Origin of the sequence: Massilia niabensis, assembly GCF_042655085.1 — a bacterium.
Lineage (GTDB): Bacteria > Pseudomonadota > Gammaproteobacteria > Burkholderiales > Burkholderiaceae_D > Telluria > Telluria niabensis.
Map to the genome: position 1 here is coordinate 231,554 of NZ_JBHSMU010000013.1, position 55,107 is coordinate 286,660.

Here is a 55,107-nt window from a genome sequence, read left to right on the forward strand (position 1 = left end):
ATCGCAAGGCGTTTTTCGTCTTCGGTGACCGCCTTGTCGCCGTCGATCCCGGCCCAGTGGGTGGCCCCGTAGGGGCTGCCGCCGCTGGACGTGGTCATCAGTTCCGGATGGGTGTAGGGCAAGCCCATCACCATCATGCCGTGGTGCAGCAGCGGAATCATCATCGACAGCAAGGTCGCCTCCTGGCCGCCGTGCAGGCTGCCGGTAGAAGCGAACACGACCGCAGGTTTGCCGGACAGGGTGCCGGCCAGCCATTCGGCTGCGGTGCCGTCGAGGAAGTATTTCATTGCCGCTGCCATGTTGCCGAAACGCGTGGGCGAACCCAGCGCCAGTCCCGCGCATTCGGCCAGGTCTTGCAGCTCGACATAGGGGGCGCCGCCATCGGGAATGGCGGGCTCGGTTGCCTCGGTCACGGTCGAGACTGCCGGTACGGTACGCAGGCGCGCCTCGACACCGGGGACGCTCTCGACGCCCTGCGCGATCAGCTCGGCCAGTTTGCGGGTAGCGCCATGGCGCGAGTAGTACAACACAAGAATTGTCAGGGTCGGGTTCATCGTTGGTATTATAGAATGCTTTGCTGAAATGACATGCTTAGAGCGCCTAACAAAACCTCCATAGCTGCGTTGCAGCTCCTCGCCGTACAGTCGTACTGTCTTCGTCGCCGCGTCGGGAGGCCGCATCCCTTGCCCTGAAGGTTTTTTCAGGCGCACTTATGCTAATGCTCTGGGCGAATCCACACGCGAATTAAGACGACCGATGTTCTCCAAAACAGTGCACGCGATTTCGCGCTCCTCCAACGACATCGTCAACCTCGGCGCCGAGCGGATGCGCGGCCTGACGCTGGGCGAAGCGCGCGACCTGGTCCGCTTTGCGCGACGCCGTCTGCGTGAGGAAATGTTGCCGCAAGTGGCAGGCAGCCTGACCTTCACCACCACCCTCGCACTGGTGCCGCTGCTGACGATTGTGTTAGCAATTTTTACCACGTTTCCGATTTTCGGTCAGCTCCGCACGGCCCTGGAAACGTATTTCGCCCAAGCCCTGATGCCGAAGGCGATATCGAACACGATCATCGCCAACCTGACCCAGTTTGCCGACAAGGCCAAGGGCCTGTCGCTGCTCGGCGCCGTCATGCTGTTTTTCACCTCCACGGCCATGATGGGCATGATCGAGCGCGTCTTCAACCAGATCTGGCGCGTGCGCCGGCCGCGCCCGCTCATGCAGCGCATGCTGGTGTATTGGGCGCTGATCACCCTCGGTCCGCTCCTGTTCGGCCTGTCGATCTCGTTCACCGGCCAGCTGTTCACGGCCACCGGCGGCATGGCGCAGTCGGTGCCGCTGCTGGGCAGCGCCTTGTCGACCCCCCTCGCGACCGTCTTCTCGACGCTGGCCTCGCTCGCGCTGACGACCGGCGCCTACACGCTCCTGTACGTGACCGTGCCGAACCGCAGCGTCGACTGGCGCGATGCACTGTGGGGCGCGCTGGCGGCGGCCATCGCGTTCGAGCTGGCCAAGCGCCTGTTTGCCCTCTTCATCCGCCAGTTCCCGACCTACGCCATCATTTACGGTGCACTGGCGGCGCTGCCGCTGTTCCTGTTGTGGATGTACCTGTCCTGGCTGATCACGCTGCTGGGCGCGGTGCTGGCCGCGGCGCTGCCGACGGTCAAGTACGAGCGCTGGTGGCATGTGCCGGCGCCGGGCGGCGCCTTCATCGATGCAATGGCGGTACTGAAAGTACTGCATGGCGGTGCCCATGCGACCGGGTCGGCGCTGGTGCCGGCTGGCGCGATCCGCGCCCATACGCGCATCGGCTACGACGAACTCGACCTGCTGCTCGAGCAGATGGCGGCGGCAGGCTGGGTCGGGCGGGTTCAGGCGGAAGGGGCGCCAAGTGCGCGCTGGACCGGAGCCGCCGTCGAGTCATGGGTATTGCTGGCGGACGCCGACAAGCTGCGCGTGGCCGACGTGTACCGCCTGTTCGTGTTCGGCGGCGCCCACGCCGACCTGGCGCCGGCCGCACGCCAGGTGGCGGGCTCGCCGCTGTCGTTTGATCCGAATGAGCTGGCGCGCCAGGTCGAGGGCGCCGTGGCGCAGGGGCTGGAGCAGCCGATCAGCGCGTATTTTGCGGGGCGGTAAGGTAGTTCAGGCCCGGATCAGTCGAGCGAGGCGGCAAAGCCCGCCAGCGCACCGAGCACCGCATCCGGCTGTTCGCTCATCAGCGAATGCCCGGCGTCGACCTGCACCACCTTGCCGTGCGCGATCGCAGCCGTCAGCAGTTTGGTCGAGCGCGGCGGCGTCATCATATCTTGCCGGCCGAAAATGAACAGGGTCGGGGGGCGTACGCTCGCTGCCGCGGCCTCGCCATTCGCGTACGCATTGCAGGCCGAGAAATCCGTATGGAAGAGGTGGTCGGGATTGATGGCCGACATGCGCGCCATCAGCCGCTGCGCGCCCCCCATCACCGAGAAGCCCGGCACCGGGCTCGCGAGCTTGTGCGCCATCGTCGAGTGCGACCAGATGTTGACCATGTCGATCGCGGCCGCCTCGTCGTCGCGCGAGGTGGCGAGCAGGGCGTCCGATACCTTCATCGGGTAGGTCGTGCCGAGCAGCGCCAGCGCGCGCACACGCTCTGGAGCGCGGTGCGCGGTTTCGAGCGCGATCAGCGAGCCCATGCTGTGGCCGACCAGCAGCGCCCTCGTCACGCCGGCCTGGTCCAGCACCGCCAGCAGCCAGTCGGCCATCGCTTCGACACTGGCCAGTGCCGGCCCCGCGCTGCGGCCATGCCCCGGCAGGTCGACCGCCAGTACGCCATGGCCATGGTGCGCGAACCAGCGCGACTGCAGCGCCCACACCGAGTGGTCGTTCTGCGCGCCGTGGATGAAGACGACGGTCGGGAGTTGCGGGTCGAATGCCTTGCCGCCCGTGTAGCAATAAGCGGCCTTGCCCTGAAGTTCGAGGATCACGCTCTTTCTCATCCTTAGGCTCCTTTCTGCGACGCCTTGAGCGCGCGCGCCAGGTCGTCGATCAGGTCATCGGCGTCTTCCAGGCCGACCGAGAGGCGCATCGTGCCTTCCGTGATGCCGGACGCGGCGAGCTGCTCGGCCGGCACCCGGAAGTGCGTGGTCGAGGCCGGATGGATGACGAGCGACTTGGCGTCGCCCACGTTCGCCAGGTGCGAAAACACCGTCAGGGCGTCGACGAAACGCCGTCCCGCCGGGCGCCCGCCCTTGAGCACGAAGGTGAACACGGCGCCACAGCCCTTCGGCAGCAAGCTGCGGGCGAGGGCGTGGTCGGGATGGCTCTCGAGCTCGGGATAGGACACCGACTCGACCGCCGGGTGCGATACCAGGTAATCGATCACGCGGCGCGTGTTGGCGACGTGGCGGTCCATGCGCAGCCCCAGGGTCTCGATCCCCTGCAGCACGGCGAACGCGTTATGCGGGCTCATGACGGCGCCGAAATCGCGGAGGCCCTCGCGCCGCGCGCGCAGGGCAAAAGCGCCGACGGTCGACTCCTCGGTGAAGACCATGCCGTGGAAGCCCTCGTAGGGAGTGCACAGTTCGGCGAAGCGGCCGGTGCGGTCGTGGGCGCGCTGCCAGTCGAAAGTGCCGCCGTCGACCAGCAGGCCGCCGATGGCCGTGCCATGGCCGCACAGGAACTTGGTGGCCGAGTGAAAGACTACATCCGCGCCATGCTCGAACGGACGCAGCAGGTACGGCGTGGTGAAGGTGGCGTCCACCATCAGCGGCAGGTCGTGCTCGTGGGCCAGCGCCGCGATGGTGGGGATGTCGAGCACGTCCAGGCCCGGATTGCCCAGCGTTTCGCCGAACAGCAGTTTCGTCTCGGGGCGGATTGCGGCGCGCCAGGCGTCGATGTCGCGCGGGTCGACGAAAGTCGTCTCGATACCGAAGCGCTTCAGGGTATAGGCCAGCAGGTTGTGCGAGCCGCCGTAGAGCGCGCGCGAGGCCACAATGTGCGAGCCGGCCCCGGCGATGGTGCACAGGCCCAGGTGCATCGCGGCCTGGCCGCTGGCGGTGGCGATGCCGGCCACGCCGCCCTCGAGCGCGGCGATGCGCTCTTCCAGCACGGCGTTGGTCGGGTTCGAGATGCGCGAGTAGACGTGGCCGCTGCGCTCCATGTTGAACAGCGAGGCCGCGTGGTCGGCGTCCTTGAAGACGAACGAGGAGGTGAAGTGGATCGGCGTGGCGCGCGCGCCGGTGGCCGGGTCGGGCGCGGCGCCCGCATGCAGCGACAGCGTATCGAAGCCGGGGTAACGTGGACCGCTCATGGTGTACTCATCAAGGAAGGAACGATGGGCGGCATCGTAGCATTCTTGATGACGGATGCACATCATTCATCAGTGGCCGCGGCTTCTTCTGCCTGTGAATCTGGATTTTCTGCTAGGCTTAAGCTACATTCGTGTTATGCCTTATGCAAAGATTAAAACAGAGACTTAAACAAAGAAACTACTAGTGAATACATTAACTGACGCCGGGGTGGCCAATATGAAAGTTTCGGAAATCCTGCAGGTGAAAGGCAACATCCTTTATACGGTGACCCCGGAGACGCTGCTGGCCGACGCGGTCAATACGATGTCCGAGAAGGACATTGGCTCGCTGGTGGTGATGGAGTACGGCGACCTGGTCGGGATGCTGACTTTCCGCGAAGTGATCAAGGTGCTGCATGCCAACGGCGGGGCGCTCGGCGCCGGCACCGTGCGCAAGCATATGGACGACAGCCCGATCACGGTCACCCCCGAAACCGAAGTGAACGAAGTGCGCCGCATGATGCTGGAAAAGCACGCGCGCTACCTGCCGGTGATGGACGCCAAGACGCTGCTGGGCGTGATCTCGTTCTACGACGTCGCCCGCGCCGTGCTCGAGGCGCAAAGCTTCGAGAACCGGATGCTCAAGGCGTATATCCGGGATTGGCCGGCGGAGCAGGCGGCGGAGGATTGAGGTAGCGTCGCTCCGGTTTTGTAGGGTGGACGGGTCTCCCGTCCACCCTACGGGCGTCATCCTGTTACGCGGCCCGATCCTGCTGACCACCCAGCCACTCCAATAAGGCCTGCGGCGACAGCGGCCGCGCAAACAAATAACCTTGCGCCAGCGGGCAGCCAAGCGCGTGCAGGATCTGCGCCTGGCGCTCGTCCTCGACGCCCTCGGCAATCACCGACAGGCCCAGGTTGCGTCCGAGCTGGATTACCATGGCCGCGATGCTGCTCCCGCGCGCCGAGCCGGTGATCTCGGTGACAAAGGTGCGGTCGATCTTCAGCCGGTCCACGTTCAGGCCCTGCAGGTGCGACAGCGAGGAAAACCCGGTGCCGAAGTCGTCGATCGCGATCGATACGCCGGTGCGCTTGACCTGCGCCAGCATCTCGACCAGCTGCTGCGGCTCTTCCATCGCCATCGATTCGGTAATCTCCAGTTCCAGGTAGCGCGCCGGCGCGCCGGTGTCCAGCAGGGCGCTGCGCAGCACCTCCATGAATTGCGGATGGCGGAACTGCGCCTGCGAGACGTTGACCGACATCGTGAAGTCGAGCTGGCCGGCGGCCCGGATGCGCATCAGTTCGGCGCAGGCTTCGCGCAGCACCCAGGCGCCGATCTCGACGATCAGGCCGGAATGCTCGGCAATCGGGATGAAACGGTCGGGCGGCACATGCTGGCCGTCGGCAGTGCGCCAGCGCAGCAGCGCCTCGGCGCCGAAGGGCCGGCGCGTGGCCAGGTCGACCTGGGGCTGGTAAGCGAGGAACAGTTCGCCGCGCTCGAGGCCGCCGCGCAGCGCGTGCATCATGCGCACCCGCTCGCGGATTTCGACGCCCATGCCCCGCGAGAAAGTGAAGTGCCCGCCGCGCTGCTGCGACTTGGCGCGCTTGAGGGCAATGTCGGCGTCCTTCAGCGCATCGGCACCGGCGCCGTCGTGATCAAGCAGCCGCACCAGGCCGAGCGTGCTGGAGGCCTGCACGGCGTGGCCGTCGATCGAGAACGGCGCGTCGAACAGGGCGTGGATCGTGGCCGGCGTGTTGAGCGCGCCGTCGCCCAGCACGGCAAAGGTATCGCCGCCGATGCGTGCCACGAACAGGCGCGGATGCAGTTTCGCCTGCAGCCGCTCTGCCACGGCGACCAGCAGCAGGTCGCCGAAGCCATGGCCGAGGGCGTCGTTCGACGCGGCGAAGTGGTCGAGGTCGACCAGGGTCAGGACGATGTCGTTGGCACGGTCGCCGGCGGCGGCAACTGCTACTGCCCCATCCAGTTCCTCGACCAGGCGGGTACGGTTCGGCAGGCGCGTCAGGCTATCGAAAAACGCGGCATCGTTCAGGCGCCCGACCAGTTCCAGGTTGTCGAGCCCCACCGAAACGACGCTGGCAAACACGCGCAGCAGGCGCCTCGCGCCTTCGCTCACGCTCTGGCGCAGAGGGATCGCGGCGGCGAAGTCGCGCCCGGATTTGCCGGGGAAATAAAGGGAGAGGCAACCGGGGCCGAAGCCGATGCTGCGTTCGTCGAACGCGCGCCGCAGGCTGGCGGCAATGCGCGTATCGACGTGGACCTCGGGCGGGCCGCCTTCGAGGTCGCGCCCGCTGCCCTCGCCGCCGAGCACGCGCAACTGGCCGCCGTCGCGGGTGCACAGCACGCCGTCGGGCTGCTGGCCGAGCAGGGCGGCGGCCTGCACCAGCACCGAACGCGCCACTTCGTGCGGGCCGTGCAGGGTCATGAATTCGGCGCCGGCGTGGACGATGCGCTCGAGCCCGGCGCGGCCGACGCTCAGGGCGCGCAGCTGCTGGTAGCAGCGCACCGCGGCGGCCACCGCCGTGTACAGCCCCGTGCGCGTGAGCCCGGACCGGGTCTGGACATCGTGGATGTCGAGGTCGCGGATGGCGTCGATCCCGGGTGCACTGTCCCCGTCTGCGCGCAGGATGATGCGCGCTTCCAGCATGCCGAGCGTTTCGCGGATGTGGCGCACCAGGTGCAGGCCGGCGTCCGGCTGCCCGGCGCCGACGCCCTGCAGGATCACGGCGATGTCCGGCTCCTGCGCCAGCAGGGCGTGCGCTGCCGTGCTTGAGGCGGCATGCAGGAATTCGAACGGCCGGCCCTGGACGTCGAGGCCGGCGAGGGCGGAAGTGGTGGTGGAGTGGACAGCGGCGTCCTCGTCCACGATCAGGACGCGCCAGCTCGGCGGGTAAGCGGGGGCGATGGACGCCTTGTCCAGGAATGCCAGGTCGTCGCGTGCGGCGGCACCGACTCCAGGCGTAATCGATGCGGGCATTATTATTCCGTCTCCAGGCTTGGGCTCTGCATTTCGTACCCGGGCAGTATAACGGCTATTACTTATTTGAACGGAAAAAAATTGCCGTACGGCAAAAAATAGTCGTCCGCGCCGTGCGGCGAAGGCCTTTCCTTCGTCTTTTGCGGCTTCCGTCCCGCACTTGCCGCACGCTGGTAGAATGGTCTTTTCGCCACTACCCTTTTCGCTACCATGTCCGGCAATTCATTCGGCAAGCTGTTTTCCGTTACCACTTTCGGCGAGTCGCACGGCCCCGCGATCGGCTGCGTCATCGACGGCTGCCCGCCGGGCATGGCCCTCTGCGAAGCCGACATCCAGCCCGAGCTCGACCGGCGCAAACCCGGCACCTCGCGTCACGTGACCCAGCGCCAGGAAGCGGACCGCGTGCAGATCCTGTCAGGCGTGTATGAGGGCGTCACGACCGGCACCCCGATCGCGCTCCTGATCCCGAACGAAGACCAGCGCAGCAAGGACTACGGCAACATCGTCGAGACCTTCCGCCCGGGCCACGCCGACTACACCTACTGGCACAAGTACGGCGTGCGCGATCCGCGCGGCGGCGGGCGCTCGTCGGCGCGCCTGACCGCGCCCGTGGTCGGGGCAGGGGCGGTAGCAAAGAAATGGCTGCGCGAGCGCCATGGCGTCGAGTTTGCCGGCTGCATGCGCCAGCTCGGCGAGATCGAAGTACCGTTCGGCGGCTGGGAGCATGTCGCGAACAATCCCTTCTTCGCCGCCACCGGTGACGCCGCCTTGCTGGCACGGATGGAAGCCTACATGGACGAACTGCGCCGGGCGGGCGACTCGATCGGCGCGCGCATCGATGTGGTCGCAACTGGCGTGCCGGTCGGCTGGGGCCAGCCGATCTACGACAAGCTCGACGCCGACATCGCCTACGCCATGATGGGGATTAATGCCGTGAAGGGCGTGGAGATCGGTGCGGGATTTGCCTCGGTGGCGCAGAAGGGGTCGCAGCACGGCGACGAACTGACGCCCGAGGGCTTCGTGGGGAATAACGCCGGCGGCGTGCTGGGCGGGATTTCGAGCGGCCAGGAGATCACGGTCTCGCTGGCGATCAAGCCGACCTCCTCGATCCGCGTACCGCGCCGCTCGATCGACAAGGCGGGCGCGCCGGCGACTGTGGAAACTTTCGGCCGCCACGATCCTTGCGTGGGCATCCGCGCCACGCCCATTGCCGAGGCGATGCTGGCGCTGGTCCTGATCGACCACGCGCTGATGCACCGGGCGCAGTGCGGCGACGTGGACGTCGCCACACCGAAACTCGCGTAGTTATGAGCGTCTGACAGGACCGTTTGTCAGGCGCTCAAGCCCGGCCGACGGCCGCGACCTCGACCCCTGCGCGCCGCTCGACGGTGCGCACGACCAGGCTGCGCAGGTCGTTGAGCAGCGAGAACTCGGTCTGGCTCAGGTGCACCGACGGGAAGGTATCGTCCCAGTCGCCGTAGATGAAGCCGACCGGCTGGCCGTTCAGGCACAGCGGCACGACGACGAAACTGCGCGCCTCCGACAGCGTGCCCTTCCACCAGCCGGGCAGCTTGCTTGAGAACTTCGGGTCCTGCGCATTTTCGATGAAGATCACACGGTCGCTGGCAAGGGCCGCGTGGAACACGTCCGCCTCGTAGCCGTCGTCGAAGGCCAGGTTCGGCAGCAGGACCTTGGTACCCGTGCCGAAGCCCATCTTGGCGAGGTACTTGCCCTCGCGGCGGTTGCGCAGGAAGGCAAAGGCGCGCGTGAACGACAGGCCCTGGAATACCGTCTCCAGCGCCATCGACATCATCTGGCCCGGGTTGACGGCCATGCCGGCGTCGCGCATGTCGGCCACGCCGCTCATCAGGATGCGGTTGCCGGCTTCGCGCTTGCGCGTGACGACATCGACCCTGGCGCGCTTGTCGACCGGATTGGCCAGCGGCGCAATCGTCAGGTCGGCCGCGGCGTCGGTCCGGGCGCGGTCGATTGCGCCAAGGATGTGTTCCACCTGGACGCCAAGCATCGGCGCGAACGCGGCGGCGAGTTCCTGTACCTCGGCGGCGCCGGCTTCGTCGTCGTTCCAGAGCGAGTTGGCGCAGCGGGTCGACATCGTGCCCAGCGCCGCCAGCCAGTCGTCGTGGCCGAAACCCTCCTCACGTTCGGCCGGCTCGAGCGTGCGCATGCCGGCCACCAGGTTGCGCGGCAGGCCCCAGTGTTCGGCGGTGGCGCGCCCGAGGGCTTCGAGCGAGAGGCCGAGCAGCCCGGGCGCGGCCGCGCCCTCGTTGCCGGCGCCGGCCGCCGCCTGCAGGGCGGTCCAGCGCTCGGGCAGGTAAAACGTGACCATCATCCGCCCGAGCGAATGCAGGATCGAGCAGACCACTGCTTCTTCCGGGTCGCGGGTGGAGGCGCTGGCGGCGATCTGCTGCGCGACCATCCCGGCGAGTACCGCCTTTTCCATCTCGACGTGGGCGTTGGCCGAGTCGGGCGTGCTTTTCGAGATTTCCTCGATCAGTTTCAGGCCCAGCGCCAGGTGGCCGATGGCCTCGGTGCCAAGCACCAGCACCGCTTTCGACACGGTATTGATGCGCTGCCCGAAAGCCGAGTACATGCCGCTGTTGGCCAGGCGCAGTACCTTCTGCGTCAGGACCGGGTCCGACAGGACCGTCTGCGTCATCGAGAATTCGCGCTCGTCTTCGCCGCGCATCGCACTCAGGATGGCGTTGATGGCGCGCGTGAAGCCGGGCATGTCGCCCTGGCGGCGGATGCGCTCCCAGAGGAGGGCGAGGGTGGCGTCGGCGCTGGCGGGAACGGCGTTGGCGAGGGCGGTGGCTTGCTGCATCATGGTGTTCCTCGGGTATTCATCGCCGGTCTTGCGGCAGCAATGCCGTGTAATGGTTGTCTTGCAGGGCCGTCAGCGCGACATGGGCCGGCATCGGTTTGCCGGTCAGGTAGCCCTGCACGTAGCGGCAATCGCGCTGCTGCAGCCAGCCGAGCTGCTCGTCGGTCTCGACGCCTTCGGCCACGACCACCAGGTCGAGGTGGCGCGCCATGTCGAGCACGGCGCTGCAGATGGCCGCTTCCTTGTGCGCGCCCGGCAAGTCCTTGACGAAGGCGCGGTCGACCTTCAGCACCGAAATCGGGAAGCGCTTCAGATAGGCCAGCGACGAGTAGCCGGTGCCGAAATCGTCGATCGCGATGCGCGCGCCGCGCTCGGCCATGCGGGTGAGGATGGTTTCGGCATGCTGCGGATCGACCATCAGCGTGCCCTCGGTGATTTCGAGCACCAGCTTGGCGCCGGGGAGGTCGGCGAGCGCCAGCGCCTGGTCGAGCACCTCGAGGAATTTGTCGTTGCGGAACTGGCGCGGGCTGATGTTGACCGAGATGTAGAGGTCGCGCCCGGCTGCTTCCTCGAACTGGCGCAACTGCATGCAGGCCGCCTTCAGGGCCCAGGCGCCGAGCAGGTTGATCAGGCCGTTGGTCTCGGCGATCGGGATGAAGCGCACCGGCGGCACCATGCCCAGGGTCGGGTGCTTCCAGCGCATCAGGGTCTCGAAGCCTTCGATCAGCCGGGTGCGGGCGTCGACGATCGGCTGGTAGTAGAGCAGGAATTCACCCTCGCGTACCGCGCTGAACATGGCAGCTTCGAGCGAAATGTCGTGCTGCGGCAGGCCTTCCTCGCGCACGCTGTAGACGACCGCGCGCGCCTTGCCGGTTTCCTTGGCGCGCGCCAGCGCCGCGTCGGCCAGGGCCAGCAGGCCGTTGTCGTCCTCGGCGTGTTGCGGATACAGGGCGACGCCGACCGAGGCGCCGAGGTAGATCGTGTGGCCGTCGATCTCGAACGGCGACTGCAGCGCCGCCAGCAGGCGCCCGGTGACGAGCTTGATCTGGGCGTCGGTGACGGTGCCCGGCAGCACGGCGACGAATTCGTCCCCGCCCGGACGGGCCAGCGTGTCGCTGTCGCGCAGCGCACGGCGCAAGCGCGTGGCGGCCTGGCGCAGCACCATGTCGCCCACCTGGTGCCCGAGGCCGTCGTTGACCTTCTTGAAGCCGTCAAGGCCGACGGTCGCCACCGCGAAACCCTGGCCGGAGCGGCGCGCGTTGGCCACCACCATGCGCACGCGGTCGGCGAGCAGCAGCCGGTTCGGCAGTTCGGTGAGCGCGTCGTGGGTGGCCATGTGGCGCAGCCGCTCTTCGGTGGCGTGCTGCGCGCTCATGTCGCGCCCGATCACGAGCAGGACGCCGTCGCCCATGGCGGCGATGCGCAACTCGAAAGGACAGGTATCGATGGCGGGGGTGTGCGGTTCGCGCGGGTCGCTTCCGTTGCAGCGCAGGCGCACCCGCGCCAGGACCGGTTCGCCGGTGGCGACGGCGTCGACGATCGCGGTGCGCAGAGCGGGCGCCTCGGCGTCGGCGACGAGCGCGGCCAGGGGCACGCCCTCGAGCGGCAGGTCGAGCCCGGTCAGGCGCACGGCGCGGCGGCTGGCAGCGCGGATCTGGCCGTTCGCCGCGATTTGGAACACGGCGTCGCCGGCCGCCTCCATCAGGCTGTCGAGACCGGTGCCTGCCTGCTGGCGCGGCGGGTCGATCGGCACGGCGGCGGAACTGGAGCGCATTGTTAAAATATTTGCCTTATTGCTGGCACCCGTAATGGGTGGAACCGCGCGAGTTTATCAAACCAAAGGTGACTTTATCACTTAAAAATTCCATCCGGAATCAGAAAATTCCGGCGTGCAGTTTCTGTTCGCGCTTCATTTGCGCTTCATTTGCGTTACAGCAGGGGCGTCTTGCTGGAAGCTGCGCTTTGCGTTAGCCTCTTGCCGGATCGCTAACAATCCGGTTGCCGATGCTGCTTGCATTGTCGCCGATAGGAAACAAACAAGGGAAGCAATCCGTCGAAAGCGATGCTTTGGCGCAACATTTATTGTTTTTCCGGGGCAGGGAGCCGTGATGAATCCGTTCGAAACACATGAAGTTTTCAACCAGGCACCGCCGTTTGGGGACGTCAACCTGTTCTCGATCGACCCGGCGCTGCAGGAGGCCCTGGTGCGCGAGGGCGCCGGCTGGGCTTTTGACGAACTGACCGCGCTCGGCGAACGGCTCGGCCGCTTCGAGGTGCTCGACCTGGCGCGCCTGGCCAACGCCAACGGTCCGCGCCTGGCCGGTTTCGATCGCAGCGGGCGCCGCATTGACGAGGTCGAATTCCACCCGGCCTGGCATGCCTTGATGGACCTGATGATCGGCGCCGGCGCGCACAGCAGCCCGTGGACCGATCCCCGTCCCGGCGCCCAGGTCGCGCGCGCGGCCGCTTACCTCCTGTTCGGGCAGGTCGAGAACGGGGCGCAATGCCCGGTGACGATGACCTATGCGTCGGTGCCGGCCTTGCGCCGCGCCGGGTCGCTGGGCGAGCGCTGGCTGCCGAAGATCCTCTCGCTCGACTACGACCCGCGCTCGCTGCCGGTCGGGCAAAAACGCGGCGCCCTGATCGGCATGGGCATGACGGAAAAGCAGGGCGGCACCGACGTGCGCGCCAATACCACGCGCGCCGTGCCCATGCCGCCACCGGAAGCGCGGGCGCGCTTCGGCGAGGAGGGCGAGGGCGCCTGGCAGATCGTCGGCCACAAGTGGTTCTTCTCGGCGCCGCAATCCGACGCCCACCTGATCCTGGCCCAGGCCAAGGGTGACAACGACGCCGACAGCAGTGGCCTGTCCTGCTTCTTCGTGCCGCGCTTCCTGCCCGATGGCGAGCGCAACGCCATCCGCGTGCAGCGCCTGAAGGACAAGCTCGGCAACCGTTCGAACGCGTCGTCCGAAGTCGAATTCTGCGGCGCAGTCGGCTGGCTGGTCGGCGAAGTCGGGCGCGGCATCCCGACGATCCTGGAGATGGGCAGCCATACGCGGCTCGATTGCGTGGTCGGCAGCGCCGGCATCATGCGCGCCGCCCTCTGCCACGCGCTGCATCACGCGCGCGGCCGGGCCGCCTTCGGCAAACCCTTGGCGGAGCAGCCCCTGATGCAGAACGTGCTGGCCGACCTCGCGCTCGAGTCGGAAGCGGCCACTGCGTTCGCGCTGCGACTGGCGCGCTGTTTCGATCAGGCCGGGGCCCCGCAGCAGAGCCTGCTCGGGCGCATCCTGACCCCGGCCGGGAAATACTGGATCTGCAAGCGCGGCCCGGCCTTTGGCGCCGAAGCGATGGAGGTCATGGGCGGCAACGGTTATGTCGAGGATGGCCCGCTGGCACGGCTGTACCGGGAGTTCCCCGTCAACTCGATCTGGGAAGGGTCCGGCAACGTGATGTGCCTGGACGTGCTGCGCGCGCTCGGCAAGAACCCGGACGCGGCGCGGGCCGCCTTGCAGGCCGAACTGGCGCCGGCCGCTGCGCTCGACGCGCGCTTCGCGCGCTACGCCGAAGCGCTGGAGCGCGACCTGGGCAGCACTGACGAAGCGGGCGCGCGCTGCCTGGCCGAGCGGCTCGTCATCGCGGTGCAGGGCGCCTGCCTGCTGCAGCACGCGCCGCCCTTCGTGGCCGAGGCCTTCATCGCCTCGCGCATCGAGCAGGACGTCGGCGGGGCCTTTGGCCGGCTGCCGGCCGGACTCGATGTCGAGGCCATCCTGGCGCGGGCACTCGCGCTTTAGGTTTAGGATGAAATTTCTACAACCGGGGCGCGACAAATGCGTGCTTGGCTGGGATAATGGCAGGTTACAAGCAACAACCACCGATCACACCACATGTCGACAATGAACCAAGACCCGCGTTTTCCCAGCCTCTACATCCTGAGCCACCCGCTGATCCAGCACAAGCTGTCGCACATGCGCGAGCACGACACCTCGACGCGCACCTTCCGCGAGCTGCTCAAGGAAATCACGCTGCTGATGGGTTACGAGATCACGCGCGACCTGCCGTTGACGACGCGTCCGATCCAGACCCCGCTGGTGACGATCGACGCGCCGGTCATCGCCGGCAAGAAGCTGGCGATCGTCCCGATCCTGCGCGCGGGTATCGGCATGAGCGACGGCCTGCTGGAACTGGTGCCCTCGGCGCGCGTCGGCCACATCGGTGTGTACCGCGACCCCGACACCCACGAGCCGGTCGAGTACCTGGTACGCCTGCCGGACACCTCGGAGCGCACCTTCATCCTGTGCGACCCGATGGTCGCTACCGGCAACTCGGCGGTGCATGCGGTCGACGTGCTGAAAAAGCGCGGCGTGCCCGACGAGCACATCCTGTTCCTGGCCCTGGTGGCGGCGCCGGAAGGCGTGAAGGTCTTCCATGACGCGCATCCGAACGTGAAGCTGTATGTCGCGTCGCTCGACTCGCACCTGAACGAGCACGCCTACATCGTGCCGGGCCTGGGCGACGCCGGCGACCGCATCTTCGGTACCAAGTGACGGGCGACGTGACGAGCGGAGCGAACAAGGCGGACACCGCCTTCTTCACCCGCCTGACGCAGGCCAACCAGGCCTTCCGCGATGGCCTGCCGGCGACGCTCGGACGCATCCAGGCGGCCCAGGCCGGCGTCGATCCCGCCGCGCCGGGGCCGCAGCAGGTGGCCGAATTGCAGACCCTGCTGCATACGCTGGCCGGCGCCGCGGTGACCTTCGGCTTTCGCGAGCTGGGCCAGGGCGCGCGCGCGCTGGAACAGCGCCTGCGCGTGCTGCGCGCGTTCGACACCGTGGGCGAGGATGACTGGCGCGCCTGGCTGGCCGCGCTCGACGATTTCGTGCGTGCCGGCCTTGAGGGTCCGGCTCCCGCGTATCACAGCGCCGCTTTTTCGCTATTGCCTTGATCCAAAAGTCTTGCACCGGACCGTTTGATCCACCGCAAACTTCAGCTTTGTCGATGCCCTATATTCTCCTTACTGCCGATTCAAAATCAAGCCGCGCAAAGTTGGTTTCGAGCATTGTTAAGCGGTCCGCACATTTATTTTGCGAAAATCGTTTGCAATCTGTTTTATTCGGTATAATACGGGATCGTTGGGTTCGAGCTAGTAGTGCAGTCTGTCTGTCATTTCTTTCTTGCTACTTCAAACGATCATAAACGGGCGTAAGCCCACTTAACTGAAATAGGAAATTGTAATGGCAACTGGCATCGTTAAATGGTTCAATGACTCGAAGGGCTTCGGCTTCATCACCCCTGATGAAGGCGGCGAAGATCTGTTCGCGCACTTCTCGGCAATCCAGAGCCAAGGCTTCAAGTCCCTGCAAGAGAACCAGCGCGTCTCGTTCGACGTGACCTCGGGTCCTAAGGGCAAACAAGCATCGAACATCCAGCCGATCTAATCGTCTGAATTACCGATGAAAAAATCCTCGGCTTGCCGGGGATTTTTTTCGTCTGGACTTTCTGTTTCAACCGGCTTTTAATTTCCGATCACCGATATAATCGACCTCCGCCTTGGCGTCGGCGTCGGCGTCGGCCTCGGCCTTGGCGTTCCGTACCGGCGCACCGCCGCCACCCAGGCGCTCGGCATAAGCGCGGCGCAGGAAATCGACAAAGGCGCGAATCCGTAACGGCAAATGGCGTCGTTGGGCGAATACCGCATGGATATCGTTTCCCGGCGCCGCATATTCATCGAGTACCGTCACCAGCCGTCCCGCAGCAATCTGCGCGCCCACTTCCCACATCGAACGCCAGGCCAGGCCTTTGCCGTCCAGGGCCCAGTCATGCAATACCTCGCCATCGTTGCAGACCATATTGCCCGGTACTTTCAAGGTCACCGTCTTGCCCGCATCGAGGAAAGTCCAGCCGCGCTGGCTGCCTTCGCTGCTGATCGCCAGGCAGTTATGGCGAGCGAGGTCGGCCAGCTGGCGCGGCCTACCGTGGCGCTTCAGGTAGGCGGGGGACGCAACGACGACGCGCACGTTGTCGGCCAGTTTCACGCCCACCAGGTTCGAGTCCGACAGGCTGGCGATGCGGATCGCGACATCGACGCCTTCGCCGACCACGTCAACGATGCGGTCGTTCAGGTTCAGGTTGACGGTCACCTCGCGGTGTTCGGCGAGGAAGGAGGGCAGCAGCGGCGCCACGTGCTGGCGCCCGAAGCCCGCGGGCGCCGACACCAGCAAATGCCCCTTCGCGTGGGCGCTGCGCTCGGCGACCGCACTCTCGGCTTCTTCCATCTCGGCCAGGATGCGCTGGCAGTCTTCCAGGAAGGCGGCGCCCTCGTCGGTGAGGGCAAGGCGCCGCGTCGTGCGCTGCAGCAGCTTGACGCCGAGGCGGCTCTCGAGTGCGTCGAGGCGGCGGCCGATCATCGCCGGCGCAATGCCTTCGGCGCGCGCCGCGGCCGACAGGCTGCCGCGCGCCACGACCTCGACAAAGGTGGATATTTCCCGAAATTTCCCCATGCTTTTCCCGTCGGCGTCCCGGATCTGTGACAAATACGCACAGATGAAGTGAGTAAATGTATCGTTTCGCTACTTTGTGTTGAATATACTTGATGATATGACAAACGCCAAGACCAGCCCCCGCGGCCGCCTTTGGCCTTGACCGCATACCAACCTAGAAGGAGTACGACGATGACCATCACGACGCCACCGGGTCTCGAGATCCGGGCCGAGATCAAACCGGGCTACGAGCAGATCCTGACGCCCGAGGCCCTGGCCCTGGTTGCCGACCTGACGCGCCGCTTCGAGCCGCGCCGCCAGGAACTGCTCGCCGCTCGCATCGAGCGCGCCAGGCGCATCGACGCCGGCGAACGGCCGGACTTCCTGCCAGAGACGCGCTACATCCGCGACGGCGACTGGAAGATCGCGCCGATTCCGCAGGCGCTCGAATGCCGGCGCGTCGAAATCACCGGCCCGGTCGAGCGCAAGATGGTCATCAACGCCCTGAACTCCGGCGCCGACAGCTACATGACCGACTTCGAGGACTCGAACTCGCCAAACTGGGACAACCAGGTCACCGGCCAGATCAACATGGTCGACGCCGTGCGCCGCACGATTTCGCTCGAGCAGAACGGCAAGCGTTATCAGCTGAACGACAAGGTGGCGACGCTCGTGGTGCGCCCGCGCGGCTGGCACCTCGATGAAAAGCATGTGCTGGTGGACGGCAAGCGCGTCTCCGGCGGCATTTTCGATTTCGCGCTGTTCATGTTCCACAACGCAAAAGAGCAATTGGCGCGCGGCGCCGGGCCGTATTTCTACCTGCCGAAGATGGAATCACATCTTGAAGCGCGCCTGTGGAACGATATCTTCATCGCCACCCAGGAAGCGCTCGGCCTGCCGCGCGGGACGATCAGGGCCACGGTGCTGATCGAAACCATTCTCGCCGCTTTCGAAATGGACGAGATCCTGTACGAATTGCGCGAGCATAGCGCCGGCCTGAATGCGGGCCGCTGGGATTACATCTTCTCGTGCATCAAGAAATTCAAGCTGGACAAGGATTTCTGCCTGGCCGACCGCGCGAAAGTGACGATGACCGCGCCCTTCATGCGCGCCTATGCCTTGCTGTTACTGAAGACTTGCCACAAGCGCGGCGCCCCGGCCATCGGCGGCATGGCGGCGCTGATTCCGATCAAAAACGATCCGGAAAAGAACGAGATCGCGATGGGCGGCGTGCGCACCGACAAGGCCCGCGACGCGACCGATGGCTACGACGGCGGCTGGGTCGCCCACCCGGGCCTGGTCGAGCTGGCGATGACGGAATTCACCAAGGTGCTGGGCGAGCGCCCGAACCAGATCGACAAGCTGCGCCCGGACGTCGAGGTCACCGCTGCCCAGTTGCTCGACTTCAAGCCCGAAACGCCGATCACCGAAGCCGGCCTGCGCTACAACATCAACGTCGGCATCCATTACCTTGGCGCCTGGCTGGCCGGCAATGGCTGCGTGCCGATCCACAACCTGATGGAAGACGCCGCCACCGCCGAGATCAGCCGTTCGCAGGTCTGGCAATGGATCCGCTCGCCGAAGGGCGTGCTGGACGACGGACGCAAGGTCACGGCCGAGATGGTGCGCGCCATGATCCCGGAAGAACTGGCCAAGGCAAAAGCCGACGCGCCGAATGGCGACAACCCGAGCTATGCGCGCGCTGCGGCGATCTTCGAGGAAATGTCGACATCGGAACAGTTTGCGGAATTTTTGACGCTGCCGCTGTACGAGGAGATCTGAAAAGAGTGGGTTCAGCCCGCCACCCTAGGTCCTTCCTGCCTGGAGGCCGGCGTAGGGTGGCGCGTAATTGAGGCCATTGGCCTCAATTACACCACGTGGTCTCACCCGCCGATCATCGTCGAACGTTTTGCGCCACGCGGCCTCAGAACACGTTCTTCCACTCCCGCAAGGCTGCAAAAGCCTGCACCGGCGTCGCCCGATCTTGCAACCTGCCCGCGGCTACCAGCGCCGCGAGGATGCCAGGCTCCCGGTAGCGCAAGAACGGATTCGTCCTGCGCTCCAGCCCAATGCTCGACGGCACCGTCGGCAAGCCTGCGGCCCGCTTCGCGCTCTCATCACGCACCCGCAAGGCCAGCGCCGCGTTCCCCGCATCCACGGCCTCGGCAAACCGCAGGTTCGACAGCGTGTATTCGTGCGCGCAATATACTTCCGTGTCTTCCGGCAGGGCCGCCAGTTTCTCGAGCGAGGCTGCCATCTGCGCCGGCGTGCCTTCGAACAGGCGCCCGCAGCCGCCGGCAAAGAGCGTATCGCCACAGAACAGCCAGCGCAGTCCGGGCGTGCGGCGCACGTAGGCGATATGCCCCAGCGTGTGCCCGGGCACGTCGAGCACATCGAGTTCCAGTCCGAGCCCCGGCACGGCGACGCGGTCGCCCTCCGACAAGGGATGGGTTACCGCATCGATACCATCACTGCGCGGTCCATACACCGGAACCGGAAAACGCGCCAGCAGCGCGGGCACGCCGCCGATGTGGTCAGCATGATGGTGGGTGAGTAAAATGGAGGTGAGGGTCAGGCCATGTGCGCTTAGTGCCACCAGGACAGGTGCACTGTCGCCAGGGTCGACCACCGCGGCATGGACGCCGTCATGGATCAGCCAAAGGTAATTATCCTTGAACGCGGGTACGGTCAGGACACTCAAATCGTTACGGGCGTCGGCTGACGCTGTAGTTACTGGTAGGTCAGCCGGCGATGCGCCGTCAGGCAGATGGGTCATGGTTTTACGAAAAGAGGTCGTCATGGACAGCGCTGCATCCGAAAAATCCATTATAGCGCTCGACGAATGGCTGCTTTCGCCGGCAGGCGCCTACGTGCGCGCCTTCGAGCAAGCTTGCCTGGACGAGCTGACGGCCGACATCTTCGGCTACAACGCGGTGCAGATCGGCGTGCCGCAGATCGACGCGTTGGCGGCCAACCGCATGCCGAACAAGTGGCAGGCCGCCACGCGCACCTCCACCTTCGACGAGCTCGAGTTCGCCGCGAGCGGCAAGCAGATCGCCGTCGCCCTCGACTTCGCCGAGCTGCCCTTCGCCTCGCAAAGCCTCGACCTGGTCGTGCTGCCGCACGTGCTCGAGTTCGCGGCCGAACCGCACCAGGTGCTGCGCGAGGTCGAGCGCGTGCTCATTCCCGAAGGGCAGGTGATCATCTGCGGCTTCAATCCGGCCAGCCTGTGGGGCATGCGCCAGGGCATCGGCAAGGTCACGCGCAGCGGCTACCTGCCGGCCGCAGGCGAATTCATCTCTATGCCCCGCCTGAAAGACTGGTTAAAATTGTTGAATCTTGGCCCCACGCGCAGCCATTTCGGCTGCTACGCGCCGCCATTTCGCACGGCCCAGTGGATCGACCGCTTCTCCGGCATGGAAGCGGCGGGCCAGCGCTGGTGGCCTTACCTGGGCGCGGTGTATGTCGTGCACGCGATCAAGCGCGTCAAAGGCATGCACCTGATCGGGCCGGCGTGGAGCAAGAAGTCGAGCCGGGCGCCGCAAGCGGTCCCGGCCACGAATAGAGAAATAGAATCCAGAGAATAACGAACCAAGGAAAGACCGGGCTGCATGACGACGAAAGTGGAAATTTTTACCGATGGCGCCTGCAAGGGCAATCCCGGCGCGGGCGGGTGGGGCGCGCTGCTGGTTGCTGATGGTCACGAGAAGGAAATTTTTGGCGGGGAACCGAACACCACCAACAACCGGATGGAGCTCAAGGCCGTGATCGAAGCGCTCGGCGTGCTTAATCGCCCCTGTGAAGTCGTGCTGCACACCGACAGCCAGTACGTCCAGAAGGGCATTTCCGAATGGATCCACGGCTGGAAGGCGCGCGGCTGGAAGACGGCGGCCAAGGAACCCGTGAAAAACGACGATTTGTGGAAGGCGCTCGACCTGGCGCAGCAGCAGCATGCCGTCGAATGGAGATGGGTACGCGGCCACAATGGCCATCCGGGCAACGAGCGGGCGGACGTGCTGGCGAACCGTGGGGCGGCAACGGTACGTCGTTAAGCCGAGTCCGCTTGCGCTATACTGCCGGCTTGCCTCAACTTAACAAAAGCCCGCCATGCGCCAGATAGTCCTCGACACCGAAACCACCGGCCTGAATCCACGAACTGGCGACCGCGTCATCGAAATCGGCTGCGTCGAGCTGGTCAATCGCACGCTGACCGGTAACAACTTTCACGAATATATCAACCCCGAGCGCGAGTCCGACGAGGCCGCGCTCGCCGTGCACGGCCTGACCACGGAGTTCCTCAGCGACAAGCCGAAGTTCCACGAGATCGCCGAGAAGTTGCGCGCCTACATCGATGGTGCCGAAGTCATCATCCACAACGCCCCCTTCGACCTGGGCTTCCTGAACGCGGAATTCCAGCGCCTCGGCCTGCCGAGCTTTGTCTCGCACTGCAGCGGCGTGATCGACACCCTGGTCAACGCCAAAGAAATGCACCCGGGCAAGCGGAACTCGCTGGACGCTCTGTGCGATCGCTATGGCGTCTCGAACGCGCACCGCAAGCTCCACGGCGCGCTGCTGGACTCCGAACTGCTGGCCGACGTCTACCTGGCCATGACGCGCGGCCAGAACTCCCTGTCGATGGACCATGAAGTGGAAACGTCCAACGATGGCGCGCTGCTGGAAGCCGTGCCGCTGGGCGAGATCATAGTCGTCGCCGCCAGCGCGGACGAAGCGGCGCAGCACGAAGAGGTGCTTGCCGGACTCGACAAGGGCGTCAAAGGACAGTGTGTTTGGAGAAATTATTCTCTGCAGGGGTGACGGTAGAGAAATCTTGTGGCATAATACGCCTCGTTGTCAGGGAGGTTAGCTCAGGGGTAGAGCACTGCATTCACACTGCAGGGGTCGCAAGTTCGAAACTTGCACTTCCCACCAGAATTCGTAGTGATATCAAAGGCTTGCAGCTTCCAGTTGCAGGCCTTTTTTGTATTTTAGGACAAAGTACGAAAAAAGTACGAAAAACTGCGACGGACGTGAGTGGACGGGATTGGACAAACGGGGGGCACAGGCGCTTGCGATTGAGCAAGGGATTGCTCGCTCGCTAAGCTGCTTTTCAGGTTTGAGTTCGAATCCGGCGTCTGTTCAGCTGCCCACCTCTTTACTTGCACACGGGGCCACCTTCTCTCGGCTTCCTATGGACGCTGTCGGACGTCATTGGACTCAAAGTTCGAATCCCACCGTCTCCGCCAAGATTGAGAAAAGAAGCCACCGTAAGGTGGCTTTTTTTCGTCCGTCGTCATAGGAGAAAACGGCAAAAACGTTGTCCAGTAAGCTCCGCTGCAATCCAGTTGAATCCAGATCAAGCGCGGGGGTAAGGGCGGGGGTAGGATTGAACCATCATGCCGCTCAACCTCAACAAGCTGTCCGCCCTGGGAGTGACCAAGACAAGCAAGCCCGGCTTTTACGGTGATGGCGGGGGCTTGTGGCTGCAGGTTGCCAAATCCGGTTCTAAAAGCTGGATTTTCCGTTTCAAAGTAAGCGGCAGACAGCGGGAAATGGGCCTCGGCGGCTTGCATACTGTAGACCTCGCCAAAGCGCGCGTGCTGGCCCGTGAATGCCGGACGCTCCTTCTCGATGGAAAGGACCCAATCGAGGCCCGCAAGGCAGTGCGGCTCGCGGATGCGCTGCAGCGGTCCCGGTCGATCACCTTCGATCAGTGCGCGGGGGCCTACATCAACGCTCACAGCAGCAGCTGGAAGAACGTTAAGCACGCCGAGCAGTGGCAGAACACCTCGCAACCTATGCGTCGCCGGTTATCGGCGCGCTGCCGGTGGCGGACGTCGACACAGATTTAGTCGTCAAGGTGCTGAGCCCCATCTGGGGAGCGAGGACGGAAACCGCGACCCGCGTGCGCGGACGGATCGAAAGCATTCTTGACTGGGCGACTGTAAGCAAATTCAGGCAAGGCGACAATCCGGCCCGCTGGCGCGGGCACCTCGAGAACCTGCTCGCAAATCCCAACAAAATTGCACCAGTCAAAAACCATCCGGCTCTGCCCTGGCGTGAAGTGCCGGCGTTCATGACGTTGCTCGCACAGTGCCAGGGCACTGCGGCGCGCGCCGCCGAGTTCACGATCCTAACTGCGGCGCGCTCCGGAGAGGTGCGGGGTGCCTCGTGGAAGGAGGTGGACATGAAAGCAAAGGTGTGGACTATCCCTGCAGGGCGCATGAAAGCACGGAAGGAGCACAGGGTTCCTTTGTCCACCGCAGCGATGACTCTGTTGGCGACCATACCGCACCGAGATGGCCTGATCTTTCCCGGCCGATCGGAAAGTGTAGCGCTGTCGGACATGAGCCTGACAGCGGTCCTGCGCCGCATGGGCCGCAGCGATATCACCATTCATGGCTTTCGTTCCTCGTTTCGCGACTGGTGCGCGGAAGTCGTCGGGAACTCCTTCCCGCGGGAAGTCTGCGAGCACGCGTTGGCGCACAGCTTGCCGGATGGAGTTGAGGCAGCCTATCGTCGCGGTGACCTTTTAGAAAAGCGTGTGATGCTTATGCAGGCTTGGGCGAACTACTGCTATTCACAGCATGAATCAAAGCAAGCCATGTGATCGGTCGGCCGGCTTCCCCTGATCTACGCGACGTTTCTGGAACCTATCGGGCCTGCCCCCAGATTTGCCCGTTCCACGTTTGACAGAAACATGCAGAGCCTTGCGATATAGCAACACCCATTGCACATGATCCGTAAGGTGTCTGACAAAATGTAGCAACCGGCGGCTGAGTTATGTACGAGGCGACTGCTGGCATCGCTTGCGGCTGGCTGAATTGACGGTTCGATGACCAAGCTAAATAGGAATCACGATGATGGTTAGCATCATTTTCGACACCGTTCCAGCTTCGCAAATAACGAATAGCAAAATCACGTACTCCCCATTCCCGAAACTGCTGTACGTGCTTAAGTTCGTGTGCCCATAGAGCTAAGTTAGTCTGAGCATCAGACGCACTCCTAAAAACCACGATGTCAATAAGAACTATGGCAGCCGCATCGCCATAATTGATTGAAAGGTTGGCTAAATTAGCTACGCCATTGTCGCCTATTTTATATCGGGTGCGATTTAGTATATCTTCATCATAAAAGCCAGTGAACGCTTGGCGAATATGAGGAGGCATCGGGGATACTCCGCCGCTAACAGCACTGTTCCTCGACTGTCTTAACCATGCCTCAAGAGCAGGGGCATTCGCTTGTACCATGGCCTCGAGTCGTGCCCGATCTACTGCCCCGGCGGCATTAGTAAACTCGCGCTCAAGATTTTTCACAATTCTACCTGGATTTTGAAGGTCCCCGACAATATCAACTTTGGGGGTATTGATATTTACCTCATCGGTTCTAATTCCAAGTTCAGGTATCTTTATGCCGGGTATCCTAATTTGAGCGTTGATGTTCTGCAGCGGAAAGATTGCCAGGGCAAGCAGCAAAAATGAGCGTCTCATTATCAACTCCTTATGAAACCAAAATTATTTATCATTAAAATTCTATCAGGATCGTAACTGAGAACTAGTCAAAAATATTTGTACTTTGGCGTTTATAAGATACTCAAGATTATATTAGTGGATACGCAAACAACAGGTCGGCTTGACCTTATAAAGACAACTGATGATGTTTACGGTCTCATTGTTAAGCCAAACACGGGTATTTTTGTTTCAGGCATCGCGCCGTTATTAAGAGCACCATTGCTATTCCGTCGTTGCAGAAACCCCCTTATGTTGCGTTGGGCATCAACAGGAACTCGACGGTCTTGCCCTGCTTGTCGACGGCACTGTAGAGATACTTCCAGACGCTATTACCAACATGTAGGTCTCATCCATCCGTCAGCCGCGCGTCCAGGCTATTGGGCTTGTGAGCCAACTTCCCGGCATATGACAAACGGATTCCTATCGGTCAGTTGATGATTGGTGGACCGACACGCCACGCTCCTTCATCATTTCCTCGATGTGCTTGTAGCTCAGCGGGTAAGCGACTCACACCGGATACAGACTAGGATGACATCGATCAGGTTGCGGATTTCCTTAACAATGAGGGTGTTGGATTGTCCGGTATTCTGGCTACAGCTATCTGACTGCCGGGTAGGCAAATCGATGCCACAGGGCCTGATTTCTGCGCATGGTTACGGCAGTCCTGCGACTCCATCAAGGTTCTACCAGAAGCCAAACTTAATCAAGAACCATGGCGTAAATACAACATCTAATTTGTTTATTGGTCAAGTTGTTGACATGACCAATAATGAGCCATAAGCTTTTTAGAGCAATTCTTCATTGCCAATGTGACGAGATGGCTGACACATCCCGACGGGAAAGCATTTCGAGCGCCAACGATCCGTAGAAAAACATATATGAGAACTTTTTAGTGCGGTTCCCGTTGGCTTTCAGGGAAAACAATTCATGGTCGAAGGGGGGAAGCAAATGAATGTCAGGCTTTGGAGTATTCTTGTTGGCGCAGTTTTTGCCTGCTGGGTCAGCAGTGCTATTGCGCAAGACAACAATTTAGGGACAGCTGAGAATCTCGGAAAAGCCGTCCCGCCGGATGTTCTCGATGCTATAAAGAAAGCAACCTCTGTGACGACAGTTTTCCCCGTGAACCCGGGCGAGAAATTTGCTGGCCAGGTGTTAAAGGCTGATGAAATCGTCTTTGCGCCCGGAGCAACCTTGACGCTCACAAATCTTAAAGTGCCGTTTATTGTTATCGCTGCGAAACGTTGGAAGTTCGCGGACGCAACCATCACAACAAAGATTGAACGTGATCCTAGCGTGAAAGGAAGCAATGGAATGCCCGGCGCGACCGGTGGCAATGGCTTAGATGGCTCTGGGGAAGTTAACCGACGTGGCAATGACGGCGTGCGAGGAGAAGCTGGCAAACTCGGTGCGGACGGCCAAGAGTTGAAAATGCCTCATATTTACCTCGTCGCGGGAGACCTTACGTCTCCTAAGGGAGAGCCGTTACCAGGCTTCCTTCGGCTTACTTTGGTAGCTCTAGGTATTGATGGTGGCGCCGGTGGGAACGGAGGGAAGGGCGGCAACGGTGGACGTGGGGCCGGCGGCAAAAAAGGCGCCACCAGCGGCTTCGACTGCAAGGATGGCCCTGGTAGAGGTGGAACGGGTGGGGTGGCTGGGCAGGGAGGGCAAGGAGGCAAAGGTGGGAACGGGTCGGATGGAGCGGCAATTACGGTCATCGGCCCCAAACCGGCTACTGAACTTTTTAGCTACGCCCGGATTTTTAATGATGGCGGAGTAGGCGGTCGAGCCGGCCGGCCGGGTGCGCCTGGCCAAGTAGGACGTGGCGGTGGAGCGGCGCCACGTAACGGTTGGTGTGGGTCAGGGCAACCTGGCGATGCCGGTGACTATCCTGATCCGCTTGATCAGGGGACTCGCGGACCAGGCTCGGACGGAGCCAAAGGCCAAACTACACTTATCACCGTTAATAACCTCTCGCCGATATTCTAACTGGTATCACGCGGCACGCTGTGCAGACGTCATCTTACTCCAGGCCTGTAGCAACCAGCAGATGCCTGGAGTGTGCACTACGGCAGAACGGTTATGTTGCGCACAAACCGCTAAGTAGCAGCGCGGTTTGATGGCGGATAAACCAACGGAATGAGTGCCTTTTCAAAACCGAAGTAGCGAACGATTAACTCTCGGAAGACTGCGCGGGTTTCCGGCCGCGTAGTCAACGATCATTGTAGATAGTAGAGACGGGGCAGCAGCGGTACCATGTTGATAACGAATTTGAATCCAGACACGTAAGCAGATCTTACGGGAGCCTGAAACCGCGGCTTCAGTGTTCACGGTTATGGTGGCGAGAGAGCTCACGTGGTACAAAGGCCCAGTTCTGGTTTAAGCGCTTAGTGCATAAGAAAGTGATACGCGGTACAAAGTCGTCTAGCAGGCTAGCGAAGCTAGTACTGTTGCTGATTGATAAGATGCAAGACTAGACCATATAGCGCTGTTTCAGGCCTGCCGAAGACCAATAATACGAGTCGGTTCACAGCGCGTCTGCTCTGCGATTCACGACCGTTCTGCCATTCGGCTGGCCCGAACACATCCTTCTGCCCACTGCAAAACTTCGCTCTTTATCCAGGCGGACGAGCGGCCCTGCAGCTTGATTGGCGCAGGAAACTCCCCCTTTTTGATTGCTTCGTAGACGCTGCTCCGGGATTTTCCACAGATCGAAAGGACTTCCTTCAAGCGAATGAAGCGCAACTCGGCGACCTCGCTCGAGCTACTTGCCGGTGACTTGTCTTTTTTCATGGTTCACTCCGAAAGAATTTTGCAAACGACACTGCAATACCGTCGAGCGGCGCGATTCTCGGTCTCGTGCGCAATAACGACCATACGAGGTAATCCGTCTCGAAGTTTTCGATATTTCGAACGCTTCTTAAGTATCATCTTCGCAGCCTCAGCGAGGAAGCCAAATATGCCGATTATTTCGGATGCATCAAACGAGGGGCAGTGGAGAGGAGGCCAGGGATAGCTCCTCGGTCAAAGTTGCTACTGCCGCAAATCTGAACAGCAGTTCCGCCCTATACTGGAATGACTAAGCATACCTATGCTAAGACTCAATGGCGTGCAAGGCGCTGTCCATCTTCTAAGCGCAGACCAACTTTAGCGGCTAAATTCGCTCACCCGATAGGAGCCTACGTGTACAACCTCATCCTCCTAACGAACATCCTGCGCATCCTCGACGACATCGGGATGACCAAAAGCGAGCTGGCAAAAAAGGCCGGCATGTCAGTGTCCTTTCTCTCCGATCTGACTCACGACCAGGCCAACCCGTCCCTGCGGATCATGGAATCCATCGCGCACGCACTCGACACATCGCTCCCTGCGCTGCTTGAGACAACGGACCTGGACAGGCAAACGTTGGAAGAGCTCGCCGGCGGGAAGTCAAAGCTAAGCCTGCCAGAAGGATATGCGCGCGTCGCGGCAATCCTCACCGAATACCAGGCATTTACTGTCCGGCAGTGGGACCAGGAGAACCGCAAACGTCTTGAGGCTGCTCGGGTGAGACGCAAGGCAGTACCCGGCAAAAAGGCGTAAGCGACGTAATCGGCCATATTGCACCGACGAGAGCTAACCAGCATCCGCTTTATCGAACCGACCAGTTCTTGTAAGTTCTTGATGGCGGGAAATCTCCTTGAGATTACGCAATAAATAGCGCCAATTTCTTGCAGCCAGCTTGTCGTTTGTCCCAGATCGTTTCGGTATATCCTCGGCCATGTAGTATCCGCTCGGCGTAACCCAGAGCGAATAATCATGACCGATCCCGATGACAGCGTTATAACCATAAGGACACGAGCCAAAGAGCGGCTCATGCGCGACATGGGCGTCCAATTGTTGGCCGCGCTCGCTGATCCTCGCACGGTCGAGATCATGCTGAACGCCGACGGTTGCCTGTGGCAGGAACGGCTGGGGGAGGGCATGCGGCGCATCGGCGACATGCGCCCGGCGAAAGCCGAATCAATCATCAAGACCGTCGCCGCGGCGCTGGACCAGGTCGTGAACAGGGCCCGTCCGCTGGTAGAAGGCGAGCTGCCGCTCGACGGTTCGCGCTTCGCCGGCCAGCTCCCACCGATTGTATCGGCCCCCACGTTCGCGATTCGCAAGCGCGCCATCGCCGTGTTCACGCTCGACCAATATGTCGAGGCGGGCATCATGACTGCCCGTCACGGCCACGCCCTCAAGAGCGCTGTCCACCAGCACCGCAACATCCTTGTTACCGGCGGAACCGGTTCGGGCAAAACGACACTCGTCAACGCAATCATCAACGAGATGGTCTGCGCAAACCCCGATGAGCGAGTCTGCATCATCGAGGACACCGGCGAGATCCAGTGCGCAGCGCGGAACTGCATCCAATACCACACGGCCCTAGACGTCCCGATGACGACGCTGCTCAAGGTCATCCTGCGTATGCGTCCAGACCGGATCCTGGTCGGTGAAGTGCGCGGCGCTGAGGCGCTCGATCTGCTCGACGCCTGGAATACCGGACACGAGGGCGGAGCGGCCACGCTTCACGCCAATAGTGCCCTCGCTGGCCTCACGCGCCTGAAATCACTCATTACCCGGAATGCGGCCGCCCCTTCCGAAATCGAACCCCTGATCGGCGAGGCCGTCCACCTCGTCGTGCATATCGCCCGTGTTACAGGCGGCCGCCGTGTCCAGGAGATCCACGAGATCTCCGGGTACGCGGCTGGCCGTTATCTCTCCAAAACCCTCTAGGAGTGTCATATGGAACCGAACCGCTTTGTCCCGCAACCCTTGTGCACCAGCGCAGCGCTGCCTTATCTGCTCCTGGTGCTCGTGTTCGCATACCTGTCACTGGTGCCGGGGCACGCCTACGCCGCAGAAGGAACAGGAGGCTCACTCCCATACGAATCATGGCTGGCCAACCTGCGCAACAGCGTGACCGGGCCGGTGGCATTCGCCCTGGCACTCGTTGGCATTGTCGTATCCGGCGGCACCTTGATTCTGGGCGGTGACCTGAACGGCTTTTTCCGGACCATGATCTTCGTCGTACTCGTGATGGCCCTGCTGGTTGGCGCCCAGAACATGATGAGCAGCTTCTTCGGCCGTGGCGCCGAGATTGCAGCCCTCGGTAATGCCGCGCTCATGCAAGGAGAGCAGCTGGCGACGGCTGCAACGCACAGCATGGCCTAGCCATGGCACTGCGCACGATTCCTATACGGCGTGCCGGCAATCGACAAAACCTGTTCATGGGAGGCGATCGTGAACTGGTCATGCTGGCCGGTCTGCTGGCCTTCGCGTTGATCTTCCAGGCGCAGGAAGTGCGGGCGACCGTTTTTGGGCTTCTGCTGTGGTTCGGCGCGCTCTTCGCTTGCCGGCGCATGGCCAAGGTCGACCCACGATTGCGCTTCGTCTACCTGCGGCATCGCCGCTACGCGCCGTACTACCCAGCGCGTAGCACACCCTTCCGGATAAACACCAGCAGTCAGGGGAGGCAATACAAATGAACAGCTTGTTCACAATCGCATTGGCCGCCGCCGGCTCCGCGATGCTGCTTCTGCTATACCTGCGAATCCGCGCCGCCAACGACGCGCGGCGGATGAAACGACACCGCGCGACAGGAGCCGGCTTCGCTGACCTGCTCAATTACGCAGCCATGGTGGACGACGGCGTGGTCGTCTGCAAGAACGGCGCCTTCCTCGCCGCCTGGTTGTATCAGGGCGACGACAACGCCAACAGCCCCGACGAGCAACGCAACATGGCGTCGGTGCGAATCAATCAGGCACTTTCTGGCCTGGGCAACGGCTGGATGATGCACGCCGACGCAGTGCGCCGGCCGGCGCCCGAGTATCCAGACGCGCAGCTGTCGCACTTTCCTGACCCGGTGTCAGCTGCACTCGATGAGGAAAGGCGGCGGCTGTTCCAGGGCCTCGGCACGATGTACGAAGGCTACTTTGTGCTCAGCCTGACCTGGTTCCCGCCGGTGCTAGCCGAGCGCAAGTTCGTTGAGCTGATGTTCGACGACGAGATGGCCGCGCCCGACCGCCACGCGCGCACCCAAGGCCTCATCGACCATTTCAAGCGCGAGTGCATCAACATTGAGTCGCGCCTGTCGGCGGCGCTCAGGCTGACGCACCTGCGCGGCCAGAAGATCGTGCAGGAAGATGGTTCAGGCGTCACGCACGATGATTTACTGCGCTGGCTGCAGTTCTGTACGACCGGGCACAATCACCCCGTCGTCCTTCCCAACAACCCTATGTATCTCGACTGCCTGATCGGCGGCCAGGAACTGTGGAGCGGCGTGGTCCCACGCATCGGCCACAAGTTCATCCAAGTGGTCGCGATCGACGGGTTTCCCCTTGAATCATCGCCCGGGATCCTGACTGCCCTCGCCGAGCAGCCATGCGAGTACCGCTGGTCATCACGCTTCATCTTCATGGAGCCGCACGAGGCCGTTGCGCACCTCGAGAAATACCGAAAAAAGTGGAGGCAAAAAGTCCGCGGCTTCTTCGACCAGGTTTTCAACACGAATAGCGGCACGATTGACCAGGATGCCCTGTCGATGGTGGCTGACGCCGAGGCAGCGATCGCCGAGGTCAACTCGGGCCTGGTGGCGCAGGGCTACTACACCAGCGTTGTCGTGCTGCTCGACGAGGACCGCGACCAGCTGGAGCGGTCCGCGCGGATGATCGAGAAGGCCATCAACCGGCTCGGCTTTGGTGCGCGGATCGAGACCATCAACACGCTCGACGCCTTTCTCGGCAGCCTCCCGGGACATGGCGTCGAAAACGTACGCCGACCGCTGATCAACACCCTGAATCTGGCTGACCTGCTGCCGACCAGCACGATCTGGACCGGCCTTGACTATGCGCCGTGCCCGATGTACCCGCCGAACGCGCCCGCGCTGATGCAGTGCGTGACGCAAGGTTCGACGCCGTTCCGGCTGAACCTGCACGTGCGCGACCTCGGCCACACCCTGATGATCGGCCCAACACGTTCCGGCAAATCGACCCACTTGGCGCTGATTGCACAGCAACTGCTGCGCTACGCCGGCATGTCTATTTACGCATTCGACAAGGGGATGTCCTTGTACCCGACCACCAAGGCGGTGCGCGGCCGCCATTTCGAGGTGGCGGCCGACGACTGCCTCAGCTTCTGCCCGCTGCAGTTCCTTTCTACCAAAGGAGACCGGGCATGGGCGATGAACTGGATCGATACGATTCTCGCGCTGAACGGCGTCCACACCACGCCGGCGCAGCGCAACGAGATCGGAAACGCCATCATGAACATGCATGAAAGCGAGGCGCGCACGCTGTCCGAACTGTCACTGACGATCCAGGACGAGGCCATCCGCGAGGCACTGAAGCAGTACACCGTGGACGGCATGATGGGTCACCTGCTCGATGCGGAAGAGGACGGTCTCGAGCTGACCCGGTTCACGACCTTTGAAATCGAAGAACTAATGAACCTGGGCGAGAAGTACGCGCTGCCAGTGCTGCTCTACCTGTTCCGCCGGGTCGAGCGCAGTCTGCACGGCCAGCCGGCGGCGATCCTGATCGATGAGGCCTGGCTGATGCTTGGTCACCCTGTATTCAGGGACAAGATCCGCGAATGGCTCAAGGCCTTCGCCAAGAAAAACTGCCTGGTGCTGCTGTCGACGCAACGCCTGACCGATGCCGCCGGCAGCGGCATCCTCGACGTGATCGTGGAATCCACTGCCACCAAGATCTTCCTGCCCAATCTGAACGCGCGCGACGAGGACAGCGCCGCGCTGTACCGCCGCATGGGCCTGAACAACCGCCAGATCGACATCCTGGCCGCTGCCATCCCTAAGCGCCAGTACTACTGCGTCACCGAATCGGGCCGCCGCCTGTACGACACCGCCCTCGGACCGCTCGCGCTGGCGTTCGTCGGGGCGACCGACAAGGAATCGATCGCTTCGATCAAGCGGCTGGAAGCCAAGCATGGCGATGACTGGGTTCACGCGTGGCTGGCCACCAGAAGCCTGCGCCTGGCCGACTACCTACCAGTACCCGATGCGTCGAGCCCGGTCGCAAATGAGGCTCTCACTATCGACAAGGTGACGACATGAACATCAACATCGGTTCCATGCTTCGGCGCGTGGTCCGGCAAGATCCAGCGGGCGATCGGCGCGGCGCCGGAGGCACGCTCGATGGCGGCCGCCGCCCTGAAGAAAGCGAGAATCCGTACATGGCCGCTCGCCGCACGTGGAATGACCATGTCGGTGGCGTGGTCGCCAGCCGGCAAATGGCGATGCTGGGCGGCGTGCTGTGCCTGCTGATCGCGCTGGCGGCGGTTGGCGGCATGACCTATATCGGCAGCCAGTCGCGGTTCGTTCCGATGGTCGTCCAGGTCGACAAGCTCGGGCAGCACGCAGCCGCCATGATAGCGGACCGCGCGCAGCCTGCCGACCCGCGCGTGGTGCGTGCGAGCGTGGCTGCCTGGATCGCCGATGCGCGCCTGGTCACGCCCGACGTCGCGCTGCAGCGCAAGGCCGTGCTGCGGGTCTACGCCATGTTGGCGCCGAACGAAGCGGCCACGACGAAGATGAACGAGTGGCTCAACGGCGCCGAGACCAGCTCGCCGTTCAAGCGCGCCGCGAACGAGACCGTGAGCATCGAGGTCGAGACGACGCTGCGGCAAACCGGGGAGACCTGGCAGGTAGACTGGATTGAGACCACGCGTGACCGCCAGGGCGCACTCAAGTCTGCGCCCCAGCGCTGGCGCGCACTAGTGACGGTGTACACGGTCGAGGCCACGCCCGACACCACCGAAGAGCAGATGCGCGACAACCCGCTGGGGATCCACGTGCGCGACTTCACCTGGTCGAAACAATTTTAGGAGGACATGCCATGAAAACGACTTTGATGGCGGCTCTGTGCGCTCTGCCTCTTGCCGCTCTCGCCGGCGAAACTGGCCCGGCAAGCTCGGACCAAAAGGCAGCGACTGCCTACTTTTCGAAAGAGAACGCGAGGCTGACAAGTAAGGAAAAAGCCGCACTCGACGTGGCCACGCAGTGGCAAACCAACGGCGCGGGGAACAAGCCGGTGGTCCGTCCCGACGGCATGCTGCGCTTTGTCTACGGCGCCCAGCCAATTACCGTCGTGTGCGCGGTCCTGCAGGTGTGCGACATCGAGCTGCAGGCCGGCGAGCAGGTCAACAACCTGAACGTCGGCGACTCCCGCTTCATGGTGGAACCGGCGATCAGTGGCAGCGGTCCGGCCGAAGTATTGCACCTGGTCGTCAAACCGCTCGACGTCGGATTGAATACGTCGCTGATCGTCACCACCAACCGGCGCACTTACCACATCCGCCTGCGCTCGCACCGCACCGACTATATGGCCCGTGTCGGCTTCAGCTATCCAGGAGACGTCATGGCCAAATGGGACGCGATCCGGATGAGTGACGCGAAGAACAAGCAGGAGCGGACGCTCCCGGGGACGAACGAAGACGTGCGCGACCTGCAGTTTGACTACGAGGTCAAGGGCTCGGCCGCATGGAAACCGGTCCGCGTCTACAACGATGGCGTCAAGACCGTAATCCAGATGCCAGCCAAGATGAACCATACGGAAGCACCGGCCCTGCTCGTGGTGCGCAAGGAGGGAGGCTGGCTGAGTGGCGATGATGAGACCGTCACCGTCAACTACCGCGTGCACGGCGACCGCTACATCGTCGACAGCGTATTCCAGAAGGCGATCCTGATTGCCGGCGCCGGCAAGAATCAGGAACGGATCACGATCACCAAGGATAGATGACATGTTCAAAATCGCCCTCGTGCTACTGCTGGCGTCCCTGGCTGGTTGCGCCGGTCCAAAGGCCGCCGCTAACGGAAATTTCGCCAAAGCCAGCCCTGCCGTTGACAAGAAAGTGGCCGATGACGCGGTGAAAAAGCTGGCCGGGTTGTACCCGCCCGCCATTACCCGTTTCGACCTGCAGCAGGTGGCCGCCGACTCCTTCGGCACCTCCCTCGTCGCGACCCTGCGGGCGCAAGGCTATGCACTGCTGGAACCGAAATCCGCGTCCAAGTCTGGTGCGGACCTCAAAAACGGCAACCGCACACTGTCCTATGTGTTCGACCAGCCATCCGGAACTGAGCTGTACCGCATTACCTTGACGATCGGCGACCAAAGCCTGTCGCGGGTGTACCTGGCCAAGGATGGCAGCGTCGCGCCGGCTGGTTACTGGGTACGGAAGGAGTAGGGGTATGAGCAGCGATCCAGAACGCGACATGTCGCCCGAGGCTTCGCCCGGGCAGTTGTCCAGGGGGGCCGGGGTCCGGCGCGTAAACAACGTTCCGCTGTACCTTCTTGGCGGCGCCATGGCCACTTTCCTCGTGATCATGGCCTCGGTCGCGGCCAGCCGCAGCCATCAGCCCAGCCAGTCAGGCGCGAAGGCCCCGCAAAAGGCGGGCACCGCGACCATGTTTGCGAACGCAATTGTCGGCGACCAGAAGGATGGCATCATCCATGCAGCAGCGACGCCGCCAGCGATCCCCGGGACACCTGAATTGACCGCAGAAATTCCAGACATGCCGGCGATGTCCAGGCTCGATAATCCCGAGCTGCCGCCGGCGCCGCCGACCTCGTCCCAACAGCAGCGGGCCGAGCAGCAGCAGATGGGGCAGGGCGGAATGCGCAGTCCCGACGACGAGGCCCCGCGAATCCGAACCATGAAGCTGCAGCAGCTCGACGAGGCAGTAAGAGCACGTTCGGGTTTGCAGATTGCCGCGCCACGCATCGCTTCGAGTTCGGCCTCGAACGCACCCGCCGGTACCGCACCGGCCAACCATGACGAGGTCCTAGCCAAGCTGACGGCCGTGCGCCAACAGATCGAGGCGGCAAACGCCGACGACCCGGGCGAGGCCTACAAGGCCCGCCTGCAACTGCTGCGGGCCAGCCAGGCTGTCGGGAAACCCGGTGGATCAGATGCACCGCAACTGGTACAGCCTGGCACCGCGCGCAACGACGTAGCGCGATTTTCGGAAGGGGAGGGCAAACGCTGGCGGCTCGATGCGCAACCGGAGGCGCCCCGGACACCCTACGAACTGAGAGCAGGTTTCGTGGTTCCGGGAATCCTAATCTCAGGCATTAACTCCGAGCTGCCCGGGCAGATCATGGCGCAGGTCAGCCAGGACGTGTACGACACGCCGCGCGGCAAATGGAAGCTCATCCCAAAGGGCTCACGCCTGGTTGGCGCCTACTCCAGCGACGTCGCCTACGGCCAGGCGCGGGTGCTGGTGGCGTGGCAGCGCATCGTTTTCCCGGACGGGAAGGCAATGGACATTGGCGCGATGCCGGGCGCCGATAGCGCTGGATACGTCGGCTTCAACGACCGGGTCAACAACCACTACTGGAGAACCTTCTCGTCCGCCGTCCTGATGTCAGCGGTAACAGCGGGGATCGCCACCAGCCAGCCCGAAAACAGCGGCTATGGCCGCCCGAGCTTTGGCAGCGCGATGAGCGAGGCGGTCGGGCAGCAGCTCGGCCAGGTAACGGCGCAGCTGATCGCGAAGAACCTGAACATCGCCCCCACGCTCGAGATCCGCCCCGGCTACCGCTTTAACGTCGTCGTCACCAAGGACATAAGCTTTTCCAAGCCGTATCAACCCTTCGATTATTAATGCCATGGAGGAATTCAATGAACACTCCGCGCAGCTCCGTTTCAGCCTCTAGAGTTGTTTCTACCCTGGCGTTCGCCGCCGGAGTTGGATGGCTGGCGCCGGCCTTCGCACAGTGGGCGGTCATCGACGCTGCGAACGTGGTCCAGACCACGATCACGGCGAAGGAAAACATCGCCCAGACCATAAAACAGATCCAGCAGTATCAGACGCAGCTTCAGCAATACGAAAACATGCTGCGCAACACAGCTGCGCCGGCCACGAATATCTGGGATCAGGCGCAGGCCACCATGACCCAGCTGCGCGCCTCAATCGACACGCTGGCTTACTACAAAAACACCCTTGGCAGCGTCGACACTTATCTTGGCGAGTTTAAGGACATGAACACTTACCAGGCGTCGCGCTGCTTCTCGTACAACGGCTGCAGCCAGTCCGAGTGGGAGGCGATGCAGGCGTCGCAGCGGCTCGGCTCGGAGGCCCAGAAGAAAGCGAACGATGCCTTGTTCCGCGGCCTCGACCGGCAGCAGGACGGTATGGTCGCGGACGCACGCCAGCTCGAACGGCTGCAGGCATCGGCCCAAGGCGCGCAGGGGCAGGTGCAGGCGATTGGTTATGCTAATCAGTTAGCCAGCCATCAGGCGAATCAGCTGCTACAGATCCGTGCACTCCTCATCGCGCAGCAAAACGCGATTGCAACGCGTAATCAGGTTCAAGCGGACCGAGAAGCAAAGCAGATGGCCGCTCATAAGGCATCAACAGACGTCGGCGCGTTTAACGGAATTTCTCGCACTCCCAAAAAATGGTGACCGTGATGATGAAAATTTATCTGATTGTGACGCTTGTATTGCCTGTTCTTGCCGGATGCACCAAGTCGAATGCCGACTTGACAGATTGTTCGAAAATTACGGGCGAACAGGAAAAGGCTCAATGTTTGGCTCACCAGGAAGCGGCGAAGGACACGGGTCTAACGAGGGCGCAGCAAAGCCCTCCTAAAAAGTGGTGAGGCTCATGAAGCCGCTTAGTCTGGAGAGCGTCGCTCTGACGCTCTTTTTAGTGTTTTATGGATCAACTGCAGCCGCAGCGGTTGACCCAAATGACGGTGTGCTAGATGTTGTTATTGCAGCTTTTAGTTCTCGAGCATCAGCTTGGCAATCTGTCGTAATGAACGCAGCGTCGTGGCTATTTTGGACGCTGGGCACGGTTAGCTTTGCGTGGACGATGGGGATGCTTGCGTTGCGAAAAGCCGATGTCCAGGAGTTCTTCTCGGAGTTCGTGAAGTTCAGCTTGTTCTTCGGCTTCTTCTATTGGCTGCTTAAAAACGGCCCAGCCTTTGCGGACTCTATCATCAAGTCGTTGCGACAGATTGGTGATGATGCTGCAGGTACGGCAGGATTGTCACCATCTAGCATAGTAGATGTGGGTTTCCGGGTCTGGACGCAAGCTGTAGACAACCTCACCATCTGGGAACCCGTTGATAGTTTTATCGGGATAGTGCTGAGTCTTGGCGTGCTGGTACTACTTGCTCTTACTGCGATCAACATGCTTTTGCTATTAATTTCAGCGTGGATTCTAATGTACGCGGGAATTTTTTTTCTCGGTTTCGGAGGTTCCCGCTGGACTTCGGATCTCGCCGTGAACTACTTCAAAACGGTCTTGGGTGTTGCTATTCAGCTTTTCGGGATGATTTTATTAATCGGGATCGGTATCGACCTGCTGAACAGTTTCTTCGGACAGATGGCTAAGGGAACCCCGAACTTTAAAGAACTCGGTGTAATGCTAACGTTCTGCTTGGCCCTTCTGGTTCTGTCTTCGAAGATTCCGTCGATGCTCGCCGGCGTACTCACCGGGTCTGGTATCGGTGGTGTTGGAACCATGACTGCTGGGGGAGTTGTAGGGGCATCGATGGGGGTTGCTGCCGTAACTGGCGCGGCAGTCGCGACAGCTGGGGCTGCGCTGGCTGCAGGTGCAGCCAATGTAGCAGGGGGCGCGCAGGCGTTAATGGCGGCGATTTCAAATGCTAGAGCATCGGAGGGCGCTGGCGCTAGTTCATTGGGAGCTGCGATTAGTAGACAGCTTGAGGCTCTTAATGCGGGGAGCGGGAGTCCACTCGCCTCAGCGATGGGCGGCGCTGGTCTGGTCGCTTCGTCTGAGATCGGGAGCACACTGTCGAGCACCAGCGCTAAATCAGGTGGTGCGGAGCAAGGTGGTGCTGCAGGAACGGAATTTGACGCCAGGTCCAAGACGCACGCGGAGGCAGTAGACGGAGGCTCACCAGGGGAGGTCGAACGTGGTTCTATGCTGACGGTCGCTGGTGCAGTTGCGGCCAAGGCTAGCCGCGTTGCGGCCGGAACTGTGAGCAATCTAGCACTAGGCTCGCTTGAAGTAGCTAAGTCTAAACTTGGAGATATAAAGGATAGTGCGCTGGAACGGATAGGTGACACAACCGGAGGCAGAATCGCTACGGCGATTGAGTCTCGAAGTTTCCGCATCAAGCCCCCAAGTTTCGACGTCGACAATCTGTCAGCGGAACGAGAGCCTACCGATCGAAAATCCGAGGTGGCCGCATTCCGAGACCGATAGTAGGTGCGGCGTCATGTTCGCTCCTACTAGCGGCGTAAGTTCGGTGACGACTCATGTTGCAAACAATTGTGCGGAACTCAAGCAATCGCCCGAAGTCCTCACTCGTGTATTGCGCCCCGTCAGCTAGCTTCACGTGCTGATCTTGCCTTAACCGGACATCGGCCAGGCGCATCCTACGACAGCGAGAAACGCCGTAGAACCGGCCATCAGGATTGTTGCTGTCGGTGACGCCCACGATTGTAGTCCAATCGCCTTTGGGTTCGTGCTACCTTTTGGAATATTGGAACTAAGTAGTCACCCAAAATTTATCGTGAACCGGCTTACAAAGCCGCTCATCAAGGACTGAACTTCGTCGAGCAGGTCTGCGCCGTTCTTGGCAACGAAGTGGCGCCAGAAATGCTTGGCGTGCTTCCACAGGATCTCGATTCGATTGAGCTCAGGACTATAGGGAGGCAAATAGTACAGAACAATCCATGTTTCGCCCATTGGCGCCGCTTCTTCTCTACCGGCTTACCCTTGTGTATGCCGGCGTTATCGATCAAGACGATTCGCGGAACCTCGTGCGGCTGGGCGGCAACCTGGTCGAAGAACGCGAGGACATCGTCGCGTGTCGCCGGTCGCTGCTGAGTAGTCCAGGTCAACGGACCATCGTGGCGCAGTGCCCCAAGCACATTCACGCGCTGCCGATGTGCGAGCGGCTCAACGGCTCGGGTCTGGCCGATTTCCCCCCACCAATACTGGTAGAACATGTTTATGGCGTAACAGCCACAAAATAAGCCCTCTTCAGTACGACTTTAACGCGGCACGTTGTGTTTTATAAACCCGCGGACTATCTTAAGCGTTACGCTACGAATAGTCAGAGCATTTCTGTTGATAGTTCTATTGGGCACTGATTGTTGCCTAGCTAGATGTAATAGGATGATTCTCGAAAACCAACAATGTGGAATTGTATTAAGTAGTGATTCGCTTGCAGCTTGAGCCAAGATTCGAATGCTTGGATCGAAAGGATTCTGTTGCCTTTATGAAAGGGATGCGATATGGATGAGCCAGACCCGCTGGAACAATTTCAACGCTTTCTTAACAGCGACCGCCTCGCTTCCAGTGTTCGGGAAAGAGCAGAAATAAATGCCAAGTTAGCTTTTATTACCCCTCACGCAGTAACGGAAAAACTTCCCGGCAGTCTTGGACAAGGCACATTCAGTATTGGCTTGCGCCCGGCCAACGATGGGATATCACTAGCGAACACCAGACCCACAATTAAGAGGTCTGATACGCTCGACTTGCTTTACATTGACACGTTCACATCGTTGTATCATGCGATTGGCTTTTCATCCCAGGCCTCGTTCAACGGTTTTGCAGGTAGAGGGGCTGGGAGTTATAGCTGGGCGAGTCAAGTTGACTTCTCGCGGCTTTCTGTCTACATGTTGCTACGTCGACGTATAGAAAATATCAGTGTTCGGGTGGTTACTCCCACGCTGACTTCGAAAGCGAAACAGGAGCTGGACGCTAATCCAGATCAGTTTCTTCGTTTGTATGGTGATATGTTTGTGAATGAAGTTGTGCTTGGCGGTGCAGTTTATGTACTCGTCGAATTTTCAACTCAAAGCTTAGTGGAGTTCCAGGCTGTTAGAATGTCTGCTGGACTGGAAACCGGCCCTGTCAGCGGTTCAGTTGATTTTTTAGAACGCATCGAACGCGTCCGAAAAGGGACTACTTTCTCCCTGAACGCTCATCAAATTGGTGTGACGACCACGCCACCGCAAAGACAGGGGAGCGAAACTATAACAGCTTATGTTACGCGTATGTTTGCCTATATGGAAACTGCTGCCAACCAAATCTACGCCCCTGGTAGTCGGACAGAACTGTCAATTGAACTAATGCCGTACACGTCCGCTCTTGGAAGCACGCCGGATACCCCGACATTGAAGCAACAAGGAGAATACCTTCAGGCGGCGCATGATCTCAAAGTGGAAATAAATCGGCGTATACAGCGGATAAATTTGGCGCTATTGGAACCACAGCTATACCAAAACCCAGACATTACCAGCTGGACTAACAACAGGCAAAGTCTACAAAATCAATTAACCTCGATAGAAAGATATGTAGGTACTCTATTCGCCTCTCCAGAGGCGGTGACACAACCACCTCCCTTTTCAATCGCCGACCTGTTGGCACCCCCTACCCCTATAGACATACCGCCGGTTGATCTGATTATCACGGCACTGGGCATCTTTGGCGGCACCCCTGTACGAGCAGGAAACGGGGAATGGGCTGAGCCTACTGCAGGACCGCCGAATCTCCCCGTAGTTACTGCAACAGGAATCAAAAGGCTCACTGTCGCGTTAAATCCAGGGAGGCAGAATCTTGGCATTCGTGTTCGTACCTGGAGTTACTTCAGCAATGGTTTGGGTGGGCCAGGCCCGAACGACGGAATGCGATATCAAGAAAGCGATGGCACTGAGCTTACCGCCTTCGGAATACTCGGCTTCGGAAGCTTCAATGCTCTTGCCTTCGAGTTAACGGGAACAGACCGAGATAAATATTTGGTTGAATATGGCGTCCAAGTTTACGACAGGTGGATCGACCCTCCTCAGGTTAGAGCTTTATTTGGAAGCAACGGACAAATACTTGGTTCGCCTAACGCCGATACGCTAGGAATTTCCAGCCTGATGCTACGGGTTATTGCGAAGGCTACGATATAACTACGGCACTAAGTAGTCGCCCATTTTTTGCTGTCAAATCCAAATTGGTAATGCAGCAGAGGTTGAGCGATGAAGCACTTAGAGTTGACCGAGGACGCGCAGCGCACGCTGCGTGAGATGGGCGTTTTTCATCCGCATCCGAGGACGAGGATGCGAGTCCAAGGAATTTTGCGCCTGAACCAAGGCTCGACCCTTCAGTAGACTGCTGATGAATTCGGCGTGCATTTGAATAGCGTCGAACAGTGGCGGCAACGTTGGAACAAGCTTGGCCTGGCGGGGTTGTACGAGGGGCGTCATACCGGTCAACCGAAAAAGTGGACAGCCCAGCAGCAGAAGGCTTTCGGTGAGTTGGCAGTTACCGAAGGCGGGACTGTGAGTGCACTGCTGCGCCAGATCGAGCAGAATCAAGACCAGGTGCCGATCAGCGAAAACACGGCCAAGCGGTACCTCAAGGAGATGGATTTCACGTACAAGCGCTATCGGTACAGCTTAAAAAAAAGCGAAATCAAGAGGTGTTCGAGCACGCCAGTAAAGTGATCGCAGCGTTGTCTCGGCTCGACCATGAACAGCAGTGCGAGCTGCTGTATTTTGACGAATCAGGTTTCAGCCCCAATCCCCCCGGTGCAGTACGGTTGGGGAAAAATCGGCCAAACCCGAGCCGTCGCACCGCTCGCGCATCGACAGCGCGTGAACGTGCTCGGGGCCTTGCGCCACGACGGCCAGTTGATCTGGACTAATCAGCAGCGACCGACGACACGTGATGATGTGATCGCGTTCTTCGACCAAATCGCGGCCCAGCCGCACAAAGTTCCACGAATCGTCTTGATCGACAACGCCGGCATACACAAGGGTGACCCAATAAACAAGAAGCGGCGCCAATGGGCGAAACATGGGCTGTATCTGTACTATCTACCGCCCTATAGCCCTGAGCTCAATCGAATCGAGATCCTGTGGAAGCACGCCAAGCATTTCTGGCGCCGCTTCGTTGCCAAGAACGGCGCAGACCTGCTTGACGAGATTCAGTCCTTGATGAGCGACTTCGGAAGCAAGTTCACGATAAATTTTGGGTGACTACTTAGCGCTGATGTCGAGGTGGTGTCCAGAAGTAGGCAATCCATCACGCCTACAATAATTAAAGCCTCCATGTACAGTTCGATCGAAAGTCCAGCGTTGACGCGATATGCAAGTTGCTCTTCCTGATCGCCGTAATTCGCTATCGCTGTCAATAATGGGCGGAAGGATCGAACATATTATGCTGCGGATTGTTCTCATTCGACGAGTCTAGCCTGGCAATAACGTAATGCACCCTCTAATGGTACGGGCTAGACTACAATCTCTAGACGGTCCCCTTACGCGGTGGGAAAGCGGTGCGGATTTGCTGCGATAAAGGCCTTGATAGTCTCTAAAACAGTTCTAGCTTTAAAGACGATACCTAAGTCGATCATCTCCTGCTGCGCCGTTACTTGACGGGTGTGTGTTGGAATCGGAATGGAAATAACTTCGTTTACCGCTGTTCTGAAAAAGACAGCAGCAACCACGCCGATGAACAGCACTCGTGAACCAATACTGGTGTTGCCCCGTTTGTCCGAAAACATTCCCTGATTGACAATGAACACTGGACTGCCGCTCGAACCACCAAAGACTGACGCATCTATAACAAAACGAGGGGTCCCCTCAAAGTCGACTGACAGAGGTGTTGCCGTCGTGCCCCGTCTGGCAACGGGCATCAGATTCCGGCGATCCCACACTCCATTGGGATAACCAATGAATGTAACGCTTTCAATAGCATCAAGTAGCTCTGCTTGGCTATCTTGTACAAGCATTGCGTCTTCAATGTAGCGATAAAATAGATCGATACCGAACATTTCCTTTGCATTTCGCTCTACCGGAACAAACGGCATTATTGCAATATCGACATCTGGCGAAGGATGACCAAACCACGCCGTGTTCCAATCAGTGATCTCACAGCGGAAACCGTTACCCAAATCTGGCTTGTCATCTTTGCGTCGATGAAACGTGATCGCACCACCTCGCATACCTTGGACGACATGTTTGTTCGTTACCACGAAGGCAGCGTGTTGCGTAGTGGAGTAGTGATGCGCGTACAGGAAGCCTGTACCTGATCCTACGTTACCAGCAGCATCAACCGTGTCGATGCGTACCGTTGTAAAGAATAGGTTCTCTGCAATGGACTCAATTTGCACGTTGTCTCGCTTTCATAAAAGGGCCTGTATAGCTCAGTAGCTAGCCAAGCTAAAGTTATTTTCATACTCTGCCGATTATACGGTGAAGCTAGCTGCAATTCGACAATTGCAGTTTTATCTCGACAGCCACTCTTCACCAAATGGCTTTCCCGCACGGCGACGGAGTTCCGATCGAGCGCCGCCCCTGTGGTACCTCCGGTCTCGTGCTAGTGCTCCGATACCTCGCAGTCACCGCGTTGGAGACCGACCGCTGACCAGTCGGAAGCGAGCCTCGATCCTCAGCGATCCATGGCGAACTTGTCATAGAGTTCGAGCGCGCTAAGTTGCGCGGGCAATTGATAACATTATCGGCAGCGTTACCTGTATCCTGTCGTGGCTGCAGATGCGCAAAGCTGAAGGCGCTTCGACTTCCTCTCGACCAGAATGCGCCCGACCGGCGCTGCATGACATTTGCCTCCGGTAACCGCCGCATCAAGGACGCAAGGGCAGACGGCGAGCTGTCCGGATGACCGGCTTACTTCTGCACGTTAACGCGTGGCTCGGCCACCATCCACAGTAGTTACGGACGAGCGTTCGTTCCCAGTTTCACGAGGTCATAACTGGTACTGCGCCCGCCAGATCCGGACCGTTGCAGAATCCCCAGCACCACCAATTCGTTGATGTCCCGTAGCGCCGTATCTGCCGAGCATTTGGTCATCGCCGCCCACTTGCTACTGGTGAGCTTGCCTTCGAATCCATTCAGCAGACGGTTAAGCACCTTCACTTGCCGCTTATTGAACGCCACTCCTGACATGCGCTGCCAGAAACGCGCCTTGTCCAGCACCGCATCAAGGGCGTCATTGGCCAGGCGCACGGCCTCGCTAAGCATCTGCAAAAACCACAGGAGCCACTCCGTCACATCCAGGTCGCCCTTTTGCGTACGCTCCAGAATGTCGTAATAGGCCTTCCGCTCGCGCTGTATCTGCGCTGACAGGCTGTAGAAACGCTGAGGGCTGCCATCAGCACGCGCCAGCAATAGATCGCCGATGGCGCGTGCTATACGCCCGTTGCCATCATCAAACGGGTGCAGGGTAACGAACCACAGATGCCCCAGGCCGGCGCGGATCAATGCGGGCTCTGCCTGGACCGGCGCATTGATCCACTCTAGGAAGCGCGCCATGTCTGTCGACAATCGCTCAGCGGGCGGCGCTTCGTAATGCACGCGTTGGCGGCCAATGGGGCCGGAAACTACCTGCATTGGTCCTTGTGCATGGTCTCGCCACGTACCAATGGTGATCCTACTCAAGCCGGAATAGCCAGTCGGGAGGAGAGCAGCATGCCAGCCAAACAGGCGCGCCTGCGTAAGTGGTAGCGCACTGTTGAGCGTTGCATCGAGCACCATCTCGACCACGCCCTCCACATGCCGGTCTACCGACGCCAGCGATCCAATGTCAACGCCGAGACGACGTGCAATGGATGAGCGCACTGATGCGACGTTCAGATGCTCACCTTCGATTTCGCTGGTCTTGATGACGTCATCAGTCAGCGCGGCAAGACTGGCCTGGTCTCTTAATCCCAAGCCAATATCAGCGAGCCGGCCCAATAGCAGCCCCTGTGCCTGGCTGACTTGCGCCAGGGGCGAAGCGAGCACCGTAAGGTCGTAACGCCAGTCCGGCCAGTCGGGAACCTGCCAGATGTATGTGCAATCTCCGTATTTCATGCGGCGATTGTAGAGCGCAATCGCTGCACGGGCAAGCTAAACGACGCAAGAACTGCGGAGATTAGAATAGCCTTTCTCCGCAGAGACCGGCCACTCCGTTCCATTCGAGACGCTATGGAGTAGAAGTGGACATCGAATCTCTGCGGCTTCTGGCGATCTCTGCCAAGCGCCGGAAGACGGCGGTCCATTCCAATCGGACCAGACTCTTCTGGAAGTCCCCACCGCCAGCACCGACGGCGGGACCGATACATCAAGCGGTCGTAACTGCCTTGCGCCGGCGTTTCGGCTGTTGCTCCTGCGATGCCTCCTGAACCAGCGTTTGTTCCTGCGGCTGCGTGACTTCCTGCGGTACGTCCTTCGCATAGCCGGTGGCCGCGCTAAGGACCGCGGGTCGAACCTGGCGGTCGATGCCGTCATGCCCTAGCGCGCTACGCCTTGCGAGATCGTTGAAGTCGGTGAACTGCTTCATGCGATCGAGCGCGGCCAGCTGTTCCTCGCTCAGTGCAGCACCAGTTCGCTGGTGATTACGAAACAGCTCGGGCGTGACCGCATCGAGCCCGGCGGGGTAGGCGTTCTCGCCAGGTGCGAAGATCGGCAGCAACGCTACGCCACCGACCAGCCTTGCGGCTTCCTCGCCCTTGGTACGGCCCACATTCACTCCATGGGCCAACTCCAGATGGCGGTCATCGTCACAGGCAACGACGATGGGCTTGTCAGGGTATTTTCGGTGCAGCGCCTGCGCAACTGGCGCGAGATTGCCGGAGTCGAACGCCGATACGGTTGCGTGTCCCAGCGTCTGGCATAGTGTAGCGGCAGTGGCGTAGCCCTCAGCGATCACAATCACCGGCGCCTTCGCAAGGTCGTCCAACCCTTGGCCAACGATGTGGAAGCAGCCTTCCTTCCTGCTGTCCTTGGCGAAGCGCTTGCTACCGTCCTCGCGGACGTATTGCATCGTCCATTGCTTGCCGTTCGCGTCGATCGCCGGCAAATAGGTCTTTTTTCCGTCCTTGTCGGTGAACGTACCCGGCTGCGGTTCGAGCCCCTTCGCCATCATGTACGGCGTCGGATGGACGGTCGGCACTAGCTTGGCCATCTGTGTCGCCACCCGTTGTGCCGCCTGCTCCTGGCGCCGCGTCAGTTCCGCTTCGCGCTGCTGCAGCTTCGCAGCCGCCTCGGCTGCCAGCCGCGCTTTATCTTCCTCGTTGAGCACGTAGCCCTTTGCCTTCCAGTTCTCTTCGTGCCCGGTCTTGTTGTTCTTGGCATAACCGGCCGGATGCCCGTCCAGGTGCCCCACATAGAATCCGGACCCGGCATTCGCGCTGTATTTTTCACCCTCGACACTGATCCGGTGCGACTTGCCATCCATGATCGGATGCTCACCGCTGAGTACACAACCGAGCGACTTCAGGAAGTCGGAAAACTCCTCGCGTGGGGTCATCGCAGGATCCTGTTGCGCCGCCAGCTTTTCCGGACGCCACTTCGCCAGCGCACCTACGTCTCCCTGAGGTCCGGCGTACCACGACCCGGCTGCCTTGTCCCACAGCGCGCCGGCGGCCCGCGCTTCGACCCGTTCACTGTACGGCACGGCCAGGTAGACACGACCGTCTTCCGTTTTCGTGGCTGTGGCAGGCCGCAACGCGTCCTTGCCATCGACCACCGCACCAGGCTCCAGCCACTTTGCGAACGGTGCCGGGTCCACACCGAAAGGTACGTACCACGACTGCTGCTGCCTGTCCCATTTGGCGCCTAGGGCTTTGGCTTCGTTCTTCTCCTTGAACGGCACCGCGATCAGCGTCGGCGTTGCGTGTGCCGTGTTCTGTCCTGCCGCCTGTTGATCTTGGCTGCGTTCCGCCTGCTCGATACGCCGCTGCAGGTCGGTGTCGTGGATGGTCATGTTGGTTTCGGCACTTTTGCGGATTTCCTTCGCCGCCAGTATGTCTTCGTCCGAGCTGTGAGGGTCGCGGCGCACCTGCATTTCATGAATACGCGCAAACTTGGCTGCCTTCTCATACGGATTGAGCGTTGAATGCGCATCGATCCGCGCCAGGCGAGCCGCCAGTCCTTCGGCTTCCTGTTCGGTAGGGCAATTCGCAAGCCACCGATAGCTTCCATCGCCGCACCCGGCATATACTCCCCAGGCTTCGGCTGCGCGCCCGCAGGCTCCTGCCGAAACGACTGTCGGCCGGCCATTGACAAGCTCCGTAACGGTTGCCTCGACACGTACTGCGCCGGTCCAGCCTCCCGGCAGAGTGAATCCGAGCGCTGCTTCGGCCTCGCGGTCGAAGGCGGTCACCTCCGGGGCACTTCCGCGCCCGAAGGCCTGTCTGGTCACCAGCGTCAGTCGGGCTGCCGACACCTGCGCGTCCAGCCGGCGCACGGCCACCGCCCGATTCGCATCGCTGATTTTCTGATGCAGTGTCTCGACGTCTTGAGGAAGCTGGTGCCGGTCCCAGAACGTGTTAGTCGCGTCCATTGGCTCCATCGCGGCCAGCGTCTGCTGGACCCGGTTCAGCTGCCCGAGCGTTGCCTTGTCGAGCGCGCGTTCCAGCGTTCCTTGCACAAGGTGGCTCAGCGCCCATGATTCCGTGCGGTGCTGGCGTTCCGCACCGTAACTGCCCACTGAATCTCTCGCCGCGCCTCGATCAGTCAGTACGCTGTTTTCCTCTACCTCGCCAAAACCACGCATCGAGAAACCGGCTTCTTGCGTATCCTGCTCGGAACGCACATCCAGATCCTTGCCTTCCATTTTCGTCTCCTGAGTAGTGATGCCGAGCAGCCGTTGCGCCTCACCTGTGAAAGCCTGTGCAACGCGGGCACGGTTGATATGTGCGACGTCTTCGCCGGCTCGTCCGGGTTCGAGGCCGAACAGGAATGACAGACGGTCCTCGGCTATCTCGCGGAATTTAGATGGGATGCTTCCTGTGACGCTGCCGACCGTGGTCAGGCCGTGCTCGCGCATGGTCGCTTCCAGACTCTCGGCTTGAAGGCCTCGGGCATTGCCGGTGGAAATTCCGGACTCGTCCAGAAACTGGCGGATGTCCACGGCCAGAGCCTGCATACGCGCTGCTTCGGCCTGGGCATCGGTATAGGTGCCTGCTGCCAGCGCGCTGAACGAGCGTTCGCCGCCATCGTTACCGATGTACCAGAACGCGCCCTGGTTGTTGACGACGCCCAGCCAGTCGCCAGGTACCGCCGCGCCTGAATACCAGTTGCGAAGGCTCCCGTCGTTATCGACGAACGCCTCGGGATGCGCGGCTTCCCCGGACAGCGACACCTTTTCGGGAAACAGTTCCTGCACCTGCTGTTGTTCAAGCCCGAGCACGTACTCGCACATCTTCTCGGCATCGGCAGCGGCGCGGAAAATTTCCAGCGGGTCGTCCCGCAGCGCCTTGATCCAGCTGCCGACATAGGCCGCATGGCGCATCGGATCGTGGCCGATCCCGATCTCGTTCCCGAGGATCATGCTGGAGATCTCCGCACGCAGTTCTTCACGCGCGTAAGCTTCGCTGCCAAACGGATGCGCAAGGTCCCGGTCGAGCCGCTTGCCATGACCGGTCCAGTGCGCCAGTTCGTGCAATGAAACCGCATAGTAGGCGGCGGAGTCCGGAAACTGGCTCCTGTCCGGCAAGTGGATGGTGTCGGTTCGCGGGCGGTAATAGGCTGCGTCCCTTTCACCGTGCCGGATCGCCGCACCAGACGCCTGCAGGATCCGCTCGGCCCGCTCCACAGGATCCCAGGCGTGCTCCTTCCGCACTGCGAGCGGAGGCAGGCCGTCGACCTGCTCGGCGTTGAATACGGTCGCAAGAAACACCCGCGGCCGCTCGAGCTTGACCGTCTGCGTGACCGGTTTGCCCCGCCCGTCCAGCACCGGCTTGCCGTCGACCACCAAAGGCCGTTCCTCCGTAAATTTCCAGTACTGAATCGTGGTTCCTTTCTCGCCGCCGCGCACCTGGGCATCCATGCCTTGCGCCTGCCGGTAGGTCAGCCAACGCGGATCGCTGCGTCCCTCGCTCATCAGCTGTAACGCATTGATTCCCCGATAGCGTTTGCCGCTGACAGGGTTCATCGGCAGGTCAGCGCCGGGCTCCCACGGTTTCTGCCAGGGTGCCGTACCTTGCTCCAGCTGCCCGATCAGCTTCTCTGCAACGGTCACGTGGAAAGGCTTTTTTTGTTCGCTCGTATCCATGTCTGTTCGCTCCTCATGTGTCAGTGCGTTCAGCGGGCTTACGCTTTTGGCGACAGGACGGCTGCCAGGAACCCGCGCCAGGCCGGCCCATCCTCGCGCGCATCCGCCTCACCCAGCGCATCCTCAACAAAGGCTCCAGCGGCTTCCGCCTCCTGGGGACTGAACTCAGGCTCGAAACCATCTAGCTGTGCGTCGCGCAGCTTTGCCGCCGCAAGCTTGGAACCGTCCGGCTCGTGGTCATGCAACAGTCCTGCGTCCTTACTGCTGTTGCTGCTGGCCTCGGCGGCGGCAATCATGGCTTTAATCCTTGGGTCAATCATGGTGATGCTCCTCAGGGTCGTGAAATTGAAAGCGTTGGGCAGCACCCGGCCATCGCCAGGCTTTGCGAGCCTGGCGATGTCATGCAAAAAAGGGAGCGCTGCAGCTAGGTGGAAAGCTCAGGTGTGGAGATGTAGAGGTTTGATGGTTCCTCCTACCATGTGAGGACCGGCACGATGACGGTCTTGATCTGCGCGCGGTTGACCGGGCCGAAGTAGCGGCCGTCGAAGGAGGAGCTGCTGACGTCGGACATCAGCAATACCTGGGAAGCGTCGAGCACATAGCGGTCGGACTGAAATCGCGGCATCGGGCGACCCGCCAGGTCGACTGGCAAAGGGCTGCTATGCCGCAGTAGCTTGCCATTCACGCGCACCCCGTCGCCGCTAATTGCCACGCTATCGCCACCGGCAGCGAGGACGCGTTTCATCAGGTAGCCGTAGTGGCCAGGACAGAAGCCCGCAGACAGATAACCGCGCCGGCGTGCTTCTTCCATCATGCCGATCGAAGGAGGGCAGAGCAGCACATACGCTCCTTTTTGCACCGGCCGATCGCTGGTCCAGTACACGCCCAGCGCAATACTTTTACTCACGTTGACGCGGGCGCCTGCCAGGCCAAGCACCCCGATAACGCCCACCAATGAGGCGCTGGCGGCCAGCGTGCGCACCAGGTAACGGCTTGCGATCTGGCGCATGGTTTGTTGTCCCGATCCAATGCTCATAGCGAAATCCACGGAGCGTCGGAGGCGCCTGCCGCAGGCCGCAGCTGGTCGCTGCACGCCGGCTCCGGAATCGCGGCACGGGCGCTGAAAATCTCGTCCTGGAAGAACAGCGGCTGCCTGCCATAAATGGCGGGGAAACCGCTGACCGATATGATCATGTCACCCGCCTCCACGATCAGGTCGCCTTCCTTCCTGGGCCCGGGCATGCGCAGGCATTCGTCCGGCGTCAGCAGGGGCCGCTGCGTCTCCTGGTAGGTGCGTGATACCTGGCCGAGCAGTGCACTGGTGCGCCGGCCGCTGGTCGTGATCTGCTCCTTGACGACGGTGGTGATGCCGGTTAGCTTCGACAGATGCTCCGCCGTTTCCAGCCGGTTCGGAGGATAGGCGTTCTGGACGTGGCAGTTGGAGGTAATGGTCTCGTCCGGACCGTATCCGGTGTCGCGGCTTCGAAGCTGCGTCAGGTCCTGGCAGATGAGATAGAACTTGATCCCGTAGGTGGCGACGAATGCGAGCGATTCCTGCAGGATTTCGAGTTTGCCGAGACTGGGGAACTCATCGATCATGCCCAGCAGCCGGTGCTTGTACTTGCGTTTCGCGCGTACACGGGCGTGCACCGCCCGGGACAATCCGATCCTGATCAACGCACGGCGCCAGGGCGGAACGTCCACCACGGAGCGCTCGTACTCCATCTTGTTGGCGAGGAGCCTTACGACCAGGTTCAGCACAATCCGCACCAGGGGACGCAAGCGTGTCTTGTCATCCGGCTGGGTCACGATGTACAGGCTGACCGGACTGTCGTGGTTGGTCAGGTCTTTGGCAATCGAGAACGTCGACCGGCTGGTGTTACGCGCGATGACCGGATCACGCCATAGGGAGAGATAGGATTTCGCGGTCGACAGGACCGAACCTGCCTCCTCCTCGGGGCGGTCCATCATGTCGCGCGCAGCAGCGTCCACCACGGGATGCGCCTTTCCGTCGACGTGCTGGTAGGTCGCCATCTCCATCCACAGCTCCGCCACACTGCGGTCTGGATCGGCCAGCAGGAAGTCCACATGGGCCAGGTTGGCCGGTGTACCCTCGCTCCTGTTCTTGTACAGCGCATGCAGAATCACCCCGACCAGCAGGGCCTGGCTGGTCTTCTGCCAATGGGTTTCCAGACCTCGCCCGTCGGGATCGACAATCAGCGTGGCAAGGTTCTGGACATCGCCGACCTCGTACGCAGTCCCGAACCGGATTTCTTCCATCGGATTGATATGGACATCGCAGTCGGGATTGGCCGGCTCGAAGCGCAGCACCTTGTTTTTCGCATGCGCTTGGCGCCATCCCGCTGTCATGGCCCACAACTCGCCTTTCAGGTCGGTGATGACGGCGCTGTCGGGCCAGGACAGTAGGGTCGGCACCACCAGCCCCACGCCCTTGCCCGAGCGGGTGGGCGCGCAGGTCAGCACATGTTCGGGTCCGTCATGTCGCAAGTAATGCAGCTTGCCCCTGGCGTCCTGCCACGCCCCGACATAAACGCCCTGGCCGACAGCAGGCCGGCGGCCGCGGAGACGCGCATGCCACGTGGGCGGCAGTGGCAGCAAGCCGGCTTCTTGGATATCCTTCCTCTCTGCCCAGCGCGCCGAACCATGCAGGAAGTCGTTCGGCCTTGCCGTATTCGCCGCGACCATCTTGCAGACGAGTACGCCAATCAGCCCGACACTCGCAACCGCAACGCCAAGCCCACCCGCGCGTAGAAAAGCGTCAGGATAGTAAGGGTACCATTTGAGCGCCCACCCCATGATTGCCCACGGCGCGTAGAGATCGTGGCCAAGCTGGGCGCCGAGCACTGCCTGATAGCGCATGTCGCTGGCAAAGAGCTGGGTCGCCGCCTGCAGGCCGCCAACCAGGGACAGCACGGCCAGGGCGGGGAGAAGCTTGCCGCCGCGCGATTTGCGCTCGCGCACCTGTGGGCCGACTGCGTTGTTGAACCCGGCTTTCATCTGCTGCGTCCTTTCGCCTTGATAGCACCCCGGGCGTTCACCTCCACCCTTGTACCCAGCGGCACGCGCTTCAATCGCTGCGCCGCCGCGTCGTCGACTTCCAGAACCATTACCAGTTCGCCTCGTCTGAGCAGTGCCAGCGCCTGGTCGTCCACCTGGCGGATGCCAGCGTATGAAGCGGTGCCGGCGTCGAAATGAGTATATCGAGCGTGCTTCGGTATATCGAAGCCATTGACTCTTTTTTGTTCTCGCTCAGCGACGTACTTGCCGCTCGCACTTTCAGTTCCGTCTCCGCGTCCACTCGTATCGTTTCCGCGCAGACTCTGGTCAGGGGCCGAGGATCGCTCCTGCATGGGCTGATCTTCGCGAGCACGCCCTTGGCCCGCACGTGCGCCACCGAGATTTGACCCCGCAGCGAGTGCATGGACCAGTTGCAAGCGACGCTGCTCCAGTGCTGGGTCGACGAAGGTGATGCGCAGCCTCGAGGCGACCGCCGCCTTGAGAATCTGCTTCTTGAAAGCGTCGGAGCCGTTGACGGCGATGCGCTCGCCATAGCGCTCGACAGCCATTTGCAATGCGGTCAGAATCGCAGCCTGGTCGGCACCAAGCGACACATTGAGCCGGTTACCGTCGTCCCGGATGGCGCCGCCGCCAGCGTGATAAATGATCGTCCCCTTGCGGGTGACGCTATCGCAACCACTCGGCCGAACAGAGGGTGAGACCTTGGCGTTCCCGGCGACCGCATCACCCGTCAGGCCACTTTCCGTTTTCCGGCCGCGCAGTGCCGCCAGCGCCTCGATGTCACCTTTCGCCGCCTCGTGGCGCAGCCAATCCGCCCACTGATAGCGCGGGTGCTGCTGATCAATCGCCTGACGCTCGCGCCGGCACGTGGCATTAATCGCCGCGATTTCTTCGCTACTTGCGCGGGCGAGGGCGCTGTACATCAGCTTCTTCGCTGCCCTTGGCATCGAGGCCAGCTTGAGGGCAGCCCGTTTGAGCGATACCGAGCGCTTAACCGCGTCGATACGGCGTTCCTTGCGTGCGCGTGCACATTCCCACTCGCGCGCTCGGCTGTCCGCCGTTGCAGCTTGCGCCTCCCGATAGCGCGCATACAGTTCGGTAGTGTCCACGCGCGATGCGAGCGGGGTCTTCTGGTATCGCCGCGCCGGCTTCGCATTTTCCTGCTGCCCGGGCGCCCCCTTAAAGGGCCCCAGACGCTGCTCCAGCCCGGGCTTGGAAAACTCGCGCCCCACAGAACTCGCCTTGACTGTCGTTCCGTCGGCTGTGGTGATCGCCAGGCCGTTTCCGACTGGGTGCAGGCGCAGCCCGTTCTCAAACAGCAGGGCGTGCATCTCGTCCCACGATTGCACGCTCCGCATCCGATCCGCGCACGCGCGTTTGACCCAGCCAAGCAGGCTTTCGATACCCGTATGGTGCTCCATGTCCGCAGCACGGTTTTCCGATGCAGTTTTGCCTGGCGTGTGATTGTCGATCTGCAGGCCGTACTCGACCTCGAGCGTGTCGCACAGCCTTGCCAGGATCCGATAGGCCTGGAACGGCTCGTGGATCGTGTAGCGCGTGGGATGGATTTTATTAATGGCGAGGTGCAGGTGCAGGTTGTCGGTGTCGTCGTGTACGACGCTGATCCGCTGATGTCCGATAAACCCAAGCCCGTCGCACAGGCGGTCTTCGATCGCCGACAGGGTGGCCAGGTCAGGATGCTCCCCAGCGCGGAAGCTGATGATCAGGTGATAGGTCTTGTCGGCTGTGGACCTGGTGTTCATCGCCTGAGTGTTGAGGATCTCCAGTGCAGCGACGTCGGCCGAATCGTTCATGCAGTTGGTGATCCGAACCGCGCCGGTCCGCACCGCCTTGCCCTGCGAATCTGTCAGGTAGCGTACCAGTCTGGAGAAGCTGCTTTTGGTCGCAGCATTCATCGCGATGTGCTTGGCGATCATGACTTAGCGCCTCCACTTTAGCCGCTAAAATCGGTCGCGGTCGGCGCGCGACATAAGCACCTCGCGGACCACAGCCAGCACTTCAGTCTGCGTCGCTTCGATCTTCGCCAGCAGGGCGCGGATCGTCGAGACACCGAACGCAGCGGTTCGTTCGTCGTTGGTCAGCCAAAGCTTCTGCAGTCCGCCGAGTCGTCCCAAGTCGGCATTAACACGGAGAAGCTCTTCGATAAGCCGGCCATCCGTCATGCTCCTCACCTGGTAGCCAAGGCAGACGTTCAGCATGTAGGTGGACAAGGACTTTCGGGCAGCGCGTGCGTCCGCCTGCAGCTGCGCGCGCTCATGCGGCAGACAGTACACCTTGACCGGCGGCGTGCCCTTGCGTGTGCACTTTTCATTCATTGTCCACCTCCGAATTTGCCGGCGGCAGCCGGCTGGCCTCGCAGAGCAGGATTCTCGTTGAGCACGAAGTGCGAACAAGGGGAGTGAAGGGGGAACACACGCTACGCGGGTGGGCCTACTTCACCTATCCTGCCCGACTCTGCGAGTCGATTACGCCAAGGCAGGATACCTATCGGACTTTCGGTCAAACCTCGACTGGATCAATAAGACACACCGTTTATATCGAAACCATACGCGGCTCTCCTATACTGGTTTCAGGCCGGCGGACAGGCGGCGCGACCATGATCAGTGACGAGAACCAGGACGTCGAGACGGACCAGCGCGATGGACAAGTCCTATACCAAGCAACTGACCGAATGGGTCGCGCAAACGCGCCATTCAGCCAGACGCGACAGAAATCGCGTCGCGTTCATGGCCGTCAAAAACGACGTGAGGGAAGCGCTGGGGGAGGGCTGGCCGGTGAAGACGATCTGGGCGCACATGGTCGAGCAAAAGCGTATCGAGTGTGGTTACGACACGTTTCTGGCCTACGTGAAGCGCCATATGAAAGCAACTACTGAAGCTCCCGGACCGAGCAGGTCAAGCCAGCCTCCCGGCCGTTCGCTGGCCACAGAAGCCGGGCGATCGGGCC

General features: G+C 61.3%; 47 protein-coding genes, 1 tRNA gene and 3 pseudogenes (1 of these 51 running past the window's edge). 30 read left to right on the forward strand and 21 right to left on the reverse strand.

The annotated features are described in order from the left end of the window. On the reverse strand, positions 1-554 hold the 5' portion of the coding sequence (gene wrbA, locus ACFPN5_RS12905) for an NAD(P)H:quinone oxidoreductase (RefSeq protein ID WP_379783814.1). 79 nt of this gene lie to the left of the window's left edge; 554 of the gene's 633 nt are visible here — the first part of the coding sequence; the start codon lies at positions 552-554; its stop codon lies beyond the left edge, outside the window. Positions 555-756: 202 nt separating this feature from the next. On the opposite strand from wrbA, the gene ACFPN5_RS12910 reads away from it, so the two are divergent. Further along, positions 757-2,133 (forward strand): YihY family inner membrane protein, encoded by a 1,377-nt coding sequence (locus ACFPN5_RS12910; protein WP_379783816.1) that lies wholly within the window; start codon positions 757-759, stop codon positions 2,131-2,133. A 17-nt stretch (positions 2,134-2,150) separates the two neighbouring features. On the opposite strand, the gene ACFPN5_RS12915 is transcribed toward ACFPN5_RS12910, so the two are convergent. Together ACFPN5_RS12915 and ACFPN5_RS12920 are read right to left on the reverse strand one after the other, a co-directional pair. Next, entirely contained in the window at positions 2,151-2,960 is an 810-nt protein-coding gene (locus ACFPN5_RS12915; RefSeq protein WP_379783818.1) for an alpha/beta fold hydrolase, read from the reverse strand. Positions 2,961-2,974: 14 nt separating this feature from the next. Beyond that, entirely contained in the window at positions 2,975-4,285 is a 1,311-nt protein-coding gene (locus ACFPN5_RS12920; protein ID WP_379783820.1) for an O-acetylhomoserine aminocarboxypropyltransferase, read from the reverse strand. Positions 4,286-4,502: 217 nt separating this feature from the next. Here ACFPN5_RS12920 and ACFPN5_RS12925 point away from each other — a divergent pair, with 217 nt between their 5' ends. Then, entirely contained in the window at positions 4,503-4,955 is a 453-nt protein-coding gene (locus ACFPN5_RS12925) for a CBS domain-containing protein (protein WP_379783920.1), read from the forward strand. Between the two features lie 64 nt (positions 4,956-5,019). Here the strand turns inward: ACFPN5_RS12925 and ACFPN5_RS12930 are convergent, their stop codons facing one another. Then, entirely contained in the window at positions 5,020-7,260 is a 2,241-nt protein-coding gene (locus ACFPN5_RS12930) for a putative bifunctional diguanylate cyclase/phosphodiesterase (RefSeq protein ID WP_379783822.1), read from the reverse strand. Between the two features lie 210 nt (positions 7,261-7,470). On the opposite strand from ACFPN5_RS12930, the gene aroC reads away from it, so the two are divergent. After that, positions 7,471-8,565, forward strand: a complete 1,095-nt coding sequence (aroC, locus tag ACFPN5_RS12935; protein ID WP_379783824.1) for a chorismate synthase — start codon at positions 7,471-7,473, stop codon at positions 8,563-8,565. A 34-nt stretch (positions 8,566-8,599) separates the two neighbouring features. Here aroC and ACFPN5_RS12940 read toward each other — a convergent pair whose 3' ends face one another. Further along, positions 8,600-10,105, reverse strand: a complete 1,506-nt coding sequence (locus ACFPN5_RS12940; protein ID WP_379783826.1) for an HDOD domain-containing protein — start codon at positions 10,103-10,105, stop codon at positions 8,600-8,602. 16 nt (positions 10,106-10,121) lie between these two features. Continuing rightward, the gene (locus ACFPN5_RS12945) at positions 10,122-11,876 is read right to left on the reverse strand and encodes a putative bifunctional diguanylate cyclase/phosphodiesterase (RefSeq protein ID WP_379783828.1); all 1,755 of its coding nucleotides are present in this window, start codon (positions 11,874-11,876) and stop codon (positions 10,122-10,124) included. Positions 11,877-12,210: 334 nt separating this feature from the next. On the opposite strand from ACFPN5_RS12945, the gene ACFPN5_RS12950 reads away from it, so the two are divergent. The 4 genes from ACFPN5_RS12950 to ACFPN5_RS12965 all read left to right on the forward strand — a co-directional run bounded on the left by ACFPN5_RS12950 (position 12,211) and on the right by ACFPN5_RS12965 (position 15,540). Further along, positions 12,211-13,896: an isovaleryl-CoA dehydrogenase gene (locus ACFPN5_RS12950; RefSeq protein ID WP_379783830.1), complete on the forward strand. Its 1,686-nt coding sequence runs from the start codon at positions 12,211-12,213 to the stop codon at positions 13,894-13,896. A gap of 102 nt (positions 13,897-13,998) precedes the next feature. Further along, entirely contained in the window at positions 13,999-14,649 is a 651-nt protein-coding gene (gene upp, locus ACFPN5_RS12955; RefSeq protein WP_379783922.1) for a uracil phosphoribosyltransferase, read from the forward strand. 8 nt (positions 14,650-14,657) lie between these two features. Then, the gene (locus ACFPN5_RS12960; protein WP_379783832.1) at positions 14,658-15,047 is read left to right on the forward strand and encodes an Hpt domain-containing protein; all 390 of its coding nucleotides are present in this window, start codon (positions 14,658-14,660) and stop codon (positions 15,045-15,047) included. A 289-nt stretch (positions 15,048-15,336) separates the two neighbouring features. Continuing rightward, positions 15,337-15,540: a cold-shock protein gene (locus tag ACFPN5_RS12965; RefSeq protein WP_182988379.1), complete on the forward strand. Its 204-nt coding sequence runs from the start codon at positions 15,337-15,339 to the stop codon at positions 15,538-15,540. 66 nt (positions 15,541-15,606) lie between these two features. On the opposite strand, the gene ACFPN5_RS12970 is transcribed toward ACFPN5_RS12965, so the two are convergent. Further along, positions 15,607-16,602 (reverse strand): LysR family transcriptional regulator, encoded by a 996-nt coding sequence (locus ACFPN5_RS12970; RefSeq protein ID WP_379783834.1) that lies wholly within the window; start codon positions 16,600-16,602, stop codon positions 15,607-15,609. Between the two features lie 171 nt (positions 16,603-16,773). Between ACFPN5_RS12970 and aceB the strand changes: the two genes are divergently transcribed. After that, positions 16,774-18,363, forward strand: coding sequence for a malate synthase A (gene aceB / locus ACFPN5_RS12975; RefSeq protein WP_379783836.1), 1,590 nt, complete (start codon positions 16,774-16,776; stop codon positions 18,361-18,363). A 142-nt stretch (positions 18,364-18,505) separates the two neighbouring features. On the opposite strand, the gene gloB is transcribed toward aceB, so the two are convergent. Beyond that, a complete protein-coding gene (gene gloB / locus ACFPN5_RS12980) occupies positions 18,506-19,381 on the reverse strand; it encodes a hydroxyacylglutathione hydrolase (protein ID WP_379783838.1) in 876 nt (291 codons plus the stop codon). Here gloB and ACFPN5_RS12985 point away from each other — a divergent pair. The 6 genes from ACFPN5_RS12985 to ACFPN5_RS13010 all read left to right on the forward strand — a co-directional run bounded on the left by ACFPN5_RS12985 (position 19,380) and on the right by ACFPN5_RS13010 (position 23,188). Beyond that, entirely contained in the window at positions 19,380-20,168 is a 789-nt protein-coding gene (locus ACFPN5_RS12985; RefSeq protein ID WP_379783840.1) for a class I SAM-dependent methyltransferase, read from the forward strand. The genes gloB and ACFPN5_RS12985 overlap by 2 nt on opposite strands. Positions 20,169-20,192: 24 nt before the next feature. Next, entirely contained in the window at positions 20,193-20,633 is a 441-nt protein-coding gene (rnhA, locus tag ACFPN5_RS12990) for a ribonuclease HI (protein ID WP_379783842.1), read from the forward strand. A gap of 55 nt (positions 20,634-20,688) precedes the next feature. Beyond that, positions 20,689-21,396, forward strand: coding sequence for a DNA polymerase III subunit epsilon (gene dnaQ, locus ACFPN5_RS12995; RefSeq protein WP_379783844.1), 708 nt, complete (start codon positions 20,689-20,691; stop codon positions 21,394-21,396). Between the two features lie 39 nt (positions 21,397-21,435). Continuing rightward, a tRNA-Val gene (locus tag ACFPN5_RS13000) sits at positions 21,436-21,510 on the forward strand. A 464-nt stretch (positions 21,511-21,974) separates the two neighbouring features. Beyond that, positions 21,975-22,430, forward strand: coding sequence for an Arm DNA-binding domain-containing protein (locus tag ACFPN5_RS13005; RefSeq protein ID WP_379783846.1), 456 nt, complete (start codon positions 21,975-21,977; stop codon positions 22,428-22,430). Beyond that, complete coding sequence (locus ACFPN5_RS13010; RefSeq protein ID WP_379783848.1) at positions 22,355-23,188, forward strand: tyrosine-type recombinase/integrase; 834 nt, start codon at positions 22,355-22,357, stop codon at positions 23,186-23,188. The genes ACFPN5_RS13005 and ACFPN5_RS13010 overlap by 76 nt, the downstream gene beginning before the upstream one ends. A 43-nt stretch (positions 23,189-23,231) precedes the next feature. On the opposite strand, the gene ACFPN5_RS13015 is transcribed toward ACFPN5_RS13010, so the two are convergent. Together ACFPN5_RS13015 and ACFPN5_RS25250 are read right to left on the reverse strand one after the other, a co-directional pair. Beyond that, the gene (locus tag ACFPN5_RS13015; RefSeq protein ID WP_379783850.1) at positions 23,232-24,068 is read right to left on the reverse strand and encodes an eCIS core domain-containing protein; all 837 of its coding nucleotides are present in this window, start codon (positions 24,066-24,068) and stop codon (positions 23,232-23,234) included. A gap of 286 nt (positions 24,069-24,354) precedes the next feature. Next, a pseudogene (locus ACFPN5_RS25250) lies at positions 24,355-24,652 on the reverse strand (DDE-type integrase/transposase/recombinase); the annotation flags it as partial. 385 nt (positions 24,653-25,037) lie between these two features. Between ACFPN5_RS25250 and ACFPN5_RS13030 the strand changes: the two are divergent. Continuing rightward, a complete protein-coding gene (locus ACFPN5_RS13030; RefSeq protein WP_379783852.1) occupies positions 25,038-26,075 on the forward strand; it encodes a hypothetical protein in 1,038 nt (345 codons plus the stop codon). Between the two features lie 561 nt (positions 26,076-26,636). Here the strand turns inward: ACFPN5_RS13030 and ACFPN5_RS13035 are convergent. Next, positions 26,637-26,879, reverse strand: a complete 243-nt coding sequence (locus tag ACFPN5_RS13035) for a helix-turn-helix transcriptional regulator (RefSeq protein ID WP_379783854.1) — start codon at positions 26,877-26,879, stop codon at positions 26,637-26,639. 390 nt (positions 26,880-27,269) lie between these two features. Here ACFPN5_RS13035 and ACFPN5_RS13040 point away from each other — a divergent pair, with 390 nt between their 5' ends. The 11 genes from ACFPN5_RS13040 to trbL all read left to right on the forward strand — a co-directional run bounded on the left by ACFPN5_RS13040 (position 27,270) and on the right by trbL (position 38,310). After that, entirely contained in the window at positions 27,270-27,668 is a 399-nt protein-coding gene (locus ACFPN5_RS13040; RefSeq protein ID WP_379783856.1) for a transcriptional regulator, read from the forward strand. 216 nt (positions 27,669-27,884) lie between these two features. After that, a complete protein-coding gene (trbB, locus tag ACFPN5_RS13045; protein ID WP_379783858.1) occupies positions 27,885-28,847 on the forward strand; it encodes a P-type conjugative transfer ATPase TrbB in 963 nt (320 codons plus the stop codon). 9 nt (positions 28,848-28,856) lie between these two features. Beyond that, entirely contained in the window at positions 28,857-29,285 is a 429-nt protein-coding gene (gene trbC, locus ACFPN5_RS13050) for a conjugal transfer system pilin TrbC (RefSeq protein ID WP_379783860.1), read from the forward strand. A 2-nt stretch (positions 29,286-29,287) separates the two neighbouring features. Then, entirely contained in the window at positions 29,288-29,599 is a 312-nt protein-coding gene (locus ACFPN5_RS13055) for a conjugal transfer protein TrbD (protein WP_379783862.1), read from the forward strand. Further along, on the forward strand, positions 29,596-32,184 hold the full coding sequence (locus ACFPN5_RS13060; RefSeq protein WP_379783864.1) for a VirB4 family type IV secretion/conjugal transfer ATPase: 2,589 nt from the start codon (positions 29,596-29,598) through the stop codon (positions 32,182-32,184). The genes ACFPN5_RS13055 and ACFPN5_RS13060 overlap by 4 nt, the downstream gene beginning before the upstream one ends. After that, positions 32,181-32,954, forward strand: a complete 774-nt coding sequence (locus ACFPN5_RS13065) for a VirB8/TrbF family protein (protein WP_379783866.1) — start codon at positions 32,181-32,183, stop codon at positions 32,952-32,954. Before ACFPN5_RS13060 ends, ACFPN5_RS13065 begins: the two co-directional genes overlap by 4 nt. An 11-nt stretch (positions 32,955-32,965) precedes the next feature. Continuing rightward, positions 32,966-33,868: a P-type conjugative transfer protein TrbG gene (gene trbG, locus ACFPN5_RS13070; RefSeq protein ID WP_379783868.1), complete on the forward strand. Its 903-nt coding sequence runs from the start codon at positions 32,966-32,968 to the stop codon at positions 33,866-33,868. Between the two features lies 1 nt (position 33,869). Further along, the gene (locus ACFPN5_RS13075; RefSeq protein ID WP_379783870.1) at positions 33,870-34,313 is read left to right on the forward strand and encodes a conjugal transfer protein TrbH; all 444 of its coding nucleotides are present in this window, start codon (positions 33,870-33,872) and stop codon (positions 34,311-34,313) included. Positions 34,314-34,317: 4 nt separating this feature from the next. Next, entirely contained in the window at positions 34,318-35,733 is a 1,416-nt protein-coding gene (locus tag ACFPN5_RS13080; RefSeq protein WP_379783872.1) for a TrbI/VirB10 family protein, read from the forward strand. Positions 35,734-35,750: 17 nt separating this feature from the next. Continuing rightward, complete coding sequence (gene trbJ, locus ACFPN5_RS13085; protein WP_379783874.1) at positions 35,751-36,536, forward strand: P-type conjugative transfer protein TrbJ; 786 nt, start codon at positions 35,751-35,753, stop codon at positions 36,534-36,536. A gap of 202 nt (positions 36,537-36,738) precedes the next feature. Beyond that, complete coding sequence (trbL, locus tag ACFPN5_RS13090; RefSeq protein ID WP_379783876.1) at positions 36,739-38,310, forward strand: P-type conjugative transfer protein TrbL; 1,572 nt, start codon at positions 36,739-36,741, stop codon at positions 38,308-38,310. 294 nt (positions 38,311-38,604) lie between these two features. Here trbL and ACFPN5_RS13095 read toward each other — a convergent pair whose 3' ends face one another. Both ACFPN5_RS13095 and ACFPN5_RS13100 read right to left on the reverse strand, forming a co-directional pair. Then, complete coding sequence (locus tag ACFPN5_RS13095) at positions 38,605-38,796, reverse strand: transposase (RefSeq protein ID WP_379783878.1); 192 nt, start codon at positions 38,794-38,796, stop codon at positions 38,605-38,607. A gap of 53 nt (positions 38,797-38,849) precedes the next feature. Next, positions 38,850-39,059: pseudogene (locus ACFPN5_RS13100) on the reverse strand (hypothetical protein); the annotation flags it as partial. Between the two features lie 288 nt (positions 39,060-39,347). Between ACFPN5_RS13100 and ACFPN5_RS13105 the strand changes: the two are divergent. The 3 genes and pseudogenes from ACFPN5_RS13105 to ACFPN5_RS13115 all read left to right on the forward strand — a co-directional run bounded on the left by ACFPN5_RS13105 (position 39,348) and on the right by ACFPN5_RS13115 (position 42,083). Then, positions 39,348-41,012 (forward strand): hypothetical protein, encoded by a 1,665-nt coding sequence (locus ACFPN5_RS13105; RefSeq protein ID WP_379783880.1) that lies wholly within the window; start codon positions 39,348-39,350, stop codon positions 41,010-41,012. 216 nt (positions 41,013-41,228) lie between these two features. Further along, positions 41,229-41,549 (forward strand): annotated as a pseudogene (locus tag ACFPN5_RS13110) (helix-turn-helix domain-containing protein); the annotation flags it as partial. A 24-nt stretch (positions 41,550-41,573) separates the two neighbouring features. After that, positions 41,574-42,083: an IS630 family transposase gene (locus ACFPN5_RS13115; RefSeq protein WP_379783882.1), complete on the forward strand. Its 510-nt coding sequence runs from the start codon at positions 41,574-41,576 to the stop codon at positions 42,081-42,083. A gap of 278 nt (positions 42,084-42,361) precedes the next feature. On the opposite strand, the gene ACFPN5_RS13120 is transcribed toward ACFPN5_RS13115, so the two are convergent. The 8 genes from ACFPN5_RS13120 to traJ all read right to left on the reverse strand — a co-directional run bounded on the left by ACFPN5_RS13120 (position 42,362) and on the right by traJ (position 54,476). Then, positions 42,362-43,216: a trypsin-like serine peptidase gene (locus ACFPN5_RS13120; protein ID WP_379783884.1), complete on the reverse strand. Its 855-nt coding sequence runs from the start codon at positions 43,214-43,216 to the stop codon at positions 42,362-42,364. Between the two features lie 559 nt (positions 43,217-43,775). Beyond that, a complete protein-coding gene (locus ACFPN5_RS13125) occupies positions 43,776-44,915 on the reverse strand; it encodes a Fic family protein (RefSeq protein ID WP_379783886.1) in 1,140 nt (379 codons plus the stop codon). A 250-nt stretch (positions 44,916-45,165) separates the two neighbouring features. Further along, complete coding sequence (locus ACFPN5_RS13130; protein ID WP_379783888.1) at positions 45,166-49,101, reverse strand: zincin-like metallopeptidase domain-containing protein; 3,936 nt, start codon at positions 49,099-49,101, stop codon at positions 45,166-45,168. Between the two features lie 38 nt (positions 49,102-49,139). Then, entirely contained in the window at positions 49,140-49,421 is a 282-nt protein-coding gene (locus ACFPN5_RS13135; RefSeq protein WP_379783890.1) for a hypothetical protein, read from the reverse strand. A 152-nt stretch (positions 49,422-49,573) separates the two neighbouring features. Then, complete coding sequence (gene traF / locus ACFPN5_RS13140) at positions 49,574-50,110, reverse strand: conjugative transfer signal peptidase TraF (protein ID WP_379783892.1); 537 nt, start codon at positions 50,108-50,110, stop codon at positions 49,574-49,576. 23 nt (positions 50,111-50,133) lie between these two features. Beyond that, entirely contained in the window at positions 50,134-52,119 is a 1,986-nt protein-coding gene (locus ACFPN5_RS13145; protein ID WP_379783894.1) for a type IV secretory system conjugative DNA transfer family protein, read from the reverse strand. After that, complete coding sequence (traI, locus tag ACFPN5_RS13150) at positions 52,116-54,077, reverse strand: TraI/MobA(P) family conjugative relaxase (protein WP_379783896.1); 1,962 nt, start codon at positions 54,075-54,077, stop codon at positions 52,116-52,118. Before traI ends, ACFPN5_RS13145 begins: the two co-directional genes overlap by 4 nt. 24 nt (positions 54,078-54,101) lie before the next feature. Continuing rightward, a complete protein-coding gene (gene traJ, locus ACFPN5_RS13155; protein ID WP_379783898.1) occupies positions 54,102-54,476 on the reverse strand; it encodes a conjugal transfer transcriptional regulator TraJ in 375 nt (124 codons plus the stop codon). 324 nt (positions 54,477-54,800) lie between these two features. On the opposite strand from traJ, the gene ACFPN5_RS13160 reads away from it, so the two are divergent. Continuing rightward, positions 54,801-55,107: TraK family protein (locus ACFPN5_RS13160; RefSeq protein ID WP_379783900.1), on the forward strand; the 307-nt coding region annotated here is incomplete at its 3' end.

Bases quoted from the DNA above. Each gene is read 5' to 3' on its own strand.
- ACFPN5_RS13015 (WP_379783850.1), bottom strand. From the start codon at position 24,068: ATGAGACGCTCATTTTTGCTGCTTGCCCTGGCAATCTTTCCGCTGCAG.
- gloB (WP_379783838.1), bottom strand. From the start codon at position 19,381: ATGACGACCTCTTTTCGTAAAACCATGACCCATCTGCCTGACGGCGCA.
- traI (WP_379783896.1), bottom strand. From the start codon at position 54,077: ATGATCGCCAAGCACATCGCGATGAATGCTGCGACCAAAAGCAGCTTC.
- ACFPN5_RS12925 (WP_379783920.1), top strand. From the start codon at position 4,503: ATGAAAGTTTCGGAAATCCTGCAGGTGAAAGGCAACATCCTTTATACG.
- ACFPN5_RS13055 (WP_379783862.1), top strand. From the start codon at position 29,288: ATGGCACTGCGCACGATTCCTATACGGCGTGCCGGCAATCGACAAAAC.
- ACFPN5_RS13135 (WP_379783890.1), bottom strand. From the start codon at position 49,421: ATGATTGACCCAAGGATTAAAGCCATGATTGCCGCCGCCGAGGCCAGC.
- ACFPN5_RS13065 (WP_379783866.1), top strand. From the start codon at position 32,181: ATGAACATCAACATCGGTTCCATGCTTCGGCGCGTGGTCCGGCAAGAT.
- traF (WP_379783892.1), bottom strand. From the start codon at position 50,110: ATGCGCCAGATCGCAAGCCGTTACCTGGTGCGCACGCTGGCCGCCAGC.
- ACFPN5_RS13115 (WP_379783882.1), top strand. From the start codon at position 41,574: ATGAACAGCAGTGCGAGCTGCTGTATTTTGACGAATCAGGTTTCAGCC.
- ACFPN5_RS13130 (WP_379783888.1), bottom strand. From the start codon at position 49,101: ATGGATACGAGCGAACAAAAAAAGCCTTTCCACGTGACCGTTGCAGAG.
- ACFPN5_RS12985 (WP_379783840.1), top strand. From the start codon at position 19,380: ATGGACAGCGCTGCATCCGAAAAATCCATTATAGCGCTCGACGAATGG.
- trbC (WP_379783860.1), top strand. From the start codon at position 28,857: ATGGAACCGAACCGCTTTGTCCCGCAACCCTTGTGCACCAGCGCAGCG.
- trbG (WP_379783868.1), top strand. From the start codon at position 32,966: ATGAAAACGACTTTGATGGCGGCTCTGTGCGCTCTGCCTCTTGCCGCT.
- trbL (WP_379783876.1), top strand. From the start codon at position 36,739: ATGAAGCCGCTTAGTCTGGAGAGCGTCGCTCTGACGCTCTTTTTAGTG.
- ACFPN5_RS12945 (WP_379783828.1), bottom strand. From the start codon at position 11,876: ATGCGCTCCAGTTCCGCCGCCGTGCCGATCGACCCGCCGCGCCAGCAG.
- ACFPN5_RS12910 (WP_379783816.1), top strand. From the start codon at position 757: ATGTTCTCCAAAACAGTGCACGCGATTTCGCGCTCCTCCAACGACATC.
- aceB (WP_379783836.1), top strand. From the start codon at position 16,774: ATGACCATCACGACGCCACCGGGTCTCGAGATCCGGGCCGAGATCAAA.
- ACFPN5_RS12965 (WP_182988379.1), top strand. From the start codon at position 15,337: ATGGCAACTGGCATCGTTAAATGGTTCAATGACTCGAAGGGCTTCGGC.
- upp (WP_379783922.1), top strand. From the start codon at position 13,999: ATGAACCAAGACCCGCGTTTTCCCAGCCTCTACATCCTGAGCCACCCG.
- traJ (WP_379783898.1), bottom strand. From the start codon at position 54,476: ATGAATGAAAAGTGCACACGCAAGGGCACGCCGCCGGTCAAGGTGTAC.
- ACFPN5_RS13095 (WP_379783878.1), bottom strand. From the start codon at position 38,796: ATGGGCGAAACATGGATTGTTCTGTACTATTTGCCTCCCTATAGTCCT.
- ACFPN5_RS13145 (WP_379783894.1), bottom strand. From the start codon at position 52,119: ATGAAAGCCGGGTTCAACAACGCAGTCGGCCCACAGGTGCGCGAGCGC.
- ACFPN5_RS12930 (WP_379783822.1), bottom strand. From the start codon at position 7,260: ATGCCCGCATCGATTACGCCTGGAGTCGGTGCCGCCGCACGCGACGAC.
- ACFPN5_RS12920 (WP_379783820.1), bottom strand. From the start codon at position 4,285: ATGAGCGGTCCACGTTACCCCGGCTTCGATACGCTGTCGCTGCATGCG.
- trbB (WP_379783858.1), top strand. From the start codon at position 27,885: ATGACCGATCCCGATGACAGCGTTATAACCATAAGGACACGAGCCAAA.
- ACFPN5_RS13075 (WP_379783870.1), top strand. From the start codon at position 33,870: ATGTTCAAAATCGCCCTCGTGCTACTGCTGGCGTCCCTGGCTGGTTGC.
- ACFPN5_RS13030 (WP_379783852.1), top strand. From the start codon at position 25,038: ATGAATGTCAGGCTTTGGAGTATTCTTGTTGGCGCAGTTTTTGCCTGC.
- ACFPN5_RS12950 (WP_379783830.1), top strand. From the start codon at position 12,211: ATGAATCCGTTCGAAACACATGAAGTTTTCAACCAGGCACCGCCGTTT.
- ACFPN5_RS13125 (WP_379783886.1), bottom strand. From the start codon at position 44,915: ATGAAATACGGAGATTGCACATACATCTGGCAGGTTCCCGACTGGCCG.
- ACFPN5_RS12970 (WP_379783834.1), bottom strand. From the start codon at position 16,602: ATGGGGAAATTTCGGGAAATATCCACCTTTGTCGAGGTCGTGGCGCGC.
- dnaQ (WP_379783844.1), top strand. From the start codon at position 20,689: ATGCGCCAGATAGTCCTCGACACCGAAACCACCGGCCTGAATCCACGA.
- ACFPN5_RS13080 (WP_379783872.1), top strand. From the start codon at position 34,318: ATGAGCAGCGATCCAGAACGCGACATGTCGCCCGAGGCTTCGCCCGGG.
- trbJ (WP_379783874.1), top strand. From the start codon at position 35,751: ATGAACACTCCGCGCAGCTCCGTTTCAGCCTCTAGAGTTGTTTCTACC.
- ACFPN5_RS13105 (WP_379783880.1), top strand. From the start codon at position 39,348: ATGGATGAGCCAGACCCGCTGGAACAATTTCAACGCTTTCTTAACAGC.
- ACFPN5_RS12940 (WP_379783826.1), bottom strand. From the start codon at position 10,105: ATGATGCAGCAAGCCACCGCCCTCGCCAACGCCGTTCCCGCCAGCGCC.
- rnhA (WP_379783842.1), top strand. From the start codon at position 20,193: ATGACGACGAAAGTGGAAATTTTTACCGATGGCGCCTGCAAGGGCAAT.
- aroC (WP_379783824.1), top strand. From the start codon at position 7,471: ATGTCCGGCAATTCATTCGGCAAGCTGTTTTCCGTTACCACTTTCGGC.
- ACFPN5_RS13060 (WP_379783864.1), top strand. From the start codon at position 29,596: ATGAACAGCTTGTTCACAATCGCATTGGCCGCCGCCGGCTCCGCGATG.
- ACFPN5_RS13035 (WP_379783854.1), bottom strand. From the start codon at position 26,879: ATGAAAAAAGACAAGTCACCGGCAAGTAGCTCGAGCGAGGTCGCCGAG.
- ACFPN5_RS13005 (WP_379783846.1), top strand. From the start codon at position 21,975: ATGCCGCTCAACCTCAACAAGCTGTCCGCCCTGGGAGTGACCAAGACA.